Raw genomic sequence first — 57,109 nt, forward strand, 5'->3', positions numbered from 1 at the left:
GTTTCTCTGCCGGCTGGGGTAGAGGGGGGTGAGACAGTCCCCCTTGCTAGTTCACTCCCTCCCCCACAGACCAGAACGGGAACGCTGGAGTATGACAGTCTGCGCTCCGAGCGCCATCAGTGGATCGCCTCGGTGCACTGGACCCCCACGGGAGGGAAGCCGACCGTGTACGAGCTGCACCTGGGTGAGAGCGTCCACATCGACGGCCTGGGCACCGTCACCCTCCTCGCCGTCAACCCACCACCCCTTCTCCCAGACCAGAAGTCCGGCGGCTGGACCATCGAGGTCAACATCAACCTCAACCCAGACCTGCACTGGTGTCGAAAGTGGGACCCCTGCTGAACGAACCGCTGGACGACTGAGCTCAGTGATCAGCGTTTACGCGCCCGCAGACCCTGCCAGTACTCCAGCCGCTCACGGATGCGGCGCTCGTGGCCGTTGGCGGTCGGCTCGTAGAGGGGCTGCCGTTCGACGCCGTCGGGCAGGTAGTCCGCGCCGGAGAAGCCGTCGGCCGTGTCCGGGTCGTACTCGTAGCCCTCGCCGTAGCCGAGCTCCCTCATGAGCCGTGTGGGGGCGTTGAGGATGTGGGCCGGAGGCATGAGCGAGCCGGTTTCGCGGGCCAGGCGCGCCGCCCGCCCGTAACCGCGGTAGACGGCGATGGACTTGGGCGCGGTGGCCAGGTAGACGACCGCCTGCGCGATGGCGAGCTCCCCCTCGGGTGAGCCCAGGCGCTCGTAGGCGTCCCAGGCCGCCAGCGTCATCTGAAGGGCGGCCGGGTCGGCCATGCCGACGTCCTCGCTGGCGAATCGCACCAGACGCCGGGCCACATAGAGCGGGTCCTCGCCCCCGCCCAGCATGCGCGCCAGCCAGTACAGGGCGGCGTCCGGGTCGGAGCCGCGCATCGACTTGTGCAGGGCGGAGATGAGGTTGTAGTGCTCCTCGCGGGACTTGTCGTACAGGGGAGCCCGGGAGGCGACGACGGCGCGCAGCCCCTCGACGTCGAGAGGCCCCTCGCCGCTCGTGTCCTGGGCGGCGAGGATCTGCTCGACCATGCCCAGCAGGTAGCGGCCGTCGCCGTCGGCCATGGACAGCAGGGCGGTGCGGGCCTCCCCGGTCAGGGTGAGGGCCCGGCCCGTCAGAGACTCGGCGCGCGCCAGCAGCTCGGTCAGGGCGGCCTCGTCCAGGCGGCGCAGGACCATGACCTGGCAGCGCGACAGGAGGGCGCCGTTCAGCTCGAAGCTCGGGTTCTCGGTGGTCGCACCGACCAGGACGACCGTCCCGTCCTCGACGTAGGGCAGGAAGGAGTCCTGCTGGGCACGGTTGAAGCGGTGGATCTCGTCGACGAACAGGAGCGTGCCCTGCCCGATCTCGCGGCGGCGGGCCGCGGCGGCGAAGACCTTGCGCAGGTCGGCCACCCCGGAGAAGGTCGCCGAGACCTGCTCGAAGACCAGGCCGGTGCGGTCTGCCAGGAGCCGGGCGATCGTCGTCTTGCCGCAGCCCGGCGGGCCCCACAGGATGATCGAGGACAGGCGGCCGGAGGCGACCATGCGGCCCAGTGGGGCGTCAGCGGCGAGCAGCTGGTCCTGGCCGACGACGTCGTCGAGCACCCGCGGCCGCAGCCGGTCGGCCAGTGGGCGGGCCGGGTCGTCGATGAGGCCGGAGCCGTTGGGACCGGCGTCGTCGAACAGCGAGGGCGAGTCGGGTTCGGGCGTACGGCGAGCCATGCCTCCGAGCGTAGGCCCCGGAGGCGACATCAGTTCCGGCCGCTTGCGTCAGGGACAACCGGCCCCTGACCGATCGGGGGCTGGTTCAGCTGGTGGCCCACATCCATGACGACAGGTGCCCCCATACCTCGGTGGCGGACACGGGGATCAGGGGGATGCCCCGGCTGGGGCCGTTGGGATCACCAACGGGAGAATCGTCCTCCTCGATGACGTAGACCATGGCGCTCACCCCCAGGGTCATCAGCTGATCGGTCAGGACGAAGCCCTGATCCCGGTCCCGGTCCTCCCGACTGTGAAGCACGATCGTCCACCGCCCGTCTCGAGCGTCCCGCACGAACTGAGAGGCCCTCGGCCCGCCATAACCGATGGTGTGCATGTTGGCCTCAGCGGCCTGGACATCTGCCAGGCGTACCGCAGCGGCCAGGGTGTCGTAGATGTCGTCGGGGCCGTCATCGATCATGGGGCGGGGGTAGAGATTGTCGTTGGCCAGGGCGATATGCGCCACCTCGACGTCATCACAGCCATAGACGTGGACACCATCAGCGTCGTAGCGCTCAACGGTGCACCGCGGCGAGCTCAGCCAGAAGACGATGTCCCGCACCGGCACCGGGTCCTTGGGGTCCATCCGCCGCAGGCTGTAGCGGGCGTCGGCGGCCATCAGGCCGGCCAGGACCTCCGAGGCCGCCAGCGTCGGCCCGTAAGGGTCGATGACGCCGATGTCCTCCAGCCCCGCCAGGGCCCCCTCGGCATAGTTCGCACGGTCAGCAATGGGGCCAGTTACCATCCTCTGAAGGACGTCCCACTGCTCCGGCTCCAGGATCATCACACCACGCTCAGCGTCGAAGGAGCTCATGCCACAACCTCCAGGGACTGGCTCATCTCATACATGTGACCGAAGTGGGCGCCGAACTCTCGCGTGGCGCAGGTGAAGGTCGCCGTCCACAAACAGGCGCCCTCACTGAGGGTCTGTTGGATCCAGGCCAGCTGCATGAAGGTCAGAGCCGTCTCATCGAGGATGTAGATGCCGCTGCGCAGCCGGCCGCCTTCACGCAGGTGCTCGGCCGGGCACTCATCAATCATCCGCACACCGGCAATGGCGTCCACGATCGCCCGCCCCGAGCCCACCAGCACAGCGCCGGGGTCCTCATCCACACCCAAGGGCGTACGCACCACCACCAGGTTCGGCGCGTAGGCGCGGGTCTGGGGCACAGCCGCCGCGATGTAGCGCACCGTGTCCTGCGTACCCCGCAACAACCCCGCAGGCAGCTCATCCGCGGCCATCGGCTGCCACCCCGGCGCCAGCTGAACACGCACTGTTTCACTCACGCTTCCCGACTCCCTCCCAGCCGTTGCACGGCGCGGTTCGCCCACTCCGGCAGATCACCACCATGCCTAGCACACACACCCGGGCAGTATCTGCACGAGTTCTCCGCACTACTGCGGGTCACCGGTGTTGTCGTCGGGATGCAAGAGGTGGGCCCGCATCGGCAGGGAGTCGCCGGACCTTAGCGGGTCCTCGCCGCCGGCGTCGCCCGCGTACTGACCGTACCGACAACCCGCACCGTTTACTGTCTCTGGGGGTGCGGCATGCCGACCCCGCGACACAACACCGCCGGCCTCACGCTCCCAGCCGGCCCGAGCGGCCTCCTGCGCCCGACGACGACGCCTCTCCAGCTGCCACTCCGGATACATCGGCCCCGGCAACCGAAACGGAAACATACCAAGAAGGTTATTCACACATCTGTCGAAGGTGCTGTGACCTGCGCAGATGCCAGTGTCGGCTAGCCCTGTGAATAAGCCTCCAAGAATCAGAATTACTACACAGATGAACGATATTGAGACAAGAATATCGTCACAAACCCCAGCCGCAGGCCCATAGGGAAACAACAGCAGGCATGTTCCAGCCGAGATAAACAACAAGCCGGCGGCCGGCGATATTACCGACTCAGTATTTCTACCAAGATTAAACCAACTTTTCGAAATTCCCCGCAGAAGATCTCCATACCAATGGTCGGAAAACATCACGAACCCCCAGTTCACCAACGTGAGGCCGCCCAAAGCAAGAGACCCAATGGCTCCATACATATGAGAAGAACTCACCAGACAGTCACCTCACTCCACCAGAACCAAGCATTCCACACCTCATGCTGACCACAGCATACTCATCACCCCACTACCTATCGGAGTGTTTGAATCAGACGTTCTCTCCGCCGCGCAGACCGCCACCGCTATCCTCGTCACGCGGAGAGCGGGCCCGCATCGGCAGGGAGTCAGTAGACCTCAACGGGTCTTCGCCGCCGGCATCGCCCGCGTACTGACCGTACTGACCACCTGCGTCGGTTACCGTCTCTGGGGGTGCGGCGTGCCGACCTCGCGGAACTACACCGCCGGCCTCATGCTCCCAGCCGCCCCGAGCAGCCTCCTCCGCCCGACGACGACGCCTCTCCAGCTGCCACTCCGGATACATCGGCCCCGGCCACCGAAACGGAATCAAACCCAGAGCAGCGACACCTAAACAGAGCACACATACAGCTGCCAGAAACTTGAGAGCCCCACGATTCTCAGGGAAAAGCTCATCCAGTATCGCAAGACAACCCCCGACCAGCATCATCATTCCAGCAGCTGGAGTTATCAGCGATTCAGTGTTGCGCCCAAGGTTAAACCAGGCTTTTGAAAGCTCCCGTTGAAATTCGGCATACCAACAGTCAGAGAACATGACAAACCACCAGTTCACCAACGAGACTACGCCGATAACGAGGGCAATCACCCCCATCCACACTCCAGTCATAACAAACACAACCACACAATCGAAAACTCACCCTTCGTGAACTACTACTTCCAAAAAAAGTCATTAACTAAACCACCAATATACTTTCCAGCAGCAGATCCCACTATACCTCCCGCAATACCTCCGACAACCCCTCCGACCGCAACTCCAACGGGTCCACCGGCCACACCAATCGATGCACCAATAGCAGCGCCGGCCTTTGCCCCCGCGTATCCTCCCACTGCCGAAGCAGCTCCAGTCATTGTTGCACGTGCAACCTTCTTCCCCTCACTCAGTGACGGGTTGTGGGAGTCCTTATCCCACTGCTCGTAGGCGCTGACAGCGAAATCGACCGCCACGAAGCCCCTGTCGACCTTTTCCAGGTAGGGCGCCGCCTTCCTCGCAGCGGCGACAGTCTTGCCTCCCCAGGTCCCGCTCTTGCCCTTGGGGACCTCCCAGTTGCTGAGATGGCGATCATTTCTCACCCAGCGGGGCTTCATGCCCTTGGGCGTACCTCGCCTGGGGTCGTGGGACGTCACCCACTTGTGGGGCTTATCCCTCATGGGGTGCTTGACCACGGCATTGGTGGCCTTGAGTCCGGCCCCCTCGGCCAGCGTCGCCGCACGCTGCACCATGCTGTTCGCCCAGATCGCCGTCTTTCCTACGGCAACACCTCCGCCCGCAGATGTGTCCGGGAGGAGCGCACCCTTGAGCTCCTTCCACACCGGGTTGTCAATGACCGCGGAGCACGCACTAGCAAAAGCGTCGCGTGTCTCGGTCTCCTTGATGCGGATATCACTGGTCTCGGTGGACAGTGAATCGTACAGGGCCTTCTTGGTGTTGTAGTTGTCAACCAGCGTCTGATGAGTCTGCCGGTCCTTGTCCCTCTCGACGGGGTTATTCTCCGGAAGCGGCGGCGGCGCTTGAGGCTCCATCACCTTCTCCCCCTCAACAGTCAACCCACCGGCAGTCGCCTTCTCCCGAACCCCAGCCAGGTCGGATTTAACCGTTGTCAGCCCCGAGGCAAAGTTCTCCAAGGCGGTCTTGTAGCTCGCCAGGCTCGAGGACAAGGTCCGGCACTGCTGCAGCTTCAACCCCACAGCTTTCTTGACCTGCTTAGCGGTTTCCCCTTCAAGCTCACCGGACTGCATGGTGCGATTGGCTCTCGACACATCGATCTCGGCCTCATCCACAGCAGTCTTCACCTTGCCCACGTTCAACGCAGAGGCAGTGATATCCGCTGGCGTCGCGTCCAGATGCGTATCAATCGGCATTGCTTCACGTCACTTTCTTTGGGAACTGGTGAGGGAGGTTTACGAGGACTTCGGGGTGCTGCTGGCGCTGTCCTTGTCGGTCTGCCGTATCGACGCATCTGCCGCTGACATGTTCTTCGACAACTCAGGCAGAGTCCGCTGCAGATCGGACAAAGTCGACTGAAGCTCCGACACCACCGGTGTTGCCGCCGACTTCGACCAGCCGCACCCGGATGGTGCCCCCACACTCTTACCGCTGACCTCCGAGTTCGCGGAGTTCAGGTCGGACACCACCGACGACGCCGAGTCGGCATCCCACTTCAACGCACCCGCCATCGAGCAACCTCCTGCAGTACTGGCACGGCACACCCACGCATCGAAGGCGCTGACGCACCAAACATACGAAACGGCGTGATACTACCGGCCGGTCGTGACCTCATCGAGACCAATGTGTCGGCAGTCATACCTGAGTTGCACAGCTTGGGTTGGTTTGTGTTTCAGAGCGGGGTTTTTCGTTGGAATGGTGGGGTGGGGCGGTTGTTGTGGAGCACTAACGCGGCGGTAGAATCTGGTGGGTGAATCCGTACTTGCGTAAGGTCAAAACCGCCTCGGGAGCCACGGCCGTCCAGGTCGTGGCCAAGGACAACGGTGTACGCCACATCGTTGAGCACCTGGGTTCAGCTCATGACGAGGCTGAACCGGCCGCGCTGATGCACCTGGGACACCAGAGGCTTCTGGCGGGCCAGCAGGTCCTGGACCTGGGGCCCGCACTCGACGGTGGCGGCCAGGCGCCCAGTCATGAGCCGGGTGACGGTGGTGCGGTGCGAAGGCCGGCGATCATCTCCCGCAGGTCGGGCTGATTGATCGAGGCCATCAAGACGGTCTACACCCGCCTGGGGCTGAGCGAGGCGGTCAAGCCCCCGCCGATGGGCAGCTGATCGACACCGTCACCCCTAGAAGGGGTTCCAGGAGCGAGCGCGACGTCAGCAGGCGTCATGAGCCGCTGTGGGAGCCGGTCACCCATCCGGGCTCGTGGCCAGCGGTGTGGGCCTACTCCAAGAAGCGAGCGGCCCACGACAACCAGACCCTCACAGCTCAGGCCAACCGGGCCCGGGCCGTCATCGCCGGCGAGAAGCATCCTAAGGACACTCGTTTTGCCCGCCGTCCACGCCGGTGACGCCACCCTGGATGAGGCCTCCCTGGCCGTATCCCGCCACTTCCAGGACGTCACCATCACCCTCGACGGCCACCACCTCACAGCCGCCGATCCCCTGACCCCCGAAGCCGAAGACATCCTCACCGCCCTCAACATCCCAACAGGGCACTAAAAACTGTGCAACTCAGGCCCGCCGCAGTCGTTCCCGTCCTGCCGACAGCCTCGATTCCACCCGATGGTCCGCTTCGAGGCGTTACCGCTGAGGGGCCTTTCTGCCCGTGACCACCGCACTTGCACTCGAGTGGGAGTCACCAGAAACGATGACTCCGCCCGGACACAGCGCCACCGGGTCGGTGGTCACCCAGAACCGGGGCAACGAGACGCTGACCCACGCGGGCTCGCGACCACCGGAGTCGGTGGCGCCGCGATCCTGCTCGGCGTCCTGGCGGGCCGCCTCGTTCTGCGGCACCACGAGCTGGTCGGAGAAGCTGTGGTGGTTCTCGTCATCCACGCGCGCCGAGAAGACAGGGGTGTCCACTGCGCCCGAGTACGGAGAGCTTGAACTGCGGTCACCATCCTGTTCAATGGTGCGATAAGTCCCTGCAGGATCGACAGCTGTTACCTTTCCCGAGCGGGTGTCGAAGACATTGAGCACCAGCGGGTGGCCGAATTCTTTGGCCTTCCCCTCGACCTCGTCCTGGACGGTCCAGGCGGACACGGCCTGGGCACTGGCCTGGATCGCGACCAGAGCCCAGTTGTCGGGCTTGTCCTCCCCCTTGAGAGACACGGTCCCTCCACTGTCGATGTTCTCCACCGTCCCGTCCTTAGCGGCGTTGACAATCCAGCCACCGGCATTGACGGGTTGCCCGGCGATCACCTGAGCCCTGATTGTCCGGGAGGAGAGATAAGAGCCACTGCTGTCCCCAGCATTAGGTAGAGCCTCGAGGTCTATGACAGGGCGCTGAAACTGCGAGTCCTCCCGCTTGTCCCGGACGACCACGGAGGAGTGCCCACCGGGTCCCGGAATCGCCGCCTTCTCCTCGTCGAGCGGCGTGAGCTCGCGTCCGTCGGCGGTGTCGTAGACCTTGCGGTTGATGACGGTCTTCGAATCGGTCAGCTGCACCGCGGGAGTCGCCCCGGTCACCTGGGTATCAAGAGCGACCCGGCCCGTATCCGTGCTCAGGACCACCACGCGGGTGATGTTCTCGCCGGACTTACTGGAGATGGCGGAGGGCGAGACGTCGAAGGCGTAGGCGAGCCAGGCACCATTAGGTGAGGTGAAGGCGGGCCGCCCACCATAGACACTCGCCCCCTTGAGAAGGTCGGTATTTCCGCGATACAAGCGGCCATTCGACTCGGCCGTGGCAAAGCTCCACGTCACCTTTCCGGTTGAGGAGTCCAGCCCGTAGACGCCGTTCCTGGTGACGACGACGGCGCCGCGCACCCCGGCGAGAACCTCATGAACAGTGCTGTCATCAAAGGCAGCGGTCCACATAGGATCGGCGTCGATCTTCCCCTTGCTGGCGGTCGCGGACGCCATTTCCTCGACTGTCGGAAAACCGTCACGGTCGGCGGCCGCACTGGTCGTGACACGAACAAAATGATCGTAGGAGCTGCTGATGAGGCCGGGGACCGTCACCGCAATCACGGTGACCACGGCGATACAGATGAGGCTCGCCCCCATGTCCCGCACGCTCTGTCCAACAGGCTTCCGGGCCGCAGCAGTCGCTTGCTGAACGTACTGCGGTTGCTGCGAGGATGCCGACGACGAGCCGATAATCCTCCCGTACGCAAGGGCAGCACTATCCGACGTCGAGGCGCCGCCCCACGAAGTCGCCGCTCCCTGCGCCGCCTGAGGCGGCACAGCCGTCCGGTAGACGCGCAGGACCTGATGGCTCAAGAGGGCGAGAACCAGGCAGACCCACCCAACTGCTAGCCGGCCAATGTACTCGGGGACGATCGCACCCGACCGTCCGATCATGTCGAGGGTCCTCCCACCGCTAAGGAGGAGCAGAAAAGAGGCGGCGCCCAATCCACCGATGGTGTACCCGATGATGAGACCGGCCGGCCACCGGGAGGAAGGCTGTGCCCGGCTCATGGTCCAGAGAGAATACAGAACTAATAGAAGTATCTGCACGGCGCCCCACCCGGTACTGATCAACGGCACCGGCAGCGGTGAACGCAGCGCCTCCGCGATCCCCCAACCCAGCAGGATGAGAGCCGCGCCCCCTGCCGCCAGACGCACTCCGGCCAGAAGGCTGAAGACCACCCGCCGGCGACGCGAGCTCCCCTGAGCACCTGCGACCGGGGACGGCCGCCTCCATCCGGCACCAGCAACACCGTTGACCGTCGGGTAGCCACGTTGATCCACCGAGACTTCGGACGGGCCGCTTCCGAAGCCGCCGAGCGTCGGCGTCGCATCATTACTCATGGGATGAGTGTCAGACCCGCACGAGGATTCAACAATGGGGAGTGCGGCCACCTTGACCTGCCGGGACGTCCCACACGCGGACCGCCTGCGGACCACGCTCCGCAGGCCGGGCAGGACAATTCCCGCCAACGGGCTGACAGGGCCCCGCCCCCCAGGAGAGACTACGAGGTGCGCGGCCCCACGTCCGCCCCCCACGGAGCCGCACGCGACACGACCGGCAGGACCGGCGGCGCCCCACCACGGCGCCTCCGTTCGGAAGGACACCACCATGACCTTCACCTACACGCTCACCTGCACACTCGACACCGCCGCGGCCCTCCCACCCGTGGCCGGCAGTGAGGAGCAGCGCGCCTACTGGGTCACCCCCACCATCCTGGCGTGGCCGCTGTCGCTGCTGCCCCGGGGGATGGACCGCGGAGTCGTCGTCACCAACGCCGGCGACCCCCTCCCCGGCTCCGGCCTCGCCCTGCGTCTCATCACGGCCCCCGACGGCGGTGCCGCAGCCATTCACGGCCAGATCCTGGGCGCAGAGGGCATGCCCGCCCCAACCGTCACACCCCTGCGCATCGTCGGTAACCTGCCCGGCGAGGTCCTCGCCACGCACCCCCACCTGGAGGGCTACATCGCCCTGAGCGCGACCGACGCCGCCGGCACACCCCTGCTCGACGACGCTGCCGTCGCCTCCGCCCTGACCGGCCAGGTCGCCATCGCCCAGTACGTCGGAGTGCCGGACCCCACCGAGGCCGCCGACGTCAGCGGCGCCCGCCTCGACGCCTTCACCGGGGTGCAGACCGCCATCATCCTGGACCACCTCTACGCCGAGGCCGCCACCCGCGCCGAGCTCGGCGTCACCTTCACCGGCGGGCTCCCCTCCTTCGCCCTGTGGGCACCCACCGCCCAGGCGGTCACCCTCCTGACCTGGGAGACCGGCGACCCGCTGGGCTCAGTGCCCGAGGTCCCTGGCCCGCCGCGACGCACCCCAGCCATCCGTTCGGACGACGGCCGCTGGGTCGTCGCCAACCGCCCCGACCAGCCGGCCAACGTCGCCGCAAGCACCCCCGGCCCGAGCCGGCCCGGCGCTCCCATCACTGCCGGCTGCCAGTACCTGTGGGAGGTGCGGGTCTACGTGCCCTCCACTCGGCGCGTGGAGACCAACGTCGTCACCGACCCCTACTCGACGGCGCTGACGACGGACTCGACCCGCTCGGTCGCCGTCGACCTGGCCGACCCGCGCCTGGCGCCCGAGCAGTGGGCCACCACCCGGGCGCCAGCGGTCCGCAACGACTCGGCCCGCAGCATCTACGAGCTCCACCTGCGGGACTTCTCCGCCGCCGACGGCACCGTCCCGCCCGAGCTGCGCGGCACCTACCGGGCCTTCACGGTGGCGGGCTCCGCGGGCGTGCGCCACCTGGCCGAGCTGGCCCGAGCCGGCATGAACACGATCCACCTGCTGCCCACCTTCGACATCGCCACCATCCCCGAGCACCGCGGCTCCCAGCGCGCCCCGAACATCCCCGCCGGCGCGCACCCGGCCTCGGCCGACCAGCAGGCGGCCATCGCGGAGGTGGCCGACGACGACGCCTACAACTGGGGCTACGACCCGCTCCACTGGGGCGCCCCCGAGGGCTCCTACGCGACCGAGGGCCACCAGGACGGCGGGGCGCGCGTCGTCGAGTTCCGCGAGATGGTGGGGGCCCTGCACGACCTGGGCCTCCAGGTGGTCCTCGACCAGGTCTACAACCACACGGCCGCCTGCGGGCAGGACCCGCGCAGCGTCCTGGACCGGGTGGTGCCGGGCTACTACCACCGCCTCGACGCCGTCGGGCGGGTGACGAACTCGACCTGCTGCGCCAACACGGCCACCGAGAACTCCCTGTGCGAGCGCCTCATGGTCGACTCGGTGGTGCGCTGGGCGCGCTGGTACCGGGTCGACGGCTTCCGCTTCGACCTCATGGGCCACCACCCACGCGCCGTCATGGAGCGCGTGCGGGCGGCCCTGGACGAGCTGACGCTGGAGGCCGACGGCGTCGACGGCCGCTCCATCTACCTGTACGGGGAGGGCTGGAACTTCGGGGAGGTCGCGGGCAACGCCCTGTTCGTGCAGGCCACCCAGGGTCAGCTCGACGGCACCGGGATCGGCACCTTCAACGACCGCCTGCGCGACGCCGTCCACGGCGGGAGCGCCTTCGACCCCGACCACCGCGTCTTCCAGGGCTTCGGCACCGGCCTGCTCACTCAGCCCAGCGGCCTGGACCACCGCGGCTGGAATGAGCAGTCGGCCGACCTGGCGCACCGCACAGACCTGGTGCGCTTAGGCCTGGTGGGCAACCTCAAGGACTATGTCATGACGATCTCGGACGGGTCGGTGCGCCGCGGGATCGACCTCATCCACAACGGGGCGCCGGCGGCCTTCGCCTCCCACCCCCAGGAGAACGTCAACTACGTTGACGCCCACGACAACGAGACGCTCTACGACCTGCTGGCTTACAAGCTGCCCCAGGGCATGCCGGTGGCCGAGCGGGTGCGGATGAACACGGTGTGCCTGGCCACGGTGGCGCTGGCGCAGTCGCCGGCCTTCTGGAGCGCGGGCACCGAGCTGCTGCGCAGCAAGTCCCTGGACCGGGACTCCTATAACTCCGGGGACTGGTTCAACGCCATCGACTTCACGGGGCAGTCCAATGGTTTCGGGCGGGGCCTGCCGCCGGCCAGCCGCAACGAGGGCTCCTGGGGCATCCAGGGGCCGCTGCTGCAGGACGACTGGCTGCGGCCCTCGCCCGAGGAGATCGCGGCGGCCCGCTCCCAGGCTCTGGATCTGCTGCGACTGCGCGCCTCAACGCCGCTGTTCAGCCTGGGCTCGGCCCGTCTCATCCAGGACAAGCTGAGCTTCCCGGGGTCGGGCTTCGGGGCACCGGCGGGGGTGATCGTCATGCTCATCGACGACACCCGGGGCGGGTGCGACGTGGACCCCGAGCTCGACGCCGTCCTGGTGGTTTTCAACGCCTCGGGTCAGACTCTCACTCAGCCGCTGCCCGAGCTGGTGGGCCGGGACTTCCGCCTCTCCCCCATTCAGGCCGAGGGTGCCGATGAGGTGGTGCGCTGTACCGGCTTCGACCGCGCCAGCGGGACGATCTCAGTGCCGGCGCGCACCGTGGCCGTCCTGGTGCAGCCCCAGAGCCGCTGAGACAGCAACTGCGCCCGAGCGTGGCTCACCATCGGGGAAAATGTCACTTTTGGCGACTATTCCCCGGCCCTCACCGCTCTGCTGCGACCAGCAAACCGTCCTGACCTGGGCATATGCTCACGAGCCGCGGAGGACCGAGGAGCAGATCAGCTCTAAAAGTCGCCCACAGTGACACGAGACGACCGGTTCCAACTGGGGGCCGCGTGGTTCAGTCCCCACCCAGGAGGTCGGCGGAGTCGATGACGCCGCCGCGCAGGGCCAGCAGCACGAGGTGGACCCGGTCGCGGCGGCCGGTTGTGGACAGCAGGCGGCTCACGTGGGTCTTGACCGTGGGCATGGACAGCCACTTCCGGTCGCAGATCTCCTGGTCGCTCAGCCCCAAAGCGATGAGCGCCAGAATCTCGCGCTCACGCCGGGTGAGGCCCGCAACCTGCCGGGAGGCCTCGGCGCCCCGGACCGCCTCGAGTGGTTCCTCGGCGCGGTGCCGCCCGGTGCCTGCTCCGGCGCGCGCACCGCTGACCGACTCGGCGTGCGTGGCGGCGAGCAGCCGGCGCGTGGACCCCGGGGAGATGACGGAGCTCCCGTCGTGAACGGCACGGATCGCAGCGATAAGCTCCTGGGGCGGAGTGCTTTTGAGCAGGAGGCCGGAGGCACCGGCCTCGATGGCGTCCATGACGGAGTCGTCGGTGTCGGAGGTGGTCAGGATGACGACTCTCCCAGCCGCGCCGCGGGCCATGAGCTCGCCGGTGGCGGCCGGGCCGCTCAGGCCCGGCATCCGCACGTCGAGGAGGAGGACGTCGGCCGGGTCGGCGGCGTTGCGCGCGAGCGCGTGCTTGCCGTCGGCGGCCCGCCAGATGATCTCCATATCCGGCTGCGCCCCCAGCAGTGTGGCCAGTCCCATGGTGAACAGCGGCTCGTCGTCAGCCAGACCCAGGCGGATCACAGGCGCCTCCCCTTCTTGACGGCAACTCACCGGAAGTATCCGCCCTTCAGGTTCGACTGGAGCGGTTTTGTCCTGGCGAAGTGTCGACGGCGCCCTGCGAGGTTCGCCATATCAGAGTGATTGGTTCTCGCTCTGGGCAGGCAGGGAGCAACTCCACCCGCCGCCTCGGCGGAGTCCGCTGACCGGCCGACCCGACCGACTCCGCGGCGCCCACCTCTCACCCGACCTTGGCGAAGTGGTTGAGCAGGGAGTCGATGTCCTGCTGGATGCGGCCCCAGCGCACGATGTGGGCACCTGTGTGCTCGTAGCCGATGCCGGCGCCGTCGAGCGCTTTCTCGAAGCTCTGCTGGCTGGGCAGGACGATGCTCGCGTAGCGGTCGCTCTCGGTGCCGGACACCAGGAAGATGCGCTTGCCGCGGTAGCTCTCCACGTGCTCGACCGGGTTGTCGGCGCTCACCCGCGCCTGGTCCCACGGAATCCCGTAGATGGTGCGCCCTTGAGGTCGGTGGCTCCGGCGGTGAAGTTCGCCCAGTGGACGACCGCGCCGTCCTGGATACGCAGGTCGGCCGGCCCCGAGTGGTTGGACACCGACCCGAAGAGCTCGGGGTACTTCGCGGCGTACTTCAGGGCCCCGAAGCCGCCCATCGAGAAGCCGGAGATCGCGCGGCCGGAGGGCTGTCCGGTGGTGGCGAAGGTGGCATCGACCCGGGGGATGAGCTCCTTGATGTGGAAGGTCTCCCAGTTGCGCGTCCCCACGTTGGAGGACTCGGGGTCGCAGTACCAGCCGGCCGCTCCGCCGTCGGGCATGACGACGATGAGGCTGCGCCCTGCGGTGTGGTTGCGGATGTCGTACTTCGTGTCGAAGGTCGAGTAGTTCTCGCCGCCGTCGTGCAGCAGGAAGAGCACCGGGTAGCGGCGCGAGGTGTCGTAGCCGTCGGGCAGCAGCACGTTGACGCGCGGCAGCCGGCCGACCGACGGCGTAGTCAGCTTGTAGTACTGGATGCGGCCGTGGTCCTCGTGCTCGGCCACCGTGAGGGCGGCCTGGGCCGGGGCCGATCCGGCGACGACGGCGCCGCCCCTGAGCTCGGTCGGCCGACGGACACCGGCCGCCCCTTGAGACAGGGCCTCACGGCGGCGTCTCCATCGGCGCTCACCCGTGAGACCTGATTCACACCATACTATAACCGGAAGGTCAATAACACCCCTTATCGCGGCCGCCCCTGGAACCTCAGGCGTCGAGCAGGGCGCGCAGGTTGCGCACGAACCGCCCGAAGGCCGCTCGGTCACACGTGCCGGTGGGACTGGAGTTCCGAGAGGCGAAGCGGAAGGCAATACGGCCTCAGCTCTCCAACACGATGGCGTCAACAGATAGACGCCATGCATCCAGCCAACACGACATGCACACAAGCCCAGGCCGGCGACGCACTGATAGCATTCACAGAACCACCACCAACGCTGCAACTGCCACATACGAGCTTGATGATGGATAATCACCGGGTAAGGTTGTCGCGACCACTGAGAGTGGGCGAGAAGAAAATTTCTTCGCGGCTGAAAGTCTGTCGTTGGCCGAATCCACCGCGGGAAACTCTCTCAACAGAAAAGGGCGTACGTGAATAAGATTCACCCATGCGATCGTGCCGACTTAAGCCGCCTGCATGAATCATACTTTTTTGGCCTAGCGGCTATTATGTGCTTCGCCGCCATTCTTTTTATCAAGTTGATCCCCACTCCTATGGAGATTCTATACCTAGGGGTTGGTTTGTTCCTCACTTCGTATGCCGTCAATCGAAATATGCAGTTCAAGTTTGCTCAGCACTCTTACAAAAAATGGAATGCTAGGCCAGGAGGCATTGAGTTCGGTCCATGCTGGTTCTTCAACTCGTGGAGCATTCTGACGATAGTCATCCTAGTACTTACCGTAGTCACCGCGGTCTGGTTTACGTATTTTGGTGGGACACCATACTCGGATCGGACGCAATTAAAAATCATGATGATGGCCGGGGCGTTACTGATATTGTCATTAGTCAGCCTGCTTTCATTTCCGTTTAGTCAATGGGCGAAGCCTGAAATCATTATTGATTCTGCCGGAATTCATCTATGGCCCGCCGGGCGCTATCGATCCATGATTCCATGGGAAACACAACCGAAAGTTTCAGGCTGTGTGAGACATAACGGCACGCCCGTCGCTCTCATAGAGACCAGAACCGGTTCATTTTACTATTTTCCAATGTTCACGCTGCCCCTGGGATACGTCCAGCTTCAAAGAATTCTTGAGTTCTACTCGAGTTACGCTGATGCTCGTCGCAACATCGGTACGCCACAAGGCCTTGAGGCTTATTCACAGCATCCGTCAAAGGCGCTGTGACCTGCGCAGATGCCGGCGTCGGCTAGCCCTGTGAATACGCCTCCTTGTTCACGTGCGAAGCCTCATGGATTTCCCAGTCGCCGAAATAGCCAAGGACCTCCATAGCCAGTGAACTACGACGTTCTGTCGGCGTGAACTGGAGGCCGAGATGTCGTCGCCCCACCTCATGGGAAAGCTGTTTGCATGACTCTGCTTCAGAAGCTCTCCCCCACGGGCGGAGACAAGTCCGCAGCGCAAAATTATGGACGCGCCGACCACTTAAGAGACCTGAAGGCGTTCGCCATGCTGACGGCCGGGGTCGGCCTGGTGCCCCCATCCTTCGTCTATCCCTCATCCATTGCGTTCATTGAGGCTTATTCACGGCATCCGTCAAAGGTGCTGTGACCTGCGCAGACGCCAGTGTCGACTAGCCCTGTGAATAAGCCTCCAGGTCTCGCCAGGGAACGCACACAGTCCTCGAGTCGACCGACTCCCTCACCGCCCCCGTTCCGGCAGCGTCCGTCGATACCTCCAGCATCACGGTCAGCCGCAGAGCCTCCCCGCTCGGCCGGTAACGGGGGCGATGCGACGTCGGCCGAATGACCGCCGGAGCCCTCGGCTGAGCTCCGGCAACTCGGCCTCAGGCGTCGAGCAGAGCGCGCAGGTTGCGCACGTACCGCTCGAAGGCGACCCGCCCCTCGGGGGTCAGCGCCAGGTACGTGGCAGGACTGCGCCCCGAGTAGGTCTTGTTCTGCTGCACGTATCCCGCACCCTCCAGCTTGGACAGGTGGGTGGACAGGTTGCCGGCCGTCATGTCCAGCAGCTCGCGCAGCCGAGGGAAGTGCAGCTCGTCGCCGACGGGCACGGCGGCCAGGGTCGCCATGATCCGCAGGCGGGCCTGGGCGTGAATGACAGGGTCGATATCGACGGCGGAGACCGTTGCGGCAGCGGAGGCTCCAGCGCCGGCACCGACCGGCACCGCCGACTCCTCCGTCGCGCCCGCACCCTCCGGCGCTCCAGGCCGCTGCGCCCGCACCCCTCCGGACATGTCACGCACCTCGCTTCGATCGTGTGGCAGAAGCGACGACAGCGGCCACCAGCATGCCACCCCCACCGGCCACGGACATGATCCACCAGGCCCAGGGCATCCCGACAATCGTGACCACCAGGGTGACCAGGAGGATCCAGCCACCCAGGACCCCCATGACCGTCTCATCCCACAGTGCGGCGCTCATGAGGAAGATGACGCCGACGACGAGACAGGGCACGGCGTTGGACACCACGCTGGCGACCTCATTGGCCTGGCTCGTGTTGAAGGTGGCCAGGAAGGCATTGACCCGGCTCAGGATGACGGCCCCCAGCGGCATCCCGAGGACCCAGGCGAGACCGTAGTAAGTGCCCTCCCGGCTGCTCCGACCGCGGATGCCGCGCGCCTTGGGGACGATATAGGCGAAGGTGAACAGCAGGGCCGCCGCGAGGCAGCCGCAGAAGAACAGGTACGGCACCGTCGGCAGGCTGTAGTCCGCCCCGCGGTAGAGGGCCAGCGCGGCATAACCGACCAGCCAGGCCAGACCCCAGGCGATCAGGAGCGGGGCCGCCTTGATCTCGTGCCGCTTGAGAAAGGCGCTCCGCTGGGCCTCGACGACGGCGAGGGCCTCATCGGGCCCCGCCGGAACCTTCTGGTGCTCAGTGGCAGCACTCATGGTGAACCTCCTCGTGAACAGGGGTTTGTGTTTCAAACCAGTTCCAGGATAGCGACTTTTGGTTTGCATTGCAAACTACTTTGAACACACCGCCCGTTGCCGCACGGTTCCTTCCGGCGTAGGAGGGTCTGCACAGGCTCTCCCCCTAGAATCGGCGTCATGACAGATGCGGCACCAGGCTCGCCCCCGCCGACCGGCGACCTCGACCACGCCTCGACGCTCACCGAGCCTCCCAGCGAGCCCCCCACCGCCGTCGCCCAGCAGGCACCTGCGGCCGCCCCGTCGGCCGCCTCCGCGCCCTCCGCGCCCTCCGCGCCCTCCGCCGAGTCGACCTCCACCTCACCGGTCGGCATCCCCGTCATCGGGGTCGCCCCAATGGCCGAGCCCGCCCCGGCCCCCGACCCCGCCACCCCCTGCTCGACGACGCTCCTGGTGGACACCACCGCGCACCGCCTGCGCCGCAACGAGGACCTGCTCGACCTGACCCTGACGCTCCTGGGCATCTTCGCCGTCCTCGTCCTGGCGATCTACGCCCGCGAGACCACCACCGGCGTCACCCAGGACGTCCAGAACGCCCTGGCGGTGGTGCTGCGCCGCATCCTCGTCTTCCCCCTGCAGACCATTGAGGGCCTGGCCACCTTCATCGTGCCGCTGGCCGTCCTGCTGGATCGGGTCCTGCGCCGCTCCTGGCGCTCCTGCGGTCAAGCCGTCCTATCGGGGATCGCCGGCTACTCGGTCGCCGTCGCCGCGATGACCGGCCTCGTGGCCTGGGGCCCCACCGCCCTGCTCATGGGGCTGACGGTCACCGCCTCGGGCACCGCCCAGCTGGGCGTCTCCACGGTCTTCGCCTCCATGGCCGGCCTGCTCACGGGCGCCGGCGACCGCAACAGCTCCACCGTGATGCGCTCGGGCTGGGCGGCCCTGTGGGCGGTCCTGGGTATGGCCGTCCTGCGCGGCGCCCTGACCCTGCCGGGTGCGGTGCTGTCCCTGCTGCTGGGCCGCGCCGTCGGCCTGCTGGTCCGTTACGTCTTCGGTGTGGAGGACCGCCGCGCCCACGGGGTCACGCTCGTGCGCGCCCTGCGCCGGGCCGGGATCGACGCCGTGCGCGTGGTCCGCATGGACCGCGCCCCCGAGGCGCGCGCCTGGGTCGTCACCACCGACGCCCCCCTGGGCTACACCGAGCAGGTCCGTGAGCAGATGCGCGAGAACCCGCTGAGCTCGCCCCCACAGGAGCCGGAGGGCCCCGAGCCCGCCACCGGGGACGTCCCCACCCCCGCCGACGAGCAGGTCGCGGACGCGACCACCGGGTCATCGAGCGCAGAAGCGGCCTCCCCCCTCGACTCGACGCCGTTGGACACGGCCGGGACCGGGAGCACGCAGACGTCGGCGGGCGCGAACACGATCAGACCGGCCACCGACGTCGACCTGGCCGCCGTCCTGGCCGAGGCCTCCAGCGAGGCCCTGTCCCAGGAGCGCCCCTCGGTCCACCGCATGTACGCCGTGTGGGACTCGGCCGGTGAGCGCCACAACGTCACCCTCCTCGACGCCGACCGGCAGGTGGCCGGATTCCTCTCCAACATCTGGGACCAGATCCGCGTCAAGGGCCTGTCCCCCACCCGTGACCTGTCCCTGCGCCCGGCCGCCGAGCACGCCGCCCTCATGACGATGGAGGCCCGCCGCGCCCACGTGCGCACTCCCGGCCTGCTGGGGATGGCCGAGGCCGCCGAGTCCGTGCTGCTGGTGACCGACCACGTCGTCGGCGCCCGGTCCATCAGCGACCTGGGGGCCGAGGTCGACGACGACGTCCTGGACCAGCTGTGGAGCCAGCTCCAGCGCGCTCACGCCGCGGGGCTGGCGCACGGGAGCATCGACGCCTCGAGCGTCGTCGTCGACGAGTCCGGGCGGCTGTGGCTCCTGGACTGGGCCTCGGGCGAGACGATCTCCTCCGAGCTCTCCCGCCGCGTGGACCTGGCTCAGGCCCTGGCGCTGACGGCGCTGGCGGTCGGCGCCGAGCGGGCCATCGACGCCGCCTCCCGCTCACTGACCACCGCGCAGCTGGCCTCGATCGCCCCCATGCTTCAGCGGGTGGTGCTGCCGCGCCAGACCCGCGAGGTCATGGGGCGGCGCGGAGCGAGCCGGCAGGTCCTCCAGGATCTGCGTGACGCCCTCGTGGCACTCACCCCCACGGCCGACGCCGAGCCGGCCCGCCTCAACCGCTTCTCCACACGCACCGTCCTCATGGCCGTGGTGGCCCTCGTGGCGGTGTGGACGCTGCTGGCCCAGCTGGACTTCCAGCAGGTCTCCGCCGCCGTCTCGCAGGCCAACATCTGGTGGATGCTGGCGGCCCTGGTCTTCTCGGTGGCGACCTACGTGGGCGCCGGGCTGACGCTGGTGGCCTTCAGCCCCGAGCGGCTCTCCCTGTGGCGCTCTACCGAGGTGCACCTGGCCAGCGCCGTCGTCTCACTGGTGGCCCCGGCCGGTGTGGGCGGGGCGGCCATCAACCTGCGCTTCCTCAACCGCAAGGGGGTGCCCACCGCGGTCGGCGTGGCCACGGTGGCCCTGGTCCAGGTGGTCCAGTTCGTCGTCACCGTGGCGCTGCTCGTGGTGCTGGCGGCCATGACCGGCCAGTCCACGGGGCTGACCCTGCCGTCTGGCTGGGTGCTGGTCGCCGCGGGCGCCGTCGTCGTGGTGGCGGCGACCATCCTGACCATCCCCAAGGCGCGCACCTGGGCGTGGACCAAGATCGAGCCCACCTACCGCCAGGTGTGGCCGCGGCTCGTGTGGGTCATGTCCAACCCGATGCGCCTGGTCCTGGGCGTGGGCGGCGCCCTCATGCTGAGCCTGTCCTACATCCTGTCCTTCAGCGCGAGCCTGTGGTCCTTCGGCTACACGGTGCCCTTCGCGGTCCTGGCCATCACCTACCTGGCCTCCAACACGGTGGGGTCGATCGTGCCCTCCCCCGGTGGTATCGGGCCGGTCGAGCTCGCCCTGACCGCCGGGCTCGTCGCCGCCGGCGTCCCCTACGGGGTGGCACTGTCCACGGCGATCGTCTACCGCCTGGTGACCTTCTGGATCCCGATCCCGGTGGGCTGGCTCAGCCTCCAGCGCCTCCAGAAGGTCGGGGACCTGTAGGTCCGCCGACACTGGCCCGCCGCCTCCGTCCGGCCCGGGATGACGGGCGCTGGGGGCGCGCGGGCGGGCCGAGTGCACCTCGGCCCGCCCGCTGACTCGTTGGCTACGCACCTACTCGTTGCCGTGGCAGGTCAGACTCTTCTTCGGCAAGGTGCCGGAGATCAGGTAGGCGTCGACGGCGTCGTTGACGCAGGAGGCGTCGCCGCCGTAGGCGGTGTGCCCGTTGCCCTCCCAGGTCAGCAGCTGGCCGGAGTCGAGCTGCTCGGCGAGGGACTTCGACCAGGCGTACGGGGTGGCCGGGTCCCCGGTGGTTCCCACCACGAGGATCGGCGCGGCACCGCGGGCGTGGATCTGCGTGGGCTTGCGGGTCGCGTTGTGCCCCCACACTGCACACCAGGTCCATGCCGACCGCGGTGTTCCCGAAGATCGGGGTCTCACGCTTGGCCTGCTCGTACTGCGCGGCCCAGGTCGTCTTGTCGCCCTCCACCGGGTAGTCCAGGCAGGTGACGGCCTGGAAGGCTCCGCCGCCGTCATCCCTCGAGGAGGAGTCCTGCCCGTCCGTGGTCGCGAAGGCCGAGCCGTCGCGGTGGTTGATGGCCTGGTCGAGGGCCTTGTTCAGGGGCTCCCAGTTCTGCTCGGTGGTGTAGAGGTACTCGCTCAGGGCGGCGACGATGTCCGAGCCGGTCACGGTGCGGTTCGGGTCCCCGGTCGGCAGGGGCGTGCTGTTGGCGGAGGCGATGAGGTCACGGACCTGCTGGACTCCGGCGTCGGTGCCGCCGCTCAGCGGGCAGCCGGCGGAGGACTGGCAGTAGTCCATGTAGGTGCGCAGTGCCTGCTCGAAGCCCTTGGCCTGCCCCAGTCCCTGCTCGGCGAGGGACAGGGAGGGGGCGATGGCGCCGTCGAGCACCATGCGGCCCGTGTTGCTGGGGAAGTTCTCAGCGAAAATGGAGGCGAGGTAGGTGCCGTAGGAGAATCCCAGGTGGTTCAGCTTCTCCTGACCGGCCAGCGCCCGCAGGATGTCGAGGTCCCGAGCCGCGGAGACGGTGTCGACGTGGTCGAGCAGGGTGGCGGGCTCGGTGTTGGAGTCGCACTGCTCGGCCAGCTCCTGGAAGGACTTCCGGGCCGACTCCGCCCACTCCTCGTAGGAGTCGCCGCCCGCGGCGGTCCCGGTAGAGGGCTCCGTTCCTGCCGACGGCGTAGCCGAGGCCGACGGCGAGGCCGTGGCCCCAGCGGAGGCGGAGGGATTGGCGGTGCTGGAGGATGAGTCGTCGTCGCTGGAGCAGGTGATGGCCGTGGAGGAGCCGACCCCGCGCGGGTCGAAGCCGATGATGTCGTAGGCACTGAGCAGATCGGGGTGAAGGCGCTGCCCGCCCGCTCGGCGAAGGAGACCCCGGAGTCTCCGGGCCACCGGGGTTGATGAACAGGGCTCCCTGCGATTGTCCACCGGTGGCGGCGCGCTTCTTCACGGCGATCGAGATGGTCCCGCCCTTGGGGTTGGCGTAGTCGAGGGGGACGGTGATGACGGCGCAGCTGAAGGTGGCCGTATCGGTCTTCTCGGAGGAGCCGGCCGTCCCGGCCGCGCCGTCAGAGCTCGGGGCGGCGGTTGCCTGCACCGACGCCGTGGTGGTGGAGGCCGTGGAGGCACTCGCCTGGGCGGTCTTCTCCGAGTCCTTCTCCATGCCGTCGGTGGCGGTGCAGGGGTACCAGCTGACGGCCTGGCGGTAGAAGGACTCCAGACCGGAGGGAATCGGGCCCGGGACAGTGACCGAGCCGCCCGCGGCGGGGCCGGTCCCGTCCCGCAGGCGCTCAGGCACCCGCCGACGAGGACCGCCAGGGCACCGACGCTCGTGCGACGACGGCGCGGCGCGGCTCCTGTCATCGCGGACTCCGCGGACGCCTGCGCCGCGATGGCGCGCCCTGAATCGACTGAGCGCTGCCTTACTGTTCTTGTCATGCGCGGCATCCTACGAATGCACCTGTGTCCGCCATGTGTTCGTAGGGTAGGTCGCGCGTTCGTACCTTTAACCCTCGAGCGCGCGACATAAGGCACGACCGCGCGGGAGCCTGGTCACGAGGCGAACAGGTGTGAGACCTCGCCCTTCGCGCGCCGTCCGGGAACGGTCAGGGCCAGGTGGATCGCGACGGCGAGCATCGCCGCGGCCCCTACCCCCAGGCTGACGATGAGACCGGCATCCGTGGCGGAGCGGACCAGTGGTGCCAGGTGGGAGCGCATCCCCGCCGTCATGGCGGTGGGCCAGCCGTCCAGCGCCCGCAGCCCCTTGCCGGAGGCCACCAGGGAGATGAGACGCTCTCGATCCGCAGCCCGCCGCAGGACGCCGATCTCCGGGGTCATCGTCATCACCCTCCGGATGACGCGCTCATAGCTCACACCCATGACCGCGACCCCCATGACGATGCCGAGCTGGCGAGCGGAGGCGGAGAATCCCGAGGTCATCCCCGCGGTGTCCTCATCGGCCGAGGAGACCGCCAGCTGGTTGACGATCGTCCCGGTGGCCCCAGTGGCGGTCCCCGCCAGGACGAGCCCGGGGATGAGGACCAGCCAGGTACTCGATCCGCGCAGGAGCATGAGCAGGCAGGAGCCGACGACGCCGCCCAGCACGATCCCCAGCAGGCTCGCCCTGGCCCCGTGGCGTCTGACCGCTCCCCCGCAGGTGGCGGCCACGATGAGGGCGGAGGCGCTGAAGGGCAGGAAGCACAGCCCGGTCTGGGCGGGGGTGAGCCGGTAGATGTTCTGCGCGTACAGGGACAGGAAGGCCATCGGCCCGATGAGGGCCGCCTGGATGATGAAGCCGACCAGGACGCTGCCGGCGTAGGTGGGTTCGGTGAGGATCGAGACGTCGACCATGGGACTGGCCGATCGCCTCTCGACGACGCAGAAGGCGCCGCACAGCACCGCCGAGCCGGCCAGCAGGGAGACGATCACGGGCGAGGTCCATCCCCACGTGTTGCCCTGGAGGAGCACCAGCGTGAGCGCCCCCGTCATAGCGACGCACAGTGCCGTACCCGGCCAGTCGACCTTCCTGGATACCGCCTCCGCCGCAGTGCCGCCCCGGTCCGCACCGGCCTCGGGCACCCAGCGCGATCCGAGCCAGACCGCCAGGCCCACTGGGACGTTGACCCAGAAGATCGAGCGCCAGCCCGCCGTCAGCACGAGCCCTCCGCCAATGAGCGGCCCCAGGGCAATGGCCGCACCGGAGACCGCGCCGTAGACACCGATCGCCCGCGCCCGGTCAGGGCCCGCCTGGTAGCGGTCCGAGATCATGGGGACCCCGACGCCCAGGAAGATCGCGCCACCAACCCCCTGAATGAAGCGGCTCCAGTCCAGGACACCGACCGACGGCGCCAGCGCGCAGACCAGGGAGCCGACCGCGAACAGGACAATGCCCCAGCGGAAGAGGCGCAGCCGCCCCACCGACCCGCTCAACGTCGCCGCCGACATCAGGAGTGTCCCCAGCGGCAGCGTATAGGCATTGACGACCCACTGGAGCTCGCTCAGCGACGCGCCCAGTGCGGCCCCCATGTCAGGCAGCGCGACGGAGACGACCGTGACGTCCAGGACGTTCATGAAGCTGGCGGTGCAGATCAGCAGCAAGACGAGTGTCTGCCTCACATGGCACACCTTTCACGCGACTAAAACACCGCGCGGTCGTAGGTTAGTCCTCGCGGTCGTACCTTTAACCCTCGATCTCGCGGCATAACCCTCGACCGCGTGAGAGCGAACCCCCTGGCCCGCCCCTGCAAGCCTCAGGCCCCGCCGGCACGCAGGTGCCCCAGCACCTCGGCGTGGGCGGTCGGGGTTCCCACGAGGAGAGAACCGGCGCGGCGCACGTCGAAGGGCGCCCCGTCCATCCGGGTGAGGACCGCGCCGGTCTCGGCGCACAGCAGCGCACCGGCCGCAACATCCCAGGGCTGGAGCCGCGGCTGGGCGTAGACGACCGCTCCGCCCGCAGCCACCTCCGCCATCTCCAGGGCGGCCGCCCCGTAGCAGCGCATACCTCGCGAGGCCTCGATGGCCCGGCCGATACCCGTGTCCTGCGTGAGCTGGTAGTGGGCGATGAGCATGCCCTCGCTCAAGGGCAGGTCCTCCAGCCGCTCCAGCGCCCGTGGCGCCGCGGCGTCGGCGCCCGCCGACCCCATCCTGAGCGGCTGCACCCATGCGCCCCGCCCGCGGACGGCCGTGTAGAGCCGGTCGGCCACGGGGTCGGCGAGGACCGCCACCGTGGGCACGCCGTCGTCGACCAGGGCCAGGGAGATGGCCCAGTCGCGGTGGGTGGCCACGTAGTTGAGGGTCCCGTCGATGGGGTCGAGCACCCAGGCCCGCCCGCGGTAGTCCTCGAAGTCCTCGACGCGGTGCGCCTCCTCGCCGTGGATGGGAACGCCGGTGGCCTCCAGGTGACCGGCGATGCGCTCCTCGACGCCGCGGTCGACCTGGGTGACCAGGTCGTTGCGGTGCGCCTTGGCCTCGATGCGCAGCTCCTCGCCCGGGTCCAGGGCGAAGGCGGCCGCCTGGCGGACCGCAGCCACCCCGTGGGCGAGCAGGTCCTCCAGGCAGGCCGACGACGTCGGCCCCTGTGAGGGCTTAGGTGTCACTGACCCACCACCGACAGCGCTCATGACTGGAGCTCCTGCTGCCCGGCGAGCCGGCTGCTGTGGACGAGCCAGGCCACGCCCAGCGCCACCAGCCACAGGGGCGAGGCGAAGACCGCGATGCGGGTGTCGTGGGCCTGGGTGAGGGTCCAGATGACGAAGGCGAAGAAGACCAGGCACAGCCAGGCCGCCGCGCGCTCACCGGGCAGGCGGAAGGCGCTGGCCTCGTGCAGCTCGGGCCGCAGCCTGAGGAAGCGCAGGTAGCTCACGACGATGACGCACCACACGAGGATGAACAGGACGCTGGCCACCGTCGTCACCGTCGTGAAGGCCGCGATGATGGACTTGGAGGTGTAGAGCAGCGGGATCGAGGTGAGTAGGAAGGCGCAGGTGACGGCCAGGGACACACCCGGCACCGAGCGGGCGGTCAGCCTGCGGAAGACGTGGGGGGCGTTGTCCGCCCAGGACAGGCCGAAGAGCATCCGGGAGGTGGAGTAGACCCCGGAGTTGGCCGACGACGCCGCGGCCGTGAGCACCACGAAGTTGACGACGCTGGCGGCCACGCCGAGCCCCGCCAGGGCGAACATGGCCACGAAGGGGCTTTCCTCGGGGTTGATCTCCTCCCACGGGGTGACGGCCATGATGGCCGCGAGCGCCCCCAGGTAGAACAGGACGATGCGCACCGGGATGGCGTTGATGGCCCGGGGCAGGGTGACCTCCGGGTCCTTGGCCTCGGCGGCCGCGGTCCCCACGAGCTCGGTGCCCACGAAGGCGAAGATGGCGATCTGGAAGGCCCCGAAGAACCCGCTCGCACCGTTGGGGAAGAGCCCGCCGCTCCAGATGTTGGAGATCTGGGCGTGGGCGCCGTTGGGCGCCGTGAACCCGCGCAGCACCATGAGGACGCCGACGACGACGAGCGCCATGATGGCCACGATCTTGATGATGGAGAACCAGAACTCGATCTCCCCGAAGGCCTTGACGGTGGCGAGGTTGAGGCCGAACAGCAGGATCACGGTGGCCACCGGCGTGATCCACAGCGGCAGGTGTGGCCACCAGTACCTCACGTACCCGGTGATGACGATGACCTCGGCCACGGCCGTCACCAGCCAGCACACGTAGTAGGTCCAGCCCACGAAGAAGCCCGCCCACGGCCCGATGAGGTCGTGGGCGACGTCGGCGAAGGACTTGTAGGACAGGTTGGACAGCAGCACCTCGCCCAGGGCCCGCATGACCAGGAAGAGGATGGCACCGATGAGCGCGTAGACGAGGAACACACCGGGACCGGCCAGGGAGATCGTCTTCCCCGACCCCATGAACAGCCCGGTTCCGATCGCCCCGCCGATGGCGATGAGCTGGACGTGGCGGTTGGTGAGGTGGCGCTGGAGCTGGGGCTCCGCGTCGTGGTCCACCATCTGGTCGAGGTCAGGCCGCATATGCGGCGCTGAGGACTCGGCCGCCGAGGTGGAATCGGCGGGCGTCGGCGTCTGGGGCATCTTGTCTCCTGATCGTGGGTGACGCCACGAGCCTAGCGCTACCAGGTTCATCCCCGATTCACACGGGTAGGCTCAGCGCCGTGAACCTCAAGGAGCAGATCCGCCACTCGATTCCGGCCGTGATCGTCGTCGTCATCGGTGCCTGGGTGATGATCTACTACTCGATCGTCCAGTGGGAGACGATGAAGCCGGTGCCCAGCTGGGACCTGGCGATCTTCTCCGAGCTGGCCAAGGCCTACGCCCATTTCCAGGCCCCGATCGTGCCGGTCAAGGCCGACGGGTACAACCTCCTGGGTGACCACTTCCACCCGATTCTCATTCTGCTGGGGCCGATCTGGCGGCTTTTCCCCACTCCGCTGAGCCTGCTCATCACCCAGGACCTGCTGCTGGCGTTCTCGGCCTGGCCGCTGACCCGCCTGGCCAGCCGGCTGACGAATCAGTGGGTGGCCGGGGCGCTGGGGCTCGTCTACGTCCTGTCCTGGGGGATGCAGGGGGCGGTGGCGGCGCAGTTCCATGAGATCGCCTTCGCGATGCCGATGCTGGCCTACGCCTCGGTGGCCTTCGTGGAGCGGCGCTGGGTGGCGGTGACGGCCTGGTCGGTGCCCCTGGTCCTGGTCAAGGAGGACATGGGGCTGACGGTGCTCATGATCGGGGTGGCCGTCTTCCTGACCTCGGCGGTCCCGGCCTGGTACCGCACGTGCACGGTCGTCCGCCCCGCTGACCGGGGGACCGACGGCCTCGACGCGGCCGCTGGGGACGATGCCGCCCGCAACCGGCGTCGGGGGCTGCGCCTGGGCGCGGGCATGGTCGTCGGCGGGATCGTGGCCTTCCTCTTGTCCGTCATGGTGTTCCTGCCGGCCTTCAACGTCAACGGGGTGTGGGACTACGGGCTGGGCTCGCAGGACAAGCCCGCCTCACCCGACGCCCTGACCCAGAAGGTCAAGGTGGTCGTCATGCTGATCCTCACCAGCGGGGTCGTCGGGGTGACCTCGCCGTGGCTGCTCGTGGTGCTGCCGACGCTGGCGTGGCGGTTCCTGGGGTCGGTGGAGTTCTACTGGGTGTGGGACAACTGGCACTACAACGCCACCCTCATGCCCATCGCGCTGGGGGCCCTGCTCGACGTCGTCGCCCGGCGCCGGGCGCTTGGCTCCTATGTGGCCGACCGCCCCGTCAGGCAGGTGGGGGTCGATGGCCGAGCGGTCGTGGGGCGCCCCGCCCAGGCCGCCCACGACGCGGGCACCCCTGATGAGTCCGACGTCGACGGCCCGCGCCGGCACCCGACCGCCTTCCCCACCTGGCTCACCGTACCGATGCGGCACCGTTTCGTGGTCGCCACGAGCATCCTCACCGCTGTGGCCACCGGGGTGCTCACCGGCCCCTACCTTCCGCTGTGGCAGGCCACCGACCAGAACTTCGACCCGCTCGTCGCCGAGGCCAAGCAGAGCGACGAGGCGAAGAGAACCGAGACGCATCGGGTGGCCGTCGCCCACGAGGTCATCGCCACCATCCCCGAGGGGGCCACGGTGGTCACCGACCTGTCGCTGCTGGCCTACCTGGTGCCCCGGGCCGAGGTCTCCTGGGTGGGCACGAGCGGCCCCGACAAGGAGTACATCGTCATCACCCCGAACAGCGCCAACCAGTGGGGCACCACCAATGCCGCCACCTGGGGCGAGCAGCACTCCAAGCAGGGAGCCACCTACTCCCTCATCTTCAACAAGGACAACTACCAGATCGCCAAGCGCAATGACTGAGTCCGACCCCGGCGCCGATGCTGGAACCCGCAACGCCCCCGGGGCCGGAGGTGCTCCCACGCCGGGAGCCGGCGCCAGGGGTGAACCGGAAGCCGATCCGGGAACTCAGCCGACAGCGGCGGCCGCAGAGGACTGCCCGCCGGTGGCCGGGCGGGCCCCATCCGTGGCCGCCTGCCTGGCCCTGGTCGCCGCCGGCGGTTGCGCCGGCACGCTGGTACGCGCGGCCCTGGAGCGGGCCTGGCCCGCCTCCCCCGGGCACCTGCCGGTCACGACCCTGGCCCTCAACGTCGTCGGGGCCCTCGCCCTGGGGCTGCTGCTCGGGGCGCTCGGCGAAGGCCGCCCCCGCCTGCGACTGGCCCTGGGCACGGGGGTCCTGGGCGGGCTGACGACGCACTCGACCTTCATCCTGGAGAGCCACCGGCTCCTGACCTTAGGCGGGGACGGCGGCCACCCGGTCCTCGGCGGCGCCTACCTGGTGGGCTCGATGGTGGCCGGGCTGGTGGCGGCCGGGCTCGGGCTGTGGCTGGCCGGCCGTCTGCACCGCACGGGTCGCACGGGTCGCACGGGTCGCACGGGCAGTGTGGGCCGAGCAGGCCGAGTGGACCGAGCGGGCAGCGGCCGCCTCCCGGAGGCGTCATGAGCGGGGCCGCCGCCGGGCTGGGAACCTGGCTCACCGACTGGCTCCCCCTGGCGCTGGCCGGCGGGGTGGGGGCGGCCTGCCGCTGGGGCGTGGACGCCTCCGTCAGCCGCCTCAGCGGCCGAGTCGCCCGGGAGGCCACGGCGGGAGGCCGGCAGCGGCGTCGTTCCGGGCTGCGGGCGCCCTGGATGTCGCGGATGCTGTGGATGCCGTGGGGCACGGTCGTCGTCAACGTGACCGCCTGCCTGCTCATGGGCCTGCTCGTGGGCTGGGCGGCAGACCCGCCGCACTCCGGGACCTGGGCCGCCACCGCGCTGACCGTCCTGGGGACCGGCTTCCTGGGCGGGTACTCGACCTTCTCCACGGCCTGCGTCGAGGGAGCGCGCCTGCTGCTGGCCGGGCGGTGGGGGCCGGCCCTCGTGCACGCGGCCCTCATGACGGCGGCGACGCTGGGCGCCGTCGGACTCGGGCTGGCTGCCGGCGCAGCACTGCGTTAGAGCGCCGCCCGGCCGGGACCCCGCCTCACTTCGACCAAAACTTCACAAACGACGCGGCTCCGGGTCGAATATGAAGATTCGGTCGAAGTGTGTGGGTCGGAGGATGGGCGACGCCGCCCCGGGGCCGATGAGCTTCGGTGACCTTCGTGAGCGCGCCGTAAGCGGCTCGTGAGCGCCCCGTGAGGTTGGCGGGCCTGCCGAGATCGGCCCGAGACGGCTGTGACGAACTGTGCTCTCGTCAGCCTGATCAGGCGTATTGCGGAGCGCGCCTCCTCTGACAGACTCGCTGCCATGAGTGTTCAGCCGCCTTCTTCGACGCCGACGCAGACGCAGTCGAGAACCAACCGCGCCACGGTGATCACCCTCGTGGTCATCGCCGTCATCCTGGCCGTCCTCGCCGCGGTGCTGCTGCAGAACGTCGCCTCCCGGCGCCATCAAGCCGCCGCCACCAGCCAGGCATCCTCCTCCGCCTCCGATTCGGCCGCCGCGGTCCCCGAGCCCGAACCGGCCCCGCCGGTCGCCGACCAGCAGACCCTGGAGCTCATCCACTCCGAGATCCACCGCGACCCGGCCGACGGCCAGGCCAAGGGAAAGGTCGACGCACCGGTCGTCATGGTCATCTACTCCGACTTCGCCTGCCCCTTCTGCACCCGGTTCGCCCAGGAGGTCGAGCCCGAGCTGGACAAGCTGGTGAAGGAGGGCACGTTGCGCGTCGAGTGGCGTGACCTGGCTCAGATCACGGAGACCTCGCCCCTGGCCGCTCAGGCCGGGCGGGCCGCCGCCAAGCAGGGCAAGTTCTGGGAGTTCCACAACGCCGTCTACGCCGCCGCCGACCCCAAGGACCACCCGAGCTACACCGAGGACTCCCTGGTCGACTTCGCCAAGAAGGCCGGAGTGCCGGACCTGAAGAAGTTCCGCACCGACATGACCGCCACCGAGACCGTCAAGGCCGTCACCGAGTCCACCAACCACGTCCACTCCATCGGCATTCAGGGGACCCCGTTCATGATCGTGGGCGAGACCTACATCAACGGTTACCGGGACGCCAACTACGTGACAGCCGTCGTCAAGAGCCAGGCCGCCAAGGCCAAGGAGGCCAAGGCAGCCACAGGGGCCGCGAGCCCGACGAGCCCCGCGGCACCGGCGTCGGCGCACTGACCACCACGCAGCGGAGCACCGACGGGGCCCGGCGGCGCGCACGCGCCCACCCCGCCCCGAGGCTCTTCCCCCGACTCGCCCCACGGGCGGGCCGGGGACGCTATTCTTCCATCACTTGACCCATCGATCGTCTGACGAGCAGCAACGTCACCAACGGTCGTCTCACCAAGGAGCGCGAGCATGGCACTGAGCATCGGAGTGGATGTCGGCGGAACGAAGATCGCGGCCGGCGTCGTCGACGACGACGGGAAGGTTCTTCAGACGATTCGGCGCGACTCCCCCGCCTTCAGCCGCCAGGCGATCATCGACACGATCACGACGGTGGTGCGCCGGCTGCGGGAGGACTTCCCCGACGTGGCCACCGCGGGCATCGGGGCGGCGGGCTTCGTGTCCTCCGACCGCAACACGATGGCACACGGCACCAACCTGGACTGGACCGGGATGCGGATCGGCGACGTCGTCTCCGAGGGCGTGGGCCTGCCCGTCGTCGTCGAGAACGACGCCAACGCCTTCGGGTGGGCCGAGGCCCGTTTCGGGGCGGCCCGGGGCAAGCGCAACGCCCTCATCGTGGCCATCGGCACCGGCGTGGGCGGGGCCATCATCGTCGACGGGCACCTCCTGCGCGGGGCGGCCGGATTCGGCGGGGAGATCGGGCACATCAACGTCGTCCCCGGCGGGCGCCCCTGCGGGTGCGGCCTGCGCGGGTGCCTGGAGCGCTACAGCGCCGGCACGGCCCTGGGCGTCAACGCCTGGGAGCTGGCGCAGTTCCGCCCCGGCTACGCGGCCCGCATCATCGAGCTCTCCGGCGGCAACCCGGAGCACATCTCCGGCAAGGCCGTCACCGCCGCGGCCCGCGAGGGGGACCCGGCGGCCCTGGAGTGCTACGAGCAGCTCACCCACTGGCTGGGGGTGGGGCTGGCGGATATGTGCGCGCTGCTGGACCCCGAGGTCGTCGTCGTCGCCGGCGGCCTGGCCGAGGCCGGTGACATCCTGCTCGCCCCCGCGCGCAAGGCCTTCGCCGAGAACCTCACGGCCGCCCCCCACCGCCCCGCCATCCCGGTGGTGCTGGCCGAGGGCGGTCAGGAGGCCGGGCTCGTCGGCGCCGCCGACCTGGCCCGCCAGCCCTGAGGGCGGCGGGGCGCCGGCCGGGGGAGGTGGCCGCGCCGACGCCGCCCCACGAGATATAGCACTTGCTATACTTGTGTCATGTCTGCTGCGGAGACACGTAAGAACCTGGCCTCCGTCGCTCAGGAGACGGATGAGGCAGTCCGCCGGGCGCGGAATCAGCTGGTTGCGGCCGTGCGCGAGGCTTCCAAAGACGGCCTGTCCCAGAAGGAGATCGCCCGGCTGATCGGCCGAAGCCAGCCCGAGGTCTCCCGACTGCTGCGCTTTCACGGCACCACACCGCTGGCCAAGCAGCTGCGGACTGCACGCCGAGAGGTCATCGAGACAGTCAAAGCGGCCGGCGGATCGAATGTTCGTGTTTTCGGCTCCGTGGCCACCGGGCAGGAGCACGAGGACTCCGACATCGACCTGCTCTTCCGTATGGATCAGCCACTCGGGCTCATGGATCTGGCCGGGCTGGAGATCGAGTTGGGGACCATCCTGCATGCCGACGTCGATCTCGTGCCCGACACCAACATTCGCCCAACCATGCGCGAGCGGATCCTCTCCGAGGCGATCCCACTATGAGCCCCGCAGGACGAACGACCGCAGAAATCATCGCGGAAGCCCTGGAGCATTTCGATATCGCCATCAGTCACTCACAGCGGGATCTCTCCGACCAGATCGTCATCGATGCAGTCGCGATGAGGCTCTCCGCAGGCGTGGAAGCACTTGGAGCGCTGGACCCCGATACCCGCACACGTCTCCTTGGCGACCAATGGCCGAGAATGCGGGGGATGCGCAACCGCATCGCTCACGACTACGGCTTCATCGACGACACCATCGTCCGACAGACTGTCCTGGTGAACCTGCCACCAGTTATGGAAGCACTGCGCGCCGGGGCCCAGGCCTGACCTCAGTCCTTCAGCGGCCGGTCGAGTCCGGGCCCGCGGAGGCACCGACGTCGCCGCCATCTCCCCCGCCGCCCCCGACGCCGTCTCCGCCGTCGGCACTGGTGGCCGACTTACCGGCCTTCTCACGCTCCTTCATGGCCTCAGCGCCCTTCTCGACGACGGGCCGGCCGTAGTCGGGGTCGGCCTCGCCGACGCCGTCGCCATCGAGGTCGAGCTGGTCGAGCACGTCCTGGTCGAGCTCATCGGGGTCGCGCACGGGCGAGTCGCCGGCGGACAGGAAGATCCCCACCCAGTGCGAGCGCGGGTCGGAGTCGATGAGGAGGGCCTTGACGAACAGGGTCAGCGGCACCGCCAGGATCGTCCCCATCGCCCCGATGACGGTGGACCAGAACAGCAGGCACAGGAAGGTCGTCGTCGTGTTGAGCCCCACCGCGTCCCCGGTGAACTTGGGCTGGATGAGGGACTGGATGACGAAGTTGGCCGCCACGTAGGACAGCACCACCCACAGCGCCGTCCAGGGGCCGGAGTCCACCAGCCCCAGGATCGCCGGCGGCACCACACCCAGGACGAAGCCGATGTTCGGGATGTAGTTGGTGATGAAGGAGACCACGCCCCAGGTGATGGCCATCGGCACGTCCAGGTACCACAGGGTGACCGCGTTGATGACGGCCACGATGAGACCGAAGACCGTCGAGACCATCCAGTAGGAGCGCACCGCCTCGCAGAAGGAGACCAGGGCGGAGGCCATGCCCGGCTTGAGGACACTGAGAGCCGCAGTGCGGATCTCGATCTTGGCGGTGTCGAACATGAGGAAGACGACCACCATCGACATGACGCCGAGCATCGCGCTGGCCGAGGTCAGCTGCCCCAGGACCGACTGGGCCACCATGACGAGCTGGGAGGTGTCCAGGACGTTGGTGACCTGCTTGAGCACCGCGGACTGGTCGACCCCCATGCCGTTGAGCTGGGTCTCGATCTGCTTCCAGATCGCCTGGAACTTGGGGGCGTACTGCGGCAGGGTGTCGACGAGCTGGGCGACGGCCACGGCCAGGGCCGCGAACAGCAGGACGACGAAGGTGAAGATGAGCAGGATCGCCGCCGTCGCCGAGACCACGCGCGGCACTCGGTGGCGCGTCATCCAGGACACCAGCGGCCGGACCGTCACCACGAGGGTCAGGGCGAAGAAGGCCGGGGCGAAGAGGTCCTGGATGAGGTAGAGCCCCACCGCGCCAATGGTCAGTGCCGCCAGGAGGTAGGCGATGGTCTCCCCCTGCGTGCGCTCCCCGGGGACGGAAGCGGAGGCCTTCCGAGCTTTTTCCGACACAGCTGCCATGGGCGCATCCTCCCACGAACTGGCGGCGCGCTTCGACGCACGACCTTTGCGCGCCATAGGAGCTCTCCCCCTTTCGCACTCGCGGCGACGGCGCTGGGGCGGCAGTCCGGCGGCAGCCTGGTGGCGCTCCGGTGGCCGCGGCCGCGCCTCAGTCCACCGGCAGGACCTCGGCCAGCCAGGTGTCGACGGCGCGGTAGAAGGCCTGCGGGTCGCTGCGGCGCACCTGGTGGCCGGCGCCGGGGACGAGGACCGGAGTGATGCGGGGATTGCGGGCGGCGGTGGCCAGGCCCTCGCGGCCCACGCGGGCGCTGCCGGGCCGGTCGCCGGTGAGCAGGAGGGCGGGGACGTCGAGCGCGGCCATGGCCTCGTCCCAGGGGACCTCGGGGGCGACGACGCCGGAGAGCAGCAGGCCCGGGTCGGTACGCTGGGAGGCCCACACGCCCGGGAGGGCCTCGGCGTCGGGCGTGGTCTCCAGGGCGCGGCCGACGGCGGCCGGCAGGTCGGCGACCTCGGCGGCGCGGGCCCGCTCCCGGGCGGCGCCGCGGGCCAGGAGCTCGCGCTGGCTGCGGGTGCCGAAGCGGGCCGGGTCCTCCAGGACGAGGCCGCAGACCAGGTCGGGGCGGCGGCCGGCGGCCACCATGGCGGTGGCCGCACCCATCGAGTGGCCGATGACGACCGGGGCCGGCGACGTCGGCAGACCCAGGGCGGCCCGGCCGCGCGAGGCGGTGTCCAGGTCCTCCAGGACGGCGATGAGGTCGCCCACGAGGACCTCCCCGGCCCGCTCCAGCTGGGCCGACGTCCACTTCGGGGACAGACCGTGCCCGCGGGCGTCGACCGCGACGACCCGGTAGCCGCGGCCCGCCCAGTGGTCGATGGCCTCGGCCAGGGAGACCGCGGATCCGGTGATGCCGTGGAGCAGGACCAGGGTGGGGGCGGCGTCGGGCCCCGCGACGATGCGCGCCAGTGAAGTCATGCCCCCATCCTGCCCCGTCCCCGCCCCGTAGGCTGAGCCCATGAGCGAGACGAGCCAGCAGAGCACGCCGAGGATGAACGTCGAGTCCTTCAACCTGGACCACACCAAGGTGGCCGCGCCCTACGTGCGCGTGGCCGACCGCAAGGAGCTGCCCGGCGGAGACGTGCTCATCAAGTACGACGTGCGTTTCTGCCAGCCCAACCGCGCCCACCTGGAGATGAAGGCCGTGCACTCCATCGAGCACCTGAGCGCCGAGCTCATGCGCAACCACACCGACCGGCTCATCGACTTCTCCCCCATGGGCTGCCAGACCGGCTTCTACGCCCTCATGCTGGGGGTGGGGACCGAGGAGTTCCTCCCGCTGCTGGAGGCGACCTTCCGCGACATCCTCTCGGCCGAGGAGGTGCCGGCGGCCAACGAGGTCCAGTGCGGCTGGGGGGCGAACCACTCACTGGCCGCCGCCCAGGAGGCGGTGCGCGACTTCCTCGCCGCCCGCGAGCAGTGGACGCGGGTCATGGCCTGACGTACCCACCCGGCCGGGGACGTCTCGCACGTTCGGGGACAGGAATCCGGTCCCCGACGGCGTCGAACGCCCCCGCACGGAAGGACACGCACCCAGCCGCGCAGAGTGTCCCCAATCAGTGAGAGCGGAACCGAGGAGAGGACAGTCCTCACAGTCTGACAACACCGGGCCCGGCACAGTGACGGGGTGGGACGGCGCGCCGTCGCCGGACTCCGACGTCGGGTCCGGCACCGTATCCTGACGCTGTCCCGCACGCGCCCGCTGGGGCGCCAACCCACCTATTTCCCGAAAAGCGACGAGAAGCATTGACAACCATGGAGAGCACCGTCATCGCCAATCCCGCCAACCCCATCCTCATCTGGTGGGTCATCGCCCAGCCGCTGCTGCTCCTGCTGTCCTACCTCGTGGGACAGGTGACGCGGTTCCTGCTGCGCGGACGGGCATCCGTGTCGGATGCGGCGGCCACGCTCATCGCGCTCGTCGGCCTGTGGCTGGGGCTGCTGCTGGCGGGGTGGTTCTTCGACGAGGGTGACCTGTTCTCGGTCAAGATGCTGGCGACCTCCTGCGGCGTGGCAGTCGTGGTGCTGGTCGCGACCTCCGCGGTGCTGGCGCGCGTCCAGCACCGTCGCACGCTGCTGCCGATCGCGGAGGTCGCCCAGATGGGCGAGTCCGACCGCCTGGAGTTCAAGTCCTCGGCCCGCTGGAACCTGCGCACGGACAAGCGCGATGAGGCGATGGAGGAGATCGTGGCCAAGACGGTGGCGGCCTTCATGAACTCCGCGGGCGGCACGCTCCTGCTCGGAGTCGATGACGGCGGCAACCTCATTGGGCTCGGCCCCGACTACGCGACCCTCAAGCAGCCCGACGCCGACCGTTTCGAGCTGTGGTTGCGCGGCATGTGGCGCACGCGCATGGGCACGAACGCGGCGGCGCTGCCGCAGGTGGACTTCGCGCCCACACCGGATGGGACCGCGGAGGTGTGCCGGGTGACGGCGCCCCCGTCCCCGCTGCCGGTCTACCTCAAGCCGGCCAAGGGGCGCGACGGGGCGGCGCTGTGGGTGCGGGTCGGCAACTCGACGCGGCGCCTGGAGGTGGACGACGCCGTCGACTACGTCATGCTGCGCTGGCCGCGGATCAACCACGTGGCCTGGCCGATCCGGCTGGGGAACTTCCTGCTGCGCCGCGACCAGTCGCGTCGGGCGCTGCCCATCAACCCGGCTGCGGCCGTCACCGCCGCCACGGGCTCCCGGGACGACGAGGGTGCCGGTCAGTAGGCCCTGGTACGCCATGGGGGCCGGTGGGGGCGAGCCAGGCGGATTGCCGCCGGTCCGCCCTCACCGAACACCGCGGCCCCCATGCCCGCCCCCAGCGACAGCAGGTACCCGAGGGTCGCGGTCACGGGAACGGTGACGGAGCGGAAGACCACCATGAGGAGGATGAGCGAGAGGCCCACCACCACGATGCCAAAGGGGGATGAGGGCGTCGTTGAGCTCCTCGGCGACATCGATCGCGACGGCGGTCTGGCCGGTGACCATGACGTTGGTGAGCCCGTAACGGCTCCCGTAGTCGCCGGCGTGGGAGCGGATGTTGCGCACGAGCTCCATCGTGGAGACGTCGGCGATCACGACGATCGGGAAGTTGTAGCCCTCGCCGTAGGCCGCGGCGACGGCGTCGTAGGTCTCGCGCTGCTGCGTTCCCTTCTCGGCGAAGCCGTTGTCGGTCAGGGCCAGGCGCAGGCCGCCGGCGGGGACGGCGCACAGTCCCAGGAGGACGACAACAGCGCCGATGGTCATCCAGGGGCGGCGGGTCACCGTGCGCACCCAGCGGGACGCCGGCCTGCGGTCCGCGTCCGCACCGCCGGCTGCAGCTTTGCGGCGGCGCGGGAGCAGGCGCTGACCGAGGAGGCCGATGAGAGCGGGGACGACCGTCAGGGCCACGAGCACGGACACCGCCACGACCGCCGCCGAGGCCAGTCCCATCGTGGTCAGGAACCTGATGCCGGCCACGCTCAAACCGCACAGGGCCACGATGACCGTGGTGCCGGCGAAGACGACGGCCCCGCCGGAGGTGGCGGTGGCCCGCCCGGCGGCCTCGGCCGGTTCGACGCCCTCGGCAAGGTACTCGCGCGCCCGAGAGACGATGAACAGGGCGTAGTCGATGCCGACCGCCAGTCCGATCATGACGGCCAGGACCGGGGTGGTGGAGTTGATGTCGGTGATGCTCGCCGCCGCGAGGATGCCGAGCATGCCGGTTCCCACACTGACGGCGGCAGCGACGCCTGACGCAGCTCCGCACCAGGACCCACTTCCCGTCGAAGCGACGGATTCCACCACGGCGACAGAAGGCCACAGCGCCCCGCCGACTCCCACTGCACGCTCCCTACAGCACCTCGACAGAGCTGCCGTGCGGCGAATCTGTCCACCTGGGACGACTTTGAATCACGGCAGCCGCACTGCGATTGGCAAAAGCCCAGGTCATCGCACTGTTACTTCTTGATAGCGGGTGCGCTCGGCCGTCAAAGCCGTCCCACCTGGACACAACGGACACACCTCAACACACAATCCCTCACCTCAGCGAGACACACTTTGATGATGTTTGAGATCATTTGATCATGGACAAGACTTCCAGGATCGAGGGACTGCTGGCGCGTCTCGCCGCTCACCATGGAGCAGCACGCCTGAGCGCGCTGTGCAGCACACGGACCGAACGTCGTCTGGTTGCCCGAGCCGCCGCCGACGGACTCATTACTCTTCACCCGAACCACGTGGCCGCGCTGAAGGGCGCCGACCCTCGCTTCATCCTCTGCCGACGCATCGGGGGTGTCATCACCTGCGCCCACGCCATGAAGCACTACGGCCTCCCGCTGCAGTCAGCACCCACAACGTTGCATATCGCCGTCCCCGGGAACCAGGGTCACATACCGGACGCAATCGGGCGTGTCGTCACCCACCGTTTGGGCGATCTCATTCTCCCCGCCGCGGATGCGGCACCGGTGGCCCCCGTGGAGCAGGCACTCATCTGCTACCTACGTTGTGCGGACGAGCTTGATGCGCTCATCGCACTCGATGCGGCCCTTCGACTTGGTCTGACGACCCGCTCTCAGCTTGAGAGCCTCCTACGGGGTCCGCGAAACCACCGCTCCCGCACGCTTGTGTCGCGGTCGCTCCCCGATGCCCGCTCTCTCCTGGAGACGATCGCTCGTTACGAGCTGGAAGAGGCTGGATACCGGCCGGCGACGGCAGTGTTCGTCCCGGGCGTTGGAGAGGTGGATCTGGTGCTGACAGCTCACCCACACGACCTCATTCCCGGTCTCACGCCCGACACCAAGGCGCTTCGAGCAGACAGTCACCCAGCGCTTTTCATCGAGACGGACGGCTACACCTTTCACTCCTCCCATCTCGACTGGGAGCACGACCACCTGCGCGACCAGGCCGCGATCACCGCGAGTCACGTTCCATTGCGTCTGACTAGCCGACAGGTCCTCCAGCACAGTACGGTCGAGATTGTCGCCCCCATCGCCATGCGTATGGGAATCACCCCGATCATCCACTCCAGGCAGGGTGATGGCACCCTTACCTCATAGGTCCCGAGTGAGACGGGCACGGCAGACGAACCGGGGAGCCGTCACCTGGATCATTGGCGGGCGCAGCCCGCCGCATCCGCCCCGCCCGCCAGACGTCCCAGCTCTTGACCCGCGGTCGTGTGACGGCAGCATGTCTTCAGAGCAACGACACCGACAAAGTCACCATGCAGCGATTCTGTCCGTATGGGACGACTTTGAATCGGAGCGTCCGCATCGCGGTTTGCAAAAGCCCAGGTCATCGCACTGTTACTTCTTGATAGCGGGTGCGAACGGCCGTCAAAGCCGTCCCCTCTGGACACTTTCAGGGCTCGGCCGCCCCTGTAGGCTCGGCGTGTGAGTCGCACCAGTGCCGCGCCCATCATCGTCTCCTGCGCCATGGCCGAGGAGGCCCAGCCCTTCCTGGACGCCCTGCCCGAGCGCGCGGCGACCCAGGCGCCGATCCTGCCGGGGGCCGCACGCGCCTGGTCCCTCCAGCTCCCCGGCGACGAGCGCGAGCTCATCGTGGTGCGCAGCGGTATCGGGCTCGTGGCGGCCGCGAGCGCGCTGGCGACGGTCCTGGCCCGGGTCCGCCCCAGCGCCGTCATCTCGGCGGGAACCACCGGCGGGCTCGGCCGGCAGGTCGAGGTCGGCGACGTGTGCGCCTCGGCGAGCCTGGCCTACACCGACGCCGACGCCACCGCCTTCGGCTATGCCCGCGGCCAGACCCCGGGCCAGCCGGAGACCTTCGCCGGCGACCCGACCCTGCTGGAGCGCCTGGAGCAGGTGGGCCAGGAGGCCCTGGGCGGCGCCACGGCGTCGTCAGGCTCGGCGCGGCTGCGTGTCGGTCAGATGCTGGCCGGCAACTCCTTCGTGACGGCCGCGAACGTGGCCGACACCCGCGAGGTCTTCCCCGCGGCGCTGAGCACGGACATGGAGTCGACGGCGCTGGCGCAGGTGGCGGCGGGCGCCGGCATCCCCTTCGTCTCGGTGCGCGGCGTGTCAGACCTGTGCGGCCCCGAGGCGGGCCAGGACTTCCACATCGCCGCCGAGGAGGCCGCCGCCCGCAGCGCCGCGGTCGTCCTGGCTCTGCTCGCCTGAGTCGCTGACGCCCCGCGCCTCATCGACTTTTTCTTCATAGATCGACCTGTTCTTCACAAACGACCCGGAGCCGCGTCGTTTGTGAAGATTTTGTCGGTTTGCCGGGCGCCGCTCAGTCGGCCTGGCGCAGGCGGGCCCCGGCGGCGCGAGTCGAGCCTCGGCATGAGGGCCGACAACATCGTTGGGCGGACACAAGCCGGCACTCCGGACAGGCCGTCAGCGGCGGCACCCTCCGCATCGGCTGGTTGTTGGTTAGGCTCGGCGTATGACTGCTGCACTGGGACGCCTTGTTGTGGAGGGATTCAGGTCGATCCGGCGCCTCGAGCTGGACCTGACCACCGACGTCACCGTGCTCATCGGCGCCAACGGATCCGGCAAGTCGAACCTGGTGAGCGCCCTGGAGCTGGTCTCGCGGGTCGTTGACGACACAGCGACCGACCGGCTGACAAGGCAAGCGGGTGTCGCCCGCCAGTATTTCGACGGTCCGTCCGGATCGGTGGATTCGATCCTGATCGAGCTCACCCAGGAGAAGTCAAGCAACAGCGGCCTCTCACTGACATATAGAACACGCATCGAGAACGACATCAACGATCAGCCACTGTACACGGAGGAACTGACATTCCAAGACAACAGTGGTACTCCTCGGCTTTTCAGGCAAGAGTTCGGACCCTCCCAGCACAGCGCGATCCAGCGAATCGCCTGCAACCCAGCACATGAACTTTATGGGGCAGTAGAGTCGTTCATCCCCCTTGTCTCGAGTTGCCGTGTCTTCCACTTCGATGACGTCAGCGCAAATGCCCCTGTCAAAGGCTTTTCGACCGTCGGCGACGACGTCTACCTGCGCTCGGACGCGGAGAACATCGCCGCCTACCTCCTCAAGGTGCGCAACGATCACCCCGAGCACTATCAGCGCATCGTCTCGGCAGTCCGCCATGTCACGCCGTTCTTCGACGACTTCGTGCTCGTCCCCGATCCCTCGGAGCGGATTCGGCTGCGCTGGAAGCAGCGCGGGCTGGACCGCACCTTCCTGGCTCATGAGGCCAGTGACGGCACCTTGCGGTTCATCTGCCTGGCCACGCTGCTGCTGGGGCCGGACCTGCCGGCCACCGTCGTGTTGGACGAGCCCGAGCTGGGCCTCCACCCGGCTGCGATCGGCCTGCTCGCGGAGATGACGCATATCGCGGGCAGGAACGGGCACAAGGTCATCCTGGCCACCCAGTCGGTGCCGTTGCTGTCCCACTTCGCCCTGGAAGAGGTCGTGGTCCTGGAGCGGGTCGACGGCGCCACCCAGGCCACTCGCCCCGACCGCGCGGCCCTGGAGGGCTTCCTGGAGGACTACTCCACCGGATCGCTGTGGGAGATGAATCTCCTGGGCGGGCGCCCGGCGCATGAGGGACGGGCCTGATGAGGCAGGTCGTCATCCTCGTGGAGGGGCAGACCGAGGAAGCGCTGGTCAAAGAGGTCCTGGGTCCTGCGGCCTCGATGCGCGGAACGTACGTGACGCCGGTCGTCGTCACGACCTCGGCGACTCCCACTGGCGCCCATCACGGCGGCGGCCACTGGAAGCACTACCACACCCAGCTCCAGGATCTTCTCAAGGCGTCTCACTGGCACCGTGTGGGGCTCCTGCTCGACTACTACCAGTACCCCAAGGGCGCACCCGAGCGAGAGGAGGCGACGTCTTCCGAGAGTCTCGACAGCACCGGCCGGCAGGCAACACTCATGGCTGCTCTGCGCGCCGAGTACCCGGATCCGCGCTTCCGTCCGCTCGTCGTCCTCCATGAGATCGAGGCCCTCGTCCTGGCGGCGATCGACGCTGGGCAGGGCGACGGGCTGCTTCCCCGGCAGGGACTCGCTGAGCTGCGGCAGGCCATCACCCGTGCCCACGGCCCCGAGCAGGTCAACGACGGCCCCAGCACCGCCCCGTCCAAGCGCCTGGAGGCCGCCGACCCCGGTTACATGAAGACCGTCACCGGTCCTCTACTCGTCAGCGAGGCCGGGCTCCCCGCGGTCCTGGAACGCTGCCCCACTTTCAAGGACTGGTGGGACGACCTCCTGGTCTGACCGGCCGCACCGTCCCCACGGCCGTCGTCGCCCCGAGCCTCACCGGCGCGAGTCGAGCTGCGGCGTGAAGGCCGACGTCGGGCAGGTGGCGCCCCACTCATTCATCGCATCGAGCACGGGCCTCAGGCTCCTGCCCAGGTCAGTGAGCTCGTAGACGACGCGAGGCGGCACCTCGGGGTAGGCGTGTCGGGTGACGATCCCGCGCGACTCGAACATCCGCAGCCGGCTGGTCAGCGTGTGCGCGCTGATCCCCGGCAGGGCGTCGCGCAGCTCCCCGAAGCGCTGCGGGCCGTGCATGAGCTCACGCACGATGAGCGTCGCCCAGGGCCCGTCGAACAGCAGCAGGAACCTCGCCACCCCGCACTCGGGAAGATCGACCTCACTCATGACATCGAAACCTACCCCAATAGTGCAGTTGACGTAACTGGTGCATCGTATGCACTAATGGCGTCATGGTTGACATCGTTCATGGCGCCACGGGCGCCCAAGGCTCTCCCGTCCTGTCCGCTCTGATCGCCGCCGGGCACACCGCCATCGCTGCGGTCCGCCGTCCTGAAGCGGTCCCCGCCGGCATCGCCGCCCGGCAGGTCGACCTGGCCTCGGCTGCCTCCCTCACCCCGACCTATGAGGGCGCCGACGGCGTCTTCATCCACCTGCCCATGGGTGCACCCGAGGCGGCGGCCGCCCAGGCCCGGGCGGTCGTCGAGGCGGTCACCCGGGCCCGCCCCGGCCGCGTCGTCATCTCCACCAGCGGGCAGGTCGTCGACCAGCCGGGCTCACCGCTGCAGGCTCCCGGGGACAGCCCCATCATGACGCTCATCGACGGCGTGACCGCCAGCGGCGTCCCCACGGCCGTGGTCGCCCCGCGCCTCTACCTGGAGAACCTTCTCCTGCCGGTCGTTCTGGGCCCCGTGCACGAGGAGGGCGTGCTGCGCTACCCGCTCCCGGCGTCATTCCCGGTCTCCTGGAGCTCGCACCTGGATGTGGCCGAGGTCGTCGCCCGCCTGCTCACAGACGCCTCCCCCACCACGGGCACGGTCGGCGTCGGTCACCTGCCCGGACTGACGGGACCGGATCTGGCCGCGGCCTTCTCCAGCCACCTGGGCCGCGAGGTCCGTTTCGAAGGCATCACGCCCGAGGCCTTCGGCGAGCTCATCACGCCGCTCTTCGGGCCGGCCGCGGCGCCGGTTGTCGACCTCTACCGGGCGCTCAACGCTCAGGACGACAACACCATCGCCGAGGACAGCAGCGCCCAGGAGCTCCTGAGGCTCCGGCCGCGCCCGATCGGGCAGTGGCTGGAGGACCTGGCGGTCTCATCGCCCCACTCACCGACATTTTCTTCATAGATCGACCTGTTCTTCACAAACGACCCGGAGCCGCGTCATTTATGAAGATTCGGTCGGTTTGCCGGGCGCCGCTCAGTCGGCCTGGCGCAGGCGGGCCTCGACGCGCTCGACCTTCGCGGTCATCTGGCCGGTCCAACCGGGGCGGATGTCGGCCTTGAGGACGAGCGCCACGCGCGGGCTCACCTCGGCGACCGCCTCGCAGGCCCGCTTGACCACGTCCATGCACTCGTCCCACTCACCCTCGAGCGTGGTGAACATCGAGGTCGTCTCATGGGGCAGGCCGGAGTCGCGCACCACACGCACGGCCCGGGCCACCGCCTCGGAGACCGAGCCAGCAGGGTCGTCGGTGGTGGTCGGGGACACGGAGAAGGCGACAAGCATGCGGCCAGGCTAGCTGTACTTCCTCGTGAGGTTGTGAATGCGGCTGGCGGGGGTTTGGCCGCCCAGGGCGGTGTGGGGTCGGTGGTGGTTGTAGTGGTGGAGCCAGGTCTGGTAGGCGGCCTCGCGCCGCCTGGGCCACCGCTCCGAGCGTTCTTGCCTTCGAGCGCGCTCGAAGCCCTACGGTCTGCGTCATGACCAACGCGACCATCCCGAGCAGCGAGCCCGACGACGTCCGGCTCCGCGAGGCGCTGCGGCTCGTCGCCGTCCCGCCCAGCGACGACATCGGGGCGGAGAGGTGGCCCGACGCGACCGGCTGGGACATCGCGACCACCGCCCACCGCTTGGGCATCAGCGCCCACACTCTGCGCTACTACGAGCGAATCGGGCTCGTGCGGGTCGGGCGCGACGCCTCCGGGTACCGCCGCTACGACGCCGCGGCCGTGCGGCGCCTGGTCTTCCTCGCCCGGATGCGCACCTCGGGCATGACGATCTGCGACCTGCAGCACTATGTCGACATGGTCGAGGCCGGCCGGGACACGGTACCCGAGCGCCTGGCCATGCTCGCCGAGCACCGAAGTGTTCTGCGCACCCGGATCAGTGAGCTCCAGCTCGCCCTGGCCGCCACCGACTACAAGATCGCCGCCTACACGCGAGAGCTGGAGGAGCTGGCCACCGCACACGACATCGACACTGACAAGGAGAACCCCTCATGACCGCTGAGACCACTCACCCCCAGCACGACGTCAACAGCCCCGAGAACCTGGCTCGGCGCGAGCGCGGCCTGGAGGTCGCCCGCTCGGTCGACGGCGAGGCCGCCCGGGCCGTCATCGACTCCCTGGCGGACATCAGTCCGGCGCTCGGCCACCACATCGCCGCCTTCGGCTTCGGAGACGTCTACGCCCGCCCCGGGCTCGACCCGCGCAGCCGCCAGCTCGTGACAATCGGTGTGCTCACGGCCCTGGGCGGCTGCGAGCCGCAGCTGAGGATCCACATCGGGGCTGCGCTCAACGTGGGGCTGACCCGCGAGGAGATCGTCGAGGCGATCCTGCACGCCTCGGTCTATGCCGGCTTCCCGCGGGCGCTCAACGCCACTTTCGTGGCCCGCGAGGTCTTCGCCGAGCGCGACGCCACCGACTGAGCGTCCGCACCGTCCCGTCGCACGGCCACAGCAGGCAGCGAAAGAGGCGTGCGTGTCCATATCTGCAGCAAAGGCGGGCTCCACGTGCACACCGCCACAAAGAAACCGCATGATTCCGCGGTTCTATTGACGGCATGATCGGGCCGCGGGCTTCTTTGTCACCGATTTGGACACCGGGGCTCACTCGGGCCGGTTCCGACGGCCGAGAAGCGCTCCTTCGTGCACCGCCGCCAGGATCCTCCCCTACAGCGCCACGAGGACCTGAACCATGACGATCTTGACGACGATGGCCAGGGCGAACAAGGTCGCGTAGCCGGCCTCGATGCGCTCGTCATCGCGTTTGGACAGGGCGAAGGCGAGGATCGCGGGCTGCCCGACGAGCCCGGCCAGACCGCCGGAGGCGCGCTGCGCGGACACCCCGACCCACCGCGCCCCGCTCAGCATGACGATCGCGCTGACCGCCACGACGAGCGCGGCGAGCACCCCCACCTTGAGCCCCGTCATCGAGAAGGCCGAGGCCGCGAAGTCCGGCCCCGAGGCCAGCCCGATCGCGGCCAGGAAGAACAGCAGCCCCAGCTGGCGGATGGTGGAGTTGGCGGCGTGCGGCAGCCCCCACACGAAGGGCCCGGTGCGCCCCACCCACCCCAGGACCATGCCGACGACGAGCGGCCCGGCCGCCACCCCGAGCCGCAGGGTGATGCCACCGGGCAGCGGGATCGCCACCAGCCCCAGGAGCACCCCGAGCGCCATGCCGGCCCCGACGGAGAAGGCGTCGATCTGGGCGATGGAGCGCTCCGAGTCGCCGAACCAGTCGGCGGCCTTCTCCAGCTCGTCGCTGGGGACGACCGCCAGCACCCGGTCGCCGAGCTCCAGGACGAGGTCCTCTCGGGCCAGCAGGTCCAGGTCGCCGCGCTTGACGCGGGTGATGACGCCCTGGAAGCGCCCGGGCATGTCCACCTCGGCGATGGTGCGGCCGGCCACCCGCGTCGAGGAGACGGTCAGGCGCCGGAAGTCGACGGCGGTGCGGTCCTTGGCCAAGCAGTTGTTGAGCCCGGTGCCCAGGTCGTGCATGGCGGACTCGACGGCGGCCGGCGCCCCGACGATGACGACCTTGTCCCCGGGCAGCAGCTCCTCACCGGGGGCCACGACCCGGGTCTCGCCGTCGCGCTCCAGGTAGGAGATGCGGATGCTGCCCTCCTTGAAGGCCTTCATCTCGCCGAGGGCCACCCGCCGGAGGAGGTAGACGCTGGTGGCGGTGATGCCGTCGGCGCTGGCGGGCCTCGGGTCGCGCCGCCCGGGCCAGGAGCGCCCCACGACCCCGGAGACGATGAGGATCGCGACGGCGACGCCCACGGGGTAGGCCAGGGCGTAGCCGACGGCGGGCTCCTGGGTGCCGGCCGCCTCGATGGCGGCGTCGAGCACCGGCGAGGTCAGGGCCCCCGCGTAGGCGCCGGAGTCCATGGCGGGGCTCACGCCGGTCAGGTGGGAGTAGAGGCCGCCCGCCGCGCCGGCGATCACGAGCGCGACGACGCACACGGCCATGAGCGGCAGCTGCCTGCGCAGGTCGCGGAAGAAGGTGTTGCCGGCTGCCAGGCCCACGGTGTAGCAGAACAGGGCCAGGCCGAGGCTTCGCAGCAGGGCGAGGTCGGCGCCGAGCCGGGGGTCGAGGGCGCCCACCGCGAGGCCCACGAAGAGCGCCCCGGCGGCGCCGAAGCGGACCGGTCCCAGCGGAATCTGTCCGACGGCGGTCCCCAGACCGATGACGAGGAAGACGGTGAGGATCGGCGCCTGCGCGAGGACGTCGAGGACGGGATGGAGCACGGACACGACGCCAGGGTAGCGGCACGCCTTCCACGGCGGGTCGCCCCCGGCACCTGCTTGATTCAGCGGGGTGTCGACCCACCGGGAGGAGGTGAAGGGGATGCGCAGAAGGCCCCGCCCACCGCGCGTCCCCGGTTCCCGGCGGGGCCCGGATATGTCATGCGCGACGCCAAACAGCAGCCACTAGAAGCAATATTCAATAGCTGAGATAAATGGTGTTGATATCGGGGGCGAAAGACGAACGCCCCGCCGCCGAACTCGCTATTGCTTCCCTTCCACCACCAGGAGGAATACCCTGGGGACCGTCACCGGAGACGATGACGTCACACCTTTTCTCGACGACGAGAGCGGAATCCCGATGCCCCAGAAAGAAGCCTCTCTGCCCACCTACTCACCGGAGGAGGAGAAGCGGATCATCCGCAACGCCGACGGCGTCCCTGTCGGCATACGTCCTGATAATCGATGGACGCCCGCACGGATCGCCACATGGGTGGCCATCACCGCCCTGGGCGTCCTGGGGTGGTGGATGCTGGCGGTCGTGCGCGGCGAGCACGTCAACACCATCTGGTTCGTGGTCACCGCCGTGTGCACCTACGCGATCGGGTACCGCTTCTACGCCCTCTACATCCAGCGGCGCATCATGCGCCCCGACGACACCAACGCCACTCCGGCCGAGCGCATCAACAACGGGCGCGACTTCGACCCCACCCACCGCGTCGTCCTCTACGGCCACCACTTCGCGGCGATCGCCGGCGCCGGCCCGCTGGTCGGCCCGGTCCTGGCGGCCCAGATGGGCTACCTGCCCGGCACCCTGTGGATCATCATCGGCGTCCTCGTGGCCGGCGCCGTCCAGGACATGCTCGTCCTGTTCTTCTCCATGCGCCGCGGCGGCCGCTCCCTGGGCCAGATGGCCACTGACGAGATCGGCAAGGTCGGCGGCATCGTGGCGACCATCGTCGTCTTCGTCATGCTCATGATCGTCCTGGCGGTCCTGGCCATGGTCTGCGTCAACGCCCTGGCCGCCTCCCCCTGGGGCGTCTTCTCGGTGGGCATGACCATCCCGATCGCCATCGGGATGGGCCTGTGGCTGCGCTTCGTCCAGCCCGGCAAGATCACGCAGGTCTCCTTCGTCGGCTTCGGCCTGCTCATCGCCGTCATCATCGGTGGGCGCTGGGTGGCCGAGTCCCCCCTGGGCCACTACCTGCACCTGTCCCCCACCACCCTGGTGTGGGCCATGATCATCTACGGCTTCCTGGCCGCGGTCCTGCCGGTGTGGGTCCTGCTCACCCCGCGCGACTACCTGTCGACCTTCATGAAGGTCGGCACCATCACGATCCTGGCCCTGGGCATCATCATCGTGCGCCCCCTGGTGGAGATGTCCGCTGTCACCGAGTTCGCCTTCAACACCGCGGGCCCGGTCTTCGCCGGCACCCTCTTCCCCTTCCTGTTCATCACCATCGCCTGCGGCGCCCTGTCCGGCATGCACGCCATGGTCTCCTCGGGCACCAGTCCCAAGATGGTGGAGAAGGAGACCCAGGTCCGCATGATCGGCTACGGCGGCATGCTCATGGAGTCCTTCGTGGCCATCATGGCGCTGGCGGCCGCGGTCTCGCTGAGCCCGGGCATCTACTTCTCCATGAACACCTCGACGGCGACCATGAACAAGCTCGCCGGCCCCGAGACGGTGGCCGCCGCCCCCTGCAAGACCACCGACGACCCCGAGCACCACTGCGAGAAGCTCGCCGAGGCCGCCGTGGCCAAGCTCGGTGTCACCGACGCCCAGGGCCGCAAGCCCACCCCCGAGTGGGACTCCTGGGACGACAACGGCAACCCCAAGACCTACACGGGCGCCGAGGCCCTGGAGCGCCTGGCCAGCGACGTCGGCGAGCCCAACGTCGTCTCGCGCACCGGCGGCGCCCCCACCCTGTCGGTGGGCATCGCCCACATCCTCCACCAGATCGGCGGAGGCCGGGCCATGATGGGCTTCTGGTACCACTTCGCCATCATGTTCGAGGCGCTGTTCATCCTCTCGGCCGTCGACGCCGTCACCCGCGTGGCCCGCTTCCAGCTCTCCGACGCGCTGGGCAACGCCTTCCCCAAGTTCAAGGACCCGTCCTGGCACGTGGGAGCCTGGGGGACCACGGCGGTCGTCGTCGCCTCCTGGGGGGCGCTGCTCCTCATGGGTGTCACCGACCCGCGCGGCGGCATCCAGACGCTCTATCCGCTGTTCGGTATCGCCAACCAGCTCATCGCGGCCGTGGCCCTGCTGGTGGTCACCGTCATGGTGGTGCGCAAGGGCTATACGAAGTGGGTGTGGATCCCCGCGATCCCGCTGGTCTTCGACACGGCCGTCACTTTCACGGCCTCGTGGCAGAAGATCTTCTCCACCGACCCGCTCGTGGGCTACTTCCAGCAGCATCGTGAGGCCGCGGCCAAGCTGGGCACGCTCACCGACCCGGCCAAGATCGAGGAGACCCGGGCCGTCGTGCGCAACACGATGATTCAGGGGACGCTGTCGATCGTCTTCCTGGTCATGGTCGCCTTCGTCATGGTCTGCGCCCTCATCCGCATCGTCCAGACGATCCGCAACCGGGACACGACGACGTCGGAGGACCCGTACCAGGAGTCCAACTTCTACGCGCCCGAGACGATGATCGCCTCCTCGCTCATGAAGAAGGTCTCCCGGGAGTACGAGCAGGTGGGCGACCCGGCCCTCATCCCGCACAAGGCCCACGCGGAGAAGTCATGACACCCATTCCTCCGACGCCGCAGCCGGCGGATCGGGTGAGCGCCCGACGTCGGGTCCACCAGATCCTGAGCCGGGCCCGCGCCCTGTGGCGGGACATGACCGGGGAGTCCGCCTACGACCGTTACCTGGAGCGCTACGCCCGCGAGCACGCGCAGTGCCCCAACGGGCACGGGGGCGCCCACGGCCCAGGGCACGGTCCCATGAGCGAGCGCGAGTTCTGGCGCGCCCGGGCCAAGCAGGCCGAGACGGAGATCAACGCCAGCTGCTGCTGAGCCGGGGCACGCTCCGGTGCTCTGATGTGCTCTGATCGTTACCGCCCGCCTTCCGGGGTTCTCGGAGGGCGGGCGGTAGCGTCGTGAGCGTGCCCGCCCAGCAGCCCGCGCCCGACGCACTGACGTCCGCCGACTCCCCCAACACCTCCCGGGGGACGTCACCGACGTCGGCACTCTCGCCGTCGGTCGGTCGCGCCACGGGCCCGAACCCGCCCAGGGCCCTCCCCCCGAGCACCTCCCCTTACGAGCGGATCTTCCGCGTCGCCGCGGTCATCCTCCTGGCCATCGTCTGCGTGGCGGTCGTGTGGCCCTCCGGGCGCGAGGTCGCCGAGCTCAAGGACACCATGGGGCCGGCTTTCCTCAGCTCCGAGGGCAAGGACGTCGTCCTCAACCTGGTGATGCTGGCTCCGGCCACCTTCTGCGCGGTCGTGGGCTGGCGGGACATCCCCTGGTGGATGTGGGCGCTGGTGGGCTGCGTGGTCGGGTTGAGCGCCGAGGTGCTCCAGAGCCTCCTGCCGATGCTGGAGCGGCGCCCCTCGCTGGCCAATGTCGGCCAGAACGCCGCCGGCGCCTGGGCCGGGGCCCTGGCCGCCTGGTACCTGCTGCGCCGCCTGCGCCCCCGACCCGCCTCCGCCTGACTCCCCCGTCATCACTGGAACGACGCCGCACCGCGGCTCGGTGTCCACCAGTCTGACATCAGCGGCCCCGCCGTCGAAGCGTCGAGTGGGAATCGTTGGAATGCCCCGGTTTCTCTTCGGCGTGCGGCGCCGGCACAAGGTTGATGTCAGCGTTGTGGACGACGCGGGTTATCGGCGCGGGCCGACCGGGGAATCGGAGACCCCGAGACAGCGAAAGGCCCGGACCATGGGGCCCGGGCCTTTCCGTTCTGTGCGCGGGGGGGGACTCGAACCCCCATGATCGTAAGATCACACGGACCTGAACCGTGCGCGTCTACCAATTCCGCCACTCGCGCGAGAAGCGAGCATGAGACTAGCCTGCCATCCCGGCCCGCGTCCAATCCTCACCACCATATCCGGCCGTGAGACCGCTCACGACACAATTACCTCACACAGAGGGGGCCGTCTTCCCTGCGATGGCTTCGCTACCGTTACGATGGGAACGGTATCGGCCTGCACGCAGGTCCGTGCAGGCCCATAGCGAGGCGGGACAGTCCCGTCTCCCGGCTCCATCCCGGGGGCCGCCACACCATATTTGGGGGAGGTACTGTCCATGGGATTCCTGGACAAGTTCGAGAAGGGCGTCGAGAACGTCACGAACCGCGCCATGTCCCGTTTCTCGGACGACATCGAGCCCATCGAGATCGCCTCGAAGCTCCGCGAGACCATGGATAAGCGCGCCGCGTCCTTCGCCCGCGACCGCTCCGTGGTTCCCAACATCTTCCGCATCCGCCTCACCCCGCCGAGCATCGAGCGCATCACCGCCTGGGGCCAGGACGAGATGGTGCGTCAGATGGAGGAGGTCGCCACCTCGCACGCCGCGGACCAGGGCTACTCCTTCGTCGGCCCGGTCGAGGTCTCCTTCCTCGTCAACAACAACCCCAACGCCCCGGCGATCGAGATCGAGTCCTCCACGCGGCGCGGCGCCGCCGCCCCGGCCGCCTCCGCCACCGCCACCCCGACGCACCCGATCGTCGACATCAACGGCCAGCGCTACCTGCTCACCGGACCGGTCACCGTCATCGGGCGCGGCTCGGAGGCGGACATCATCGTCGACGACTCCGGCGTCTCCCGCCGTCACCTGGAGATCCGCCTGACCCACGGCAACGCCATCGCCAGCGACCTGGGCTCCACCAACGGCACCTTCGTCGAGGGCCAGCGGGTCGACGCCGTCACGCTCGTGGACGGCAACACCCTCACCATCGGCCGCACCCAGATCCTGTTCTGGGATGGCACCCAGAACAGCGGAGTCAACGGTTGAGCGCACTCGCCTTCACGATCCTGCGGCTGGGCTACCTGGTCCTGCTCTGGTTCTTCCTGTACCTCATCGTGCGCGTCATGCGCCGCGATATGGCCGACTCCCCCGTCGCCGGCCCCTCTCGTCGACGCTCCACGGGCGGCTCCGAGCAGCCCTCGGGCCCGCCCCCCAGGGGGCGACGCCGCAGCGCCACTCGCCTGGTCATCACCGAGGGCCCCCTGGCCGGTTCGACCGTGCCCCTGAGCCCCTCGTCGATCATCATCGGCCGCTCACCCTCCTGCACCCTGGTCCTCGACGACTCCTACGCCTCATCTCGCCACGCCCGTGTCTTCCCCAAGGACGGCGCCTGGTGGCTGGAGGACCTCGGATCCACCAACGGAACCATGATGGACGGCCGCCCCGTGCACGGCGCCGTGGAGCTCCCCATGAACATTCCTGTCAGAATCGGCCAAACGACGCTGGAGCTGCGCTCATGACCATCTCCCTGCGCTTCGCCGCACGCTCCGACGTCGGCCTGGTCCGCCAGTCCAACCAGGACTCGGGCTACGCCGGCCCCCACCTGTGCCTCCTGTGCGACGGGATGGGCGGACCCGCGGGCGGAGACATCGCCTCGGCGGTCGCCGTCGAGCACCTCATGCCCCTGGACGCCGACTCCCACCAGGCCGGCGAGCTGCTGGGCCTCATGCGCGACGCCGTCCAGGCCGCCCACACCGAGCTCGTCACCCTGTCCTCGCAGGACCCCGACCTCGCCGGCCTGGGCACCACCTGCATCGGCGTCATGCGCAGCGGCAACAAGCTCGCCATGGTCCACGTGGGCGACTCGCGCGCCTACATGCTGCGCGACGGCACCCTCACCCAGGTCACCACCGACCACACCTTCGTGGAGTACCTCGTGGAGACCGGGCGCCTCACCCGGGACCAGGCCCGCCAGCACCCGCAGCGCTCCGTCCTCCTGCGCGTCCTGGGGGACACCGAGGGCGAGGTCCAGCTCGACGAGTCGATCCGCGAGGCCGTTCCCGGCGACCGCTGGCTGCTGTGCTCCGACGGCCTGAGCGGCCCGGTGACCGCCGAGACCATCGGTGAGGTCCTGGCCGGCGTCGCCGACCCCGGTCAGGCCGCCGACCAGCTCATCGACCTGGCGCTGCGCGCCGGCGGACCGGACAACGTCACCGCCGTCGTCTTCGACGTCGTCAAGGACGACCCCGAGCCCCAGACGGTCCCGCAGGTGGTGGGCAGCGCCGCCACCGAGCGCCTGGCCCAGGAGCGTGCCGCCGCCGCCCACCGCGCGGGCGACGGGCAGACCGAGGCCAAGGAGACCGAGGCCGCCAGCCCCGCCGCCAAGGCCGCGGCCCTCATGGCCACCCTGGAGGAGAAGCCCGGCTCCACCTCCACCAAGGAGTCCTCCGAGGTCAACGAGGCCATCGCCGCCGAGGCCGCCACCCAGGAGAAGGCCCGACGCCGCCACCGCCGTCGGGTCCTCGTGGGCAGCCTCGTCCTGCTGGCCACGCTCGTCGGTGCCAGCGCCCTGTTCTACCGCTGGACCCAGACCCGCTACTACGTCTCCACCTACAAGGGCGAGGTCGCCATCTACCAGGGGATCCCCCAGTCCGTCGGCCCCCTCAAGCTGAGCCACTCGGTCAAGACCTACGCGGACCTTCCCGTGGAGGCCCTCGATCACAACATCCGCGAGCGCCTGGAGGCCACCGTCACCCAGTCGTCGATGAGCGCCGCGGAGACCTACGTGGACAAGACGGTCCGCTCCTACCGCAAGCAGGCCGCCGCCCCGCAGGGCACCTCGAGCCCCACGGCCAAGCCCTCATCCTCGCCCACCTCCACCCCGTCGCCGGCCTCCGCCACGCCGACCCAGCCCGCTAAGCCCGGGCAGGAGGGGTGAGATGACTGCTGCTCCCGGCCCCCTGGGCGCCCCCGCGGGCGTCGCGACCATCCAGCCCGCCGGCGTCGCGAGGTACTCGGGACGGTGGGCGGAGGCGGCGCTGCTCGGCGTCGCCCTGGTCCTGGGTCTGGGCGGCTTCGTGCTCACCGCTCTCAACCGCACCGGCTCGTCCCCGGCGCAGACCGTGGTCGTGGCGATCGCCTTCCTCGTCCTGACCGTCCTCATGCACCTGTGTGTGCGCTACGCCGCCCCGTGGGCCGATCCGGTTCTCCTGCCGACGGCGGTGGCGCTCAACGGGATCGGTCTGGCCATGATCCGGCGCCTGGATCTGGCCTACGAGGTCAACGAGCAGTGGCAGTTCTACGTGGGCTCCAAGCAGCTGATCTGGACGCTGCTGGGCGTCATCCTGTTCGCCGCCGTGCTCCTCCTGCTGCGCGACTACCGGCGTCTGAGGCGCTGGGACCGCTGGGCCATGTGGTCCGGCCTGGTCTTCCTCGTCCTGCCCTTCATCCCCGGTATCGGCCAGAACATCAACGGCGCCCAGATCTGGATCCGGATCGGTCCGATGAGCTTCCAGCCGGCCGAGCTGTCCAAGGTGCTGCTGGCGGTCTTCTTCGCCTCCTACCTCGTGGCCAACCGGGACAACCTGGCCCTGGCGGGCCGCAAGATCCTGTGGATGAGCCTGCCGCGCGCCCGGCACCTGGGCCCCCTGTTCATCGTGTGGGGCGTGAGTATCTGCGTCCTGGTCCTTCAGAAGGACCTGGGCTCCTCGGTGCTGCTGTTCGGTCTGTTCGTCGTCGTCCTGTACGTGGCCACCGACCGGCCCTCCTGGCTGATCATCGGCGGCGCGCTGTTCCTCCCGGCGGCCTGGTTCGCGGCGACGCACCTCCACCACGTCCAGCAGCGCATCAACGGTTGGCTTCACGCCACCGACGACGCCGTGTACAACGCCGCCGGCGGCTCCTGGCAGCTGCTGACGGGCATGTTCGGGATGTCCACCGGCGGGCTCATGGGCGCCGGCTGGGGCAAGGGCTCGCCGACCCTGGTCACCTTCGCCAACTCCGACTTCATCTTCGCCTCACTGGGTGAGGAGCTGGGCCTGACCGGCACGCTGGTCATCCTCGTGCTCTACCTCGTCCTCATCCAGCGGGGACTGCGCACCGCCGTCTCGCTGCGCGACGGCTTCGGCAAGCTCCTGGCCGTGGGCCTGTCCTTCGCCATCGCCCTGCAGATCTTCGTGGTCATCGGGGGTGTCACCCGGCTCATCCCGCTGACGGGACTGACCCTGCCCTTCCTGGCCTACGGCGGTTCCTCACTCATCGCCAACTGGGTCATCCTGGCCCTCCTGCTGCGCCTGTCCGACGCCGCCCGGCGGCCGGCCACTCACGCGCCGAGGATCATCGACACGGCCGAGCTGCCGCTCTCCCTGCGCCGCCGGGTCCAGGACGCCGGAGCCGAGGAGTCGATGGCCCAGGCCGACGACGCGCCCACCGGAGGCGCACAGGCCGACGCCGGGGGCTACACGTCCCCGCCGTCCGCACCCGGCTTCGGAGGCCTGGCAGATGACGCCCGCCCCACCGTCGCCGTCAGTCCGGAGGCGCCGCCTCCGCCGCGCACCGCGCCGGACGGGCAGACCCTGCGCTCATCGCGCGCCCCGGGCTTCACTGAGGACTCTGACAGGAGGCAGCTGCCATGAACCGACAGATCCGTCAGGTCGCCTTCCTGGTGCTGGTCATGTTCGCCACGCTGGCCCTGTCCGTCACCAGCGTCCAGGGCCTGGCCCGTCCCTCCGTGTGGGAGTCGTGGTCGGCCAACGGGGCCCTCAACTCCGACCCGCGCAACCGTCGCACCGTCAGCCGCAACTTCGACACCGAGCGGGGCCCGATCCTCCTGGCCGGCGGCACCACGATCGCCAGCACCCAGAAGTCCGACGACGGTCAGGGCTCCGAGGACTACCAGCGCGTCTACGCCAACGGGCCGCTCTACGCCCCGGTGACCGGGTACTTCTCGCCCGCCTTCGCCTCCATGACCGGCATGGAGAAGGAGGGCAACTCCGTGCTCAACGGGGACGACCCCTCCCTGTTCTCCTCCCGGATCAAGACCCTCATCACCGGTGACTCCCAGCGGGGCGGGGCCGTTGAGCTGACCATCAAGCCCGAGATCCAGCAGGCCGCCTACGACGCCCTGGCCGGGCGCGAGGGCGCCGTCGTCGCCCTGGACCCCAAGACCGGGGCCATCCTCGCCCTGGTCTCCACGCCCTCCTACGACCCCTCGGCCTTCGCCACCCGCAACGGGAACGCCGCCAATGAGGCCAACGCGACCCTCAGCCAGGACTCCTCCCGCCCCCTGGACAACCGGGCCATCGCCGGCAACCGCTACCCGCCGGGGTCGACCTTCAAGATCATCACCACGGCGGCGGCGCTGCGCACCGGCAAGATCACCCCGGATCAGGAGGTCGACGCCCCCGACACCATCACCCTGCCGGGCACCAGCCACTCCCTGGAGAACTACGGCGGGGAGTCCTGCGGCGGCGGTCGGACCAGCTTCTCCCACGCCTTCGCCGAGTCCTGCAACACCCCCTTCGCCCAGCTGGCCATGAACGTCGGCGAGAAGGAGCTCTCCAAGGAGGCGAAGAACTGGGGCTTCGACTCCGACCTGTCCATCCCGCTGAAGGTCACGCCGTCGACCTACCCGGACAACGACTCCCAGGCGCAGACCGCGATGGCCGGCATCGGTCAGGCCTCGGTGCAGGCGACCCCGCTCATGATGGCGATGGTGGCCGCCACTGTGGCCAACAAGGGCGAGCAGATGACCCCCTACCTGGTCTCGCGAATCCTGGACCCCGACCTCAACGAGGTCAGCGCCACCTCCACGAAGGTGGCCCGCACCCCGATCGACTCGGCCACCGCCACCTCCCTGTCCTCCCTCATGCAGGAGGCCGTGGCCACCGGCACGGGCACCAGCGCCAAGGTCACCGGGGTCCAGGTGGCCGGCAAGACCGGCACCGCCGAGACCGGCACGGACAGCGGCCCCACCACCTGGTTCGTGGGCTTCGCCGGCACCGACATCAACAAGCCTGAGATCGCCCTGGCCGTCGTGCTCGACGGCAATGCCGAGACCGAGGACGGCGCCACCGGTGGCACGGTGGCCGGCCCCGTCGCCGCCAAGGTCATCGATGCGGCGGTGAACCAGTGAAACCTGTTGCCGGGCTCCAGCTCCAGGGC

The 57,109-nt window shown here is 68.9% G+C and carries 49 protein-coding genes, 1 tRNA gene and 4 pseudogenes (1 of these 54 cut by a window edge); 32 read left to right on the forward strand and 22 right to left on the reverse strand.

Annotated elements, in window-relative coordinates; genetic code table 11:
* Positions 1–165: 165 nt before the first annotated feature.
* Entirely contained in the window at positions 166–342 is a 177-nt protein-coding gene (locus BKH32_RS13920) for a hypothetical protein (RefSeq protein WP_178384577.1), read from the forward strand.
* Between the two features lie 29 nt (positions 343–371).
* Here BKH32_RS13920 and BKH32_RS07185 read toward each other — a convergent pair whose 3' ends face one another.
* The 4 genes from BKH32_RS07185 to BKH32_RS07200 all read right to left on the reverse strand — a co-directional run bounded on the left by BKH32_RS07185 (position 372) and on the right by BKH32_RS07200 (position 5,765).
* Positions 372–1,724 carry a replication-associated recombination protein A gene (locus tag BKH32_RS07185; RefSeq protein ID WP_075249307.1) on the reverse strand — a complete coding sequence of 451 codons (1,353 nt, stop codon included), beginning with the start codon at positions 1,722–1,724 and terminating at the stop codon, positions 372–374.
* Between the two features lie 85 nt (positions 1,725–1,809).
* Complete coding sequence (locus BKH32_RS07190) at positions 1,810–2,577, reverse strand: hypothetical protein (protein ID WP_075249308.1); 768 nt, start codon at positions 2,575–2,577, stop codon at positions 1,810–1,812.
* Entirely contained in the window at positions 2,574–3,050 is a 477-nt protein-coding gene (locus BKH32_RS07195) for a hypothetical protein (RefSeq protein WP_075249309.1), read from the reverse strand. Before BKH32_RS07195 ends, BKH32_RS07190 begins: the two co-directional genes overlap by 4 nt.
* 1,506 nt (positions 3,051–4,556) lie before the next feature.
* Positions 4,557–5,765 carry a hypothetical protein gene (locus BKH32_RS07200; protein ID WP_075249310.1) on the reverse strand — a complete coding sequence of 403 codons (1,209 nt, stop codon included), beginning with the start codon at positions 5,763–5,765 and terminating at the stop codon, positions 4,557–4,559.
* A gap of 554 nt (positions 5,766–6,319) precedes the next feature.
* On the opposite strand from BKH32_RS07200, the gene BKH32_RS14425 reads away from it, so the two are divergent.
* Entirely contained in the window at positions 6,320–6,604 is a 285-nt protein-coding gene (locus BKH32_RS14425; RefSeq protein ID WP_075249312.1) for a hypothetical protein, read from the forward strand.
* A 50-nt stretch (positions 6,605–6,654) separates the two neighbouring features.
* Positions 6,655–7,072 (forward strand): annotated as a pseudogene (locus tag BKH32_RS14720) (hypothetical protein); the annotation flags it as partial.
* Positions 7,073–7,153: 81 nt separating this feature from the next.
* Here the strand turns inward: BKH32_RS14720 and BKH32_RS07220 are convergent.
* Entirely contained in the window at positions 7,154–8,584 is a 1,431-nt protein-coding gene (locus tag BKH32_RS07220; RefSeq protein ID WP_143222760.1) for a hypothetical protein, read from the reverse strand.
* A gap of 1,015 nt (positions 8,585–9,599) precedes the next feature.
* Between BKH32_RS07220 and pulA the strand changes: the two genes are divergently transcribed.
* Positions 9,600–12,512: a pullulanase-type alpha-1,6-glucosidase gene (pulA, locus tag BKH32_RS07225; protein ID WP_075249313.1), complete on the forward strand. Its 2,913-nt coding sequence runs from the start codon at positions 9,600–9,602 to the stop codon at positions 12,510–12,512.
* 208 nt (positions 12,513–12,720) lie between these two features.
* On the opposite strand, the gene BKH32_RS07230 is transcribed toward pulA, so the two are convergent.
* The 3 genes from BKH32_RS07230 to BKH32_RS14730 all read right to left on the reverse strand — a co-directional run bounded on the left by BKH32_RS07230 (position 12,721) and on the right by BKH32_RS14730 (position 14,484).
* Positions 12,721–13,455: a response regulator gene (locus tag BKH32_RS07230; RefSeq protein WP_075249314.1), complete on the reverse strand. Its 735-nt coding sequence runs from the start codon at positions 13,453–13,455 to the stop codon at positions 12,721–12,723.
* Between the two features lie 217 nt (positions 13,456–13,672).
* A complete protein-coding gene (locus tag BKH32_RS14725) occupies positions 13,673–13,912 on the reverse strand; it encodes a hypothetical protein (RefSeq protein WP_430383791.1) in 240 nt (79 codons plus the stop codon).
* Positions 13,909–14,484: an alpha/beta hydrolase gene (locus BKH32_RS14730; RefSeq protein WP_430383792.1), complete on the reverse strand. Its 576-nt coding sequence runs from the start codon at positions 14,482–14,484 to the stop codon at positions 13,909–13,911. Before BKH32_RS14730 ends, BKH32_RS14725 begins: the two co-directional genes overlap by 4 nt.
* A 580-nt stretch (positions 14,485–15,064) precedes the next feature.
* Between BKH32_RS14730 and BKH32_RS13575 the strand changes: the two genes are divergently transcribed.
* Positions 15,065–15,820, forward strand: coding sequence for a hypothetical protein (locus tag BKH32_RS13575; RefSeq protein ID WP_143222762.1), 756 nt, complete (start codon positions 15,065–15,067; stop codon positions 15,818–15,820).
* Between the two features lie 183 nt (positions 15,821–16,003).
* Positions 16,004–16,204: a hypothetical protein gene (locus BKH32_RS13580; protein WP_143222763.1), complete on the forward strand. Its 201-nt coding sequence runs from the start codon at positions 16,004–16,006 to the stop codon at positions 16,202–16,204.
* A gap of 235 nt (positions 16,205–16,439) precedes the next feature.
* On the opposite strand, the gene BKH32_RS07240 is transcribed toward BKH32_RS13580, so the two are convergent.
* On the reverse strand, positions 16,440–16,847 hold the full coding sequence (locus tag BKH32_RS07240) for a winged helix-turn-helix domain-containing protein (protein ID WP_075249315.1): 408 nt from the start codon (positions 16,845–16,847) through the stop codon (positions 16,440–16,442).
* A gap of 1 nt (position 16,848) precedes the next feature.
* Positions 16,849–17,502 (reverse strand): hypothetical protein, encoded by a 654-nt coding sequence (locus BKH32_RS07245; RefSeq protein WP_075249316.1) that lies wholly within the window; start codon positions 17,500–17,502, stop codon positions 16,849–16,851.
* 159 nt (positions 17,503–17,661) lie between these two features.
* Between BKH32_RS07245 and BKH32_RS07250 the strand changes: the two genes are divergently transcribed.
* Positions 17,662–20,634, forward strand: coding sequence for a lysylphosphatidylglycerol synthase transmembrane domain-containing protein (locus BKH32_RS07250; protein ID WP_075249317.1), 2,973 nt, complete (start codon positions 17,662–17,664; stop codon positions 20,632–20,634).
* A 111-nt stretch (positions 20,635–20,745) separates the two neighbouring features.
* Here the strand turns inward: BKH32_RS07250 and BKH32_RS07255 are convergent.
* From BKH32_RS07255 to BKH32_RS07270, 4 genes and pseudogenes are all read right to left on the reverse strand, one after another.
* Positions 20,746–22,597, reverse strand: a pseudogene (locus BKH32_RS07255) (alpha/beta hydrolase).
* A 105-nt stretch (positions 22,598–22,702) separates the two neighbouring features.
* Complete coding sequence (locus BKH32_RS07260) at positions 22,703–24,265, reverse strand: MFS transporter (RefSeq protein ID WP_075249318.1); 1,563 nt, start codon at positions 24,263–24,265, stop codon at positions 22,703–22,705.
* A gap of 134 nt (positions 24,266–24,399) precedes the next feature.
* The gene (locus tag BKH32_RS07265) at positions 24,400–25,269 is read right to left on the reverse strand and encodes an inositol monophosphatase family protein (protein ID WP_075249319.1); all 870 of its coding nucleotides are present in this window, start codon (positions 25,267–25,269) and stop codon (positions 24,400–24,402) included.
* Positions 25,266–26,735 (reverse strand): amino acid permease, encoded by a 1,470-nt coding sequence (locus BKH32_RS07270; RefSeq protein WP_178384578.1) that lies wholly within the window; start codon positions 26,733–26,735, stop codon positions 25,266–25,268. Before BKH32_RS07270 ends, BKH32_RS07265 begins: the two co-directional genes overlap by 4 nt.
* Before the next feature lie 80 nt (positions 26,736–26,815).
* Between BKH32_RS07270 and BKH32_RS07275 the strand changes: the two genes are divergently transcribed.
* The 7 genes from BKH32_RS07275 to BKH32_RS07305 all read left to right on the forward strand — a co-directional run bounded on the left by BKH32_RS07275 (position 26,816) and on the right by BKH32_RS07305 (position 32,796).
* A complete protein-coding gene (locus tag BKH32_RS07275) occupies positions 26,816–28,486 on the forward strand; it encodes a DUF2079 domain-containing protein (protein WP_075249320.1) in 1,671 nt (556 codons plus the stop codon).
* Complete coding sequence (locus BKH32_RS07280) at positions 28,479–29,126, forward strand: fluoride efflux transporter FluC (RefSeq protein WP_256691300.1); 648 nt, start codon at positions 28,479–28,481, stop codon at positions 29,124–29,126. Before BKH32_RS07275 ends, BKH32_RS07280 begins: the two co-directional genes overlap by 8 nt.
* Positions 29,123–29,620: a fluoride efflux transporter FluC gene (locus BKH32_RS07285; RefSeq protein ID WP_075249321.1), complete on the forward strand. Its 498-nt coding sequence runs from the start codon at positions 29,123–29,125 to the stop codon at positions 29,618–29,620. The genes BKH32_RS07280 and BKH32_RS07285 overlap by 4 nt, the downstream gene beginning before the upstream one ends.
* A gap of 219 nt (positions 29,621–29,839) precedes the next feature.
* Complete coding sequence (locus BKH32_RS07290) at positions 29,840–30,778, forward strand: DsbA family protein (protein ID WP_075249322.1); 939 nt, start codon at positions 29,840–29,842, stop codon at positions 30,776–30,778.
* A 180-nt stretch (positions 30,779–30,958) separates the two neighbouring features.
* A complete protein-coding gene (locus BKH32_RS07295; protein ID WP_075249323.1) occupies positions 30,959–31,906 on the forward strand; it encodes an ROK family glucokinase in 948 nt (315 codons plus the stop codon).
* A 78-nt stretch (positions 31,907–31,984) separates the two neighbouring features.
* Positions 31,985–32,470 carry a nucleotidyltransferase domain-containing protein gene (locus BKH32_RS07300; RefSeq protein WP_075249324.1) on the forward strand — a complete coding sequence of 162 codons (486 nt, stop codon included), beginning with the start codon at positions 31,985–31,987 and terminating at the stop codon, positions 32,468–32,470.
* Positions 32,467–32,796, forward strand: coding sequence for a HepT-like ribonuclease domain-containing protein (locus BKH32_RS07305; protein ID WP_075249325.1), 330 nt, complete (start codon positions 32,467–32,469; stop codon positions 32,794–32,796). Before BKH32_RS07300 ends, BKH32_RS07305 begins: the two co-directional genes overlap by 4 nt.
* 10 nt (positions 32,797–32,806) lie before the next feature.
* On the opposite strand, the gene BKH32_RS07310 is transcribed toward BKH32_RS07305, so the two are convergent.
* Positions 32,807–34,129 (reverse strand): AI-2E family transporter, encoded by a 1,323-nt coding sequence (locus tag BKH32_RS07310; protein ID WP_075249326.1) that lies wholly within the window; start codon positions 34,127–34,129, stop codon positions 32,807–32,809.
* Between the two features lie 148 nt (positions 34,130–34,277).
* Positions 34,278–35,102 carry an alpha/beta fold hydrolase gene (locus BKH32_RS07315; RefSeq protein WP_075249327.1) on the reverse strand — a complete coding sequence of 275 codons (825 nt, stop codon included), beginning with the start codon at positions 35,100–35,102 and terminating at the stop codon, positions 34,278–34,280.
* 40 nt (positions 35,103–35,142) lie between these two features.
* Between BKH32_RS07315 and BKH32_RS07320 the strand changes: the two genes are divergently transcribed.
* Together BKH32_RS07320 and BKH32_RS07325 are read left to right on the forward strand one after the other, a co-directional pair.
* Positions 35,143–35,625: an S-ribosylhomocysteine lyase gene (locus BKH32_RS07320; protein ID WP_075249328.1), complete on the forward strand. Its 483-nt coding sequence runs from the start codon at positions 35,143–35,145 to the stop codon at positions 35,623–35,625.
* A gap of 314 nt (positions 35,626–35,939) precedes the next feature.
* A complete protein-coding gene (locus BKH32_RS07325) occupies positions 35,940–36,899 on the forward strand; it encodes an AlbA family DNA-binding domain-containing protein (protein WP_430383793.1) in 960 nt (319 codons plus the stop codon).
* 47 nt (positions 36,900–36,946) lie between these two features.
* On the opposite strand, the pseudogene BKH32_RS07330 reads toward BKH32_RS07325, so the two are convergent.
* A pseudogene (locus BKH32_RS07330) lies at positions 36,947–38,006 on the reverse strand (MMPL family transporter); the annotation flags it as partial.
* A gap of 230 nt (positions 38,007–38,236) precedes the next feature.
* On the opposite strand from BKH32_RS07330, the gene BKH32_RS07335 reads away from it, so the two are divergent.
* From BKH32_RS07335 to BKH32_RS07350, 4 genes are all read left to right on the forward strand, one after another.
* Complete coding sequence (locus BKH32_RS07335; protein ID WP_075249356.1) at positions 38,237–39,208, forward strand: hypothetical protein; 972 nt, start codon at positions 38,237–38,239, stop codon at positions 39,206–39,208.
* 333 nt (positions 39,209–39,541) lie between these two features.
* Entirely contained in the window at positions 39,542–40,285 is a 744-nt protein-coding gene (gene mtnN, locus BKH32_RS07340) for a 5'-methylthioadenosine/S-adenosylhomocysteine nucleosidase (protein WP_075249330.1), read from the forward strand.
* A 265-nt stretch (positions 40,286–40,550) separates the two neighbouring features.
* The gene (locus BKH32_RS07345; RefSeq protein ID WP_075249331.1) at positions 40,551–41,690 is read left to right on the forward strand and encodes an AAA family ATPase; all 1,140 of its coding nucleotides are present in this window, start codon (positions 40,551–40,553) and stop codon (positions 41,688–41,690) included.
* Positions 41,690–42,349: a DUF4276 family protein gene (locus BKH32_RS07350; protein ID WP_075249332.1), complete on the forward strand. Its 660-nt coding sequence runs from the start codon at positions 41,690–41,692 to the stop codon at positions 42,347–42,349. The genes BKH32_RS07345 and BKH32_RS07350 overlap by 1 nt, the downstream gene beginning before the upstream one ends.
* Positions 42,350–42,388: 39 nt before the next feature.
* Here the strand turns inward: BKH32_RS07350 and BKH32_RS07355 are convergent, their stop codons facing one another.
* Positions 42,389–42,736: a winged helix-turn-helix transcriptional regulator gene (locus BKH32_RS07355; protein WP_075249333.1), complete on the reverse strand. Its 348-nt coding sequence runs from the start codon at positions 42,734–42,736 to the stop codon at positions 42,389–42,391.
* Positions 42,737–42,801: 65 nt separating this feature from the next.
* On the opposite strand from BKH32_RS07355, the gene BKH32_RS07360 reads away from it, so the two are divergent.
* Positions 42,802–43,695 carry an SDR family oxidoreductase gene (locus tag BKH32_RS07360; protein ID WP_075249334.1) on the forward strand — a complete coding sequence of 298 codons (894 nt, stop codon included), beginning with the start codon at positions 42,802–42,804 and terminating at the stop codon, positions 43,693–43,695.
* Between the two features lie 72 nt (positions 43,696–43,767).
* On the opposite strand, the gene BKH32_RS07365 is transcribed toward BKH32_RS07360, so the two are convergent.
* Both BKH32_RS07365 and BKH32_RS07370 read right to left on the reverse strand, forming a co-directional pair.
* Entirely contained in the window at positions 43,768–44,076 is a 309-nt protein-coding gene (locus BKH32_RS07365; protein ID WP_075249335.1) for a thiamine-binding protein, read from the reverse strand.
* A gap of 9 nt (positions 44,077–44,085) precedes the next feature.
* Positions 44,086–44,202 (reverse strand): annotated as a pseudogene (locus tag BKH32_RS07370) (integrase core domain-containing protein); the annotation flags it as partial.
* A 65-nt stretch (positions 44,203–44,267) separates the two neighbouring features.
* On the opposite strand from BKH32_RS07370, the gene BKH32_RS07375 reads away from it, so the two are divergent.
* Positions 44,268–44,789, forward strand: coding sequence for a MerR family transcriptional regulator (locus BKH32_RS07375; RefSeq protein WP_075249336.1), 522 nt, complete (start codon positions 44,268–44,270; stop codon positions 44,787–44,789).
* On the forward strand, positions 44,786–45,214 hold the full coding sequence (locus BKH32_RS07380; RefSeq protein ID WP_075249337.1) for a carboxymuconolactone decarboxylase family protein: 429 nt from the start codon (positions 44,786–44,788) through the stop codon (positions 45,212–45,214). The genes BKH32_RS07375 and BKH32_RS07380 overlap by 4 nt, the downstream gene beginning before the upstream one ends.
* A 243-nt stretch (positions 45,215–45,457) precedes the next feature.
* Here BKH32_RS07380 and BKH32_RS07385 read toward each other — a convergent pair whose 3' ends face one another.
* A complete protein-coding gene (locus BKH32_RS07385; protein ID WP_075249338.1) occupies positions 45,458–47,041 on the reverse strand; it encodes an aspartate:alanine exchanger family transporter in 1,584 nt (527 codons plus the stop codon).
* A gap of 352 nt (positions 47,042–47,393) precedes the next feature.
* Between BKH32_RS07385 and BKH32_RS07390 the strand changes: the two genes are divergently transcribed.
* From BKH32_RS07390 to BKH32_RS07400, 3 genes are all read left to right on the forward strand, one after another.
* Positions 47,394–49,784, forward strand: coding sequence for a carbon starvation CstA family protein (locus BKH32_RS07390; protein WP_075249339.1), 2,391 nt, complete (start codon positions 47,394–47,396; stop codon positions 49,782–49,784).
* The gene (locus BKH32_RS07395; protein WP_075249340.1) at positions 49,781–50,056 is read left to right on the forward strand and encodes a CstA-like transporter-associated (seleno)protein; all 276 of its coding nucleotides are present in this window, start codon (positions 49,781–49,783) and stop codon (positions 50,054–50,056) included. Before BKH32_RS07390 ends, BKH32_RS07395 begins: the two co-directional genes overlap by 4 nt.
* 89 nt (positions 50,057–50,145) lie before the next feature.
* Positions 50,146–50,694 (forward strand): VanZ family protein, encoded by a 549-nt coding sequence (locus tag BKH32_RS07400; RefSeq protein ID WP_252862705.1) that lies wholly within the window; start codon positions 50,146–50,148, stop codon positions 50,692–50,694.
* A gap of 251 nt (positions 50,695–50,945) precedes the next feature.
* Here BKH32_RS07400 and BKH32_RS07405 read toward each other — a convergent pair.
* A tRNA-Leu gene (locus tag BKH32_RS07405) sits at positions 50,946–51,029 on the reverse strand.
* A 257-nt stretch (positions 51,030–51,286) separates the two neighbouring features.
* Here BKH32_RS07405 and BKH32_RS07410 point away from each other — a divergent pair.
* The 6 genes in view from BKH32_RS07410 to BKH32_RS07435 are tightly spaced (at most 1 nt apart) and all read left to right on the forward strand, a layout consistent with a single transcriptional unit that may run on beyond the window.
* Positions 51,287–51,994, forward strand: coding sequence for an FhaA domain-containing protein (locus tag BKH32_RS07410; RefSeq protein WP_075249341.1), 708 nt, complete (start codon positions 51,287–51,289; stop codon positions 51,992–51,994).
* Positions 51,991–52,467, forward strand: a complete 477-nt coding sequence (locus BKH32_RS07415) for an FHA domain-containing protein FhaB/FipA (RefSeq protein ID WP_075249342.1) — start codon at positions 51,991–51,993, stop codon at positions 52,465–52,467. Before BKH32_RS07410 ends, BKH32_RS07415 begins: the two co-directional genes overlap by 4 nt.
* Complete coding sequence (locus BKH32_RS07420; RefSeq protein ID WP_075249343.1) at positions 52,464–53,885, forward strand: PP2C family protein-serine/threonine phosphatase; 1,422 nt, start codon at positions 52,464–52,466, stop codon at positions 53,883–53,885. Before BKH32_RS07415 ends, BKH32_RS07420 begins: the two co-directional genes overlap by 4 nt.
* A gap of 1 nt (position 53,886) precedes the next feature.
* The gene (locus BKH32_RS07425) at positions 53,887–55,581 is read left to right on the forward strand and encodes an FtsW/RodA/SpoVE family cell cycle protein (RefSeq protein ID WP_075249344.1); all 1,695 of its coding nucleotides are present in this window, start codon (positions 53,887–53,889) and stop codon (positions 55,579–55,581) included.
* The gene (locus BKH32_RS07430; RefSeq protein ID WP_075249345.1) at positions 55,578–57,080 is read left to right on the forward strand and encodes a peptidoglycan D,D-transpeptidase FtsI family protein; all 1,503 of its coding nucleotides are present in this window, start codon (positions 55,578–55,580) and stop codon (positions 57,078–57,080) included. The genes BKH32_RS07425 and BKH32_RS07430 overlap by 4 nt, the downstream gene beginning before the upstream one ends.
* On the forward strand, positions 57,077–57,109 hold the start of the coding sequence (locus BKH32_RS07435) for a serine/threonine-protein kinase (protein ID WP_075249346.1). Its footprint extends 1,095 nt past the window's final position; the window shows 33 of its 1,128 coding nt (coding positions 1–33); the start codon lies at positions 57,077–57,079; its stop codon lies beyond the right edge, outside the window. Before BKH32_RS07430 ends, BKH32_RS07435 begins: the two co-directional genes overlap by 4 nt.

The organism is Actinomyces oris (genome assembly GCF_001929375.1).
Lineage (GTDB): Bacteria > Actinomycetota > Actinomycetes > Actinomycetales > Actinomycetaceae > Actinomyces > Actinomyces oris_B.

Excerpts from the sequence above, each read along its gene's own strand:
- BKH32_RS07185 (WP_075249307.1), bottom strand. The coding sequence starts at position 1,724 with ATGGCTCGCCGTACGCCCGAACCCGACTCGCCCTCGCTGTTCGACGAC.
- BKH32_RS07190 (WP_075249308.1), bottom strand. The coding sequence starts at position 2,577 with ATGAGCTCCTTCGACGCTGAGCGTGGTGTGATGATCCTGGAGCCGGAG.
- BKH32_RS07200 (WP_075249310.1), bottom strand. The coding sequence starts at position 5,765 with ATGCCGATTGATACGCATCTGGACGCGACGCCAGCGGATATCACTGCC.
- BKH32_RS07220 (WP_143222760.1), bottom strand. The coding sequence starts at position 8,584 with ATGGGGGCGAGCCTCATCTGTATCGCCGTGGTCACCGTGATTGCGGTG.
- pulA (WP_075249313.1), top strand. The coding sequence starts at position 9,600 with ATGACCTTCACCTACACGCTCACCTGCACACTCGACACCGCCGCGGCC.
- BKH32_RS13580 (WP_143222763.1), top strand. The coding sequence starts at position 16,004 with ATGACTCTGCTTCAGAAGCTCTCCCCCACGGGCGGAGACAAGTCCGCA.
- BKH32_RS07240 (WP_075249315.1), bottom strand. The coding sequence starts at position 16,847 with ATGTCCGGAGGGGTGCGGGCGCAGCGGCCTGGAGCGCCGGAGGGTGCG.
- BKH32_RS07245 (WP_075249316.1), bottom strand. The coding sequence starts at position 17,502 with ATGAGTGCTGCCACTGAGCACCAGAAGGTTCCGGCGGGGCCCGATGAG.
- BKH32_RS07250 (WP_075249317.1), top strand. The coding sequence starts at position 17,662 with ATGACAGATGCGGCACCAGGCTCGCCCCCGCCGACCGGCGACCTCGAC.
- BKH32_RS07265 (WP_075249319.1), bottom strand. The coding sequence starts at position 25,269 with ATGAGCGCTGTCGGTGGTGGGTCAGTGACACCTAAGCCCTCACAGGGG.
- BKH32_RS07270 (WP_178384578.1), bottom strand. The coding sequence starts at position 26,735 with ATGCCCCAGACGCCGACGCCCGCCGATTCCACCTCGGCGGCCGAGTCC.
- BKH32_RS07280 (WP_256691300.1), top strand. The coding sequence starts at position 28,479 with ATGACTGAGTCCGACCCCGGCGCCGATGCTGGAACCCGCAACGCCCCC.
- BKH32_RS07285 (WP_075249321.1), top strand. The coding sequence starts at position 29,123 with ATGAGCGGGGCCGCCGCCGGGCTGGGAACCTGGCTCACCGACTGGCTC.
- BKH32_RS07295 (WP_075249323.1), top strand. The coding sequence starts at position 30,959 with ATGGCACTGAGCATCGGAGTGGATGTCGGCGGAACGAAGATCGCGGCC.
- BKH32_RS07300 (WP_075249324.1), top strand. The coding sequence starts at position 31,985 with ATGTCTGCTGCGGAGACACGTAAGAACCTGGCCTCCGTCGCTCAGGAG.
- BKH32_RS07305 (WP_075249325.1), top strand. The coding sequence starts at position 32,467 with ATGAGCCCCGCAGGACGAACGACCGCAGAAATCATCGCGGAAGCCCTG.
- BKH32_RS07310 (WP_075249326.1), bottom strand. The coding sequence starts at position 34,129 with ATGGCAGCTGTGTCGGAAAAAGCTCGGAAGGCCTCCGCTTCCGTCCCC.
- BKH32_RS07315 (WP_075249327.1), bottom strand. The coding sequence starts at position 35,102 with ATGACTTCACTGGCGCGCATCGTCGCGGGGCCCGACGCCGCCCCCACC.
- BKH32_RS07320 (WP_075249328.1), top strand. The coding sequence starts at position 35,143 with ATGAGCGAGACGAGCCAGCAGAGCACGCCGAGGATGAACGTCGAGTCC.
- BKH32_RS07325 (WP_430383793.1), top strand. The coding sequence starts at position 35,940 with ATGGAGAGCACCGTCATCGCCAATCCCGCCAACCCCATCCTCATCTGG.
- BKH32_RS07335 (WP_075249356.1), top strand. The coding sequence starts at position 38,237 with ATGGACAAGACTTCCAGGATCGAGGGACTGCTGGCGCGTCTCGCCGCT.
- BKH32_RS07345 (WP_075249331.1), top strand. The coding sequence starts at position 40,551 with ATGACTGCTGCACTGGGACGCCTTGTTGTGGAGGGATTCAGGTCGATC.
- BKH32_RS07350 (WP_075249332.1), top strand. The coding sequence starts at position 41,690 with ATGAGGCAGGTCGTCATCCTCGTGGAGGGGCAGACCGAGGAAGCGCTG.
- BKH32_RS07355 (WP_075249333.1), bottom strand. The coding sequence starts at position 42,736 with ATGAGTGAGGTCGATCTTCCCGAGTGCGGGGTGGCGAGGTTCCTGCTG.
- BKH32_RS07360 (WP_075249334.1), top strand. The coding sequence starts at position 42,802 with ATGGTTGACATCGTTCATGGCGCCACGGGCGCCCAAGGCTCTCCCGTC.
- BKH32_RS07365 (WP_075249335.1), bottom strand. The coding sequence starts at position 44,076 with ATGCTTGTCGCCTTCTCCGTGTCCCCGACCACCACCGACGACCCTGCT.
- BKH32_RS07375 (WP_075249336.1), top strand. The coding sequence starts at position 44,268 with ATGACCAACGCGACCATCCCGAGCAGCGAGCCCGACGACGTCCGGCTC.
- BKH32_RS07380 (WP_075249337.1), top strand. The coding sequence starts at position 44,786 with ATGACCGCTGAGACCACTCACCCCCAGCACGACGTCAACAGCCCCGAG.
- BKH32_RS07390 (WP_075249339.1), top strand. The coding sequence starts at position 47,394 with ATGCCCCAGAAAGAAGCCTCTCTGCCCACCTACTCACCGGAGGAGGAG.
- BKH32_RS07395 (WP_075249340.1), top strand. The coding sequence starts at position 49,781 with ATGACACCCATTCCTCCGACGCCGCAGCCGGCGGATCGGGTGAGCGCC.
- BKH32_RS07410 (WP_075249341.1), top strand. The coding sequence starts at position 51,287 with ATGGGATTCCTGGACAAGTTCGAGAAGGGCGTCGAGAACGTCACGAAC.
- BKH32_RS07420 (WP_075249343.1), top strand. The coding sequence starts at position 52,464 with ATGACCATCTCCCTGCGCTTCGCCGCACGCTCCGACGTCGGCCTGGTC.
- BKH32_RS07425 (WP_075249344.1), top strand. The coding sequence starts at position 53,887 with ATGACTGCTGCTCCCGGCCCCCTGGGCGCCCCCGCGGGCGTCGCGACC.
- BKH32_RS07430 (WP_075249345.1), top strand. The coding sequence starts at position 55,578 with ATGAACCGACAGATCCGTCAGGTCGCCTTCCTGGTGCTGGTCATGTTC.